This is a genomic window from Aeromonas popoffii, assembly GCF_037818705.1.
In the GTDB taxonomy this organism is placed as follows: Bacteria; Pseudomonadota; Gammaproteobacteria; order Enterobacterales; family Aeromonadaceae; genus Aeromonas; species Aeromonas popoffii.
Genome location: NZ_CP149129.1, coordinates 4,700,001 through 4,747,500 on the forward strand (window position 1 = coordinate 4,700,001; position 47,500 = coordinate 4,747,500).

Here is a 47,500-nt window from a genome sequence, read left to right on the forward strand (position 1 = left end):
AGGCTTTTCGAGGCACCGACTGGCTTAACTGCGTTACCGCTTGCCCTGTCGATGGAGGCGCATTATAGGGAACAGATTCTTTCTGGCAACCCCTCATCGGCAATAAAATTGCAAAAAACTGCACTTATTTAGTTATTCATAACCAACCACAGCTTTTATACAAACTTATCCACAGAAACTGGTTCTGGATTGCTAGAATGGCCGAAAACAAGGAGGCCAAGATGGACTTGCGACTGAGACCCTACAAGGGAAAACGCCCGCAACTGGGCAAACGGGTGTATGTAGATCCCTGCGCGACACTGGTAGGAGATATAAAGCTGGCCGACGATGCCAGTATCTGGCCCATGGTAGCGGCACGGGGGGATGTGAACCATATCCGCATCGGCGCCCGCAGCAATATTCAGGACGGCACCGTGCTGCACCTGACTCGCAAGAGTGCCGGCAATCCTGACGGTTATCCGCTGCTGATCGGTGAAGATGTCACGGTCGGTCACAAAGCGATGCTGCACGGCTGCACCATAGGCAACCGGGTGCTGGTCGGCATGGGGGCCATCATTCTGGATGGGGTAGTGGTTGAGGATGATGTGATGATCGGCGCGGGCTCGCTGGTGCCGCCGGGCAAGCGGCTCGAAGCCGGCTTCCTTTATATGGGCAACCCGGTCAAACAGGCCCGGGCGCTCAAGCCCGCCGAGATTGCGTTTCTCAAAACCTCGGCCGACAACTATGTCCTGCTCAAGGATGAGTATCTGCAAGAGACCTTATAGGATCGGCAGATAGAGGAAGCCCGGCATGATGCCGGGCTTAGCTTCTTATATAGCTATATAGCAGTTCAGAACGGCTGGCTGGAAATCAGTGGGCCTGATCCCAGTTATCGCCGGTGCCAGCTTCGACCAGCAGGGGCACATGCAGTTCGGCTGCGGCCGACATCTTCTCCTTGATGATGGCGGTGTACTCCTCCAGCTTCTCTTCGCGGATCTCGAACACCAGTTCATCGTGCACCTGCATCAACATGCGGATCGACTCATCCTCGATACCTCGGATCCAGCTGTCCACGTTGATCATGGCGCGCTTGATGATATCGGCAGCCGTCCCCTGCATGGGGGCGTTGATGGCGGCCCGCTCGGCAGCCTTGCGCAAACCGGCGTTGCGGGACTTGATATCCGGCAGATAGAGGCGACGGCCGAACAGGGTCTCGACATAGCCCTGCGCTTCCGCCTGCTGGCGGGTGCGCTCCATATACTCCAGCACGCCCGGGTAGCGTTCGAAGTAGAGGTCCATGTACTTCTGCGCTTCGGCGCGACCGATCCCCAACTGCTTGGCCAGACCAAAGGCACTCATGCCGTAGATAAGGCCGAAGTTGATCGCCTTGGCGCTGCGGCGCATGTCGGTGGTGACCGCATCGAGCGTCACGACGAATACCTCGGCAGCGGTTGCCTTGTGGATGTCCTTGCCCTCGGCGAACGCGGTCAGCAAACCCTTGTCACCGGAGAGGTGCGCCATGATGCGCAGCTCGATCTGGGAGTAGTCCGCCGCCACCAGCTTGTAACCGGCGCTCGGAATGAAGGCCTGACGGATCCGGCGCCCCTGCTCGTTGCGCACCGGGATGTTCTGCAGGTTGGGGTCAGACGATGACAAACGACCCGTGGCCGCCACCGCCTGATGATAGGAGGTGTGTACCCGCCCGGTCTGGGGCTTGATCATCAGCGGCAACTTGTCGGTGTAGGTGGACTTGAGCTTGGCCAGAGTGCGGTGCTCCATCAAGAGACGCGGCAGCTCATAGGTTTCCGCCAGTTCGGCCAGCACCTCTTCTGCGGTGGACGGCGCCCCCTTGGGGGTCTTCTTGATGATCGGCAGCCCCAGTTTGGTGAAGAGGATCTCCCCCAGTTGCTTGGGCGAGGAGAGGTTGAACTCCTGTCCGGCCAGCTCATGGGCCTGACGCTCCAGCTCGGCCAGACGCAGTTCGATCTCCTGACTCTGCTGGTGCAGCAGCTTGGGATCTATGGTGGTCCCGAGCAACTCCATGCGCGCCAATACCGGCAGCAGCGGCAGCTCGATTTCGCTGAATACTCTGGAAAGGCCTGGCACGGCTTCCAGCTGACCCCACAGGGTCTGGTGCAGACGCAGGGTGATATCGGCATCTTCTGCCGCATAAGGGGCAGCCTGCTCCAGCTCGATCTGATTGAAGGTGAGCTGCTTGACCCCTTTGCCTGCAATATCTTCAAACGAAGTGGTCTCGACCCCGAGGTAACGCTTGGCCAGCGAATCCATATCGTGGCGACTGGCGGTGGAGTTAAGCACATAGGATTCGAGCATGGTGTCGTAGGCGATACCCTGCAGGTCGATGTTGTGGTTGAGCAGCACGTTGCGATCGTATTTGAGATTCTGCCCCACCTTGAGACGGGTCGGGTCTTCCAGCAGCGGCTTGAGCTTGCCCAGTACCACAGCCTCGCTCAACTGCACCGGCGCCCCGAGATAGTCATGGCCAAACGGCACATAAGCGGCTTTGCCCGGCTCAACCGCGAAGGAGACACCGACGATCCGCGCCTCCATATAGTCAAGACTGGTGGTTTCGGTATCGAAGGCGAACAGCGGTGCGGCCTGCAGTTGGTCCAGCCAGCCGTCAAACTCGGCTTCGTCCAGAATGCAGTGGTAGTCGGTTTCGATGGCGGCAACCGGAGCGGCGCTGTCATCGCCAGCCTCTTCCTGTCCAGCACTCTCTTCACCACCGGACTCCAGCTCCTTGATCAGATTACGCAGCTCGTATTCGCGGTAGACCGCCAGCAGGGACTCCTTGTCGACCGGTTTGAGCAGCAGCTGTTCCAGACTCTGCTCCAGCTCGACATCGGTCTTGATGGTGGCCAGAACATAAGAGAGGCGCACCTGCTCCTCCTGCTCGCGGAACTTGTCGGCGAACGCCTTGGAACCGCGGAAACCGAGGGCCGCCACCTTGTCGAGGTTGGCGGCAATCTCATCTATGCTGCCGATCCCCTGCAACAGGGCCAGCGCCGTCTTCTCGCCGACGCCTGTCATACCGGGGATGTTGTCTACCTTGTCACCCATCAGGGCCAGATAGTCGATGATGAGCTCCGGCGGCACGCCAAACTTCTCGATCACCCCTTCCCGATTGGTCTTCACATCTTTCATGGTGTCGATCAGGGTGACATGGTCGGAGACCAGCTGCGCCATGTCCTTGTCACCGGTACTGATCAGCACCGGCAGCTGCTTCTCGGTCGCCTGGCGGGCCAGGGTGCCGATCACGTCGTCCGCCTCGACGCCTTCAACCATTAAAAAGGGGAAACCCATCGCCTTAATCATCTGATGGATGGGGGCGACCTGACTGCGCAGATCGTCCGGCATGCTGGCACGGGTCGCCTTGTACTCGGGATAGATGTCGTCGCGGAAGGTCTTGCCCTTGGCGTCGAACACTACGGCCACATGGCAGTCAGGGTATTGCTTGCGCAGGCTGCGCATCATGTTGGCCATGACACGGACGGCGCCGCTCGGCAAACCGGTCGATGTACGCAGATCGGCCTGCTGGGAGGCGAAGAAGGCACGGTAAAGATAAGAAGAGCCGTCGACCAGAATAAGGGGGGTGCTAGGGGCCATGAAATCGTCCTGCCAGAGATAAACAGCCGCTAGGATGCCACAGGCCCCCCCTCACACCAAGGGGAGCTGCAGCCCCATAAACGGGCAGCCAAAGGGACTCAAGCTGTGGATAAGTCTGTGTTCAAAAATGGGGGGCAGTATGATCGACCGTGATAAAACTGTGCACAAAAATATAAAAAGCCATATAAAACAGCAAACTAAGACATATAAAACCGATCATGAGACTGTTGAAATGATCTCGATCAATGTGGAAAAAGATTTAAGGGAGTAGGTACGGCAGGATCCAAAACTAAACAATCCTAGCACAGCAAGATGACTTGACCAGCGGATGGCGAGCGATAACCATACAAAAGTACAACAATCCATCTTGGCTCACATTTTCAACAACGAGGGGTTTGCCATGAAAAAAGTGGCCGTGATTTTGAGTGGCTGTGGCGTCTTTGATGGTGCCGAAATCCATGAGGCCGTCATCAGCCTGCTGGCACTGGCCCGCCAGGGTACCACCACCCAATGCTTCGCACCGAACGTGGCGCAGCTCCATGTTATCAATCACCTGACCGGTGAAATCAGCGAGGGGGAGAGCCGTAACGTGCTGGTCGAAGCCGCTCGCATCTGTCGCGGCCAGATCAGGGATGTGGCCGAGCTGGATGCGGCCGACTATGACGCCCTGCTGGTGCCAGGTGGCTTTGGCGCAGCCAAGAACCTGTGCGACTTCGCCACCAAGGGCGCCGGGTGCCAAATCCAGCCGGATGTGCTGAAAGCCTGTCAGAGCTTTGCCAATGCCCACAAGCCGGCGGCCTACATCTGCATCGCACCGGCCATGATCCCGCTCATCTATGGCGCCGGCACTCTGGCCACCATAGGCCATGACGAAGGGACAGCCAACGCCATCGAGGCCATGGGCGGCAGCCACCTCAACTGCCCGGTCAACGAGTTCGTGGTGGATCAGGAGCGCAAGGTGATCTCCACCCCCGCCTACATGCTGGCCAACAATATTGTCGAAGCGGCGGACGGCATCGAGAAGACGGTCAAACAGCTGCTGGCACTGTAATCCGCACCCCGCCAAAAACAGACGGGCCGCTCATGGAGCGGCCCGTTTTCAATTCTGCCTGAAGGCGATGAATTAGATGGTTTCGCCCATCTGATCCATCTTGCCCAGCAGGGCACGCAGACGTTCCTGCCAGGCAACATGTTCGTTGCGCAGCTGATGGTTTTCGTCTTGCAGCTTGCCGTTTTGCTCTTTCAGCTCGTCAAGCTCCATCTTCAGCAGAGAGATGTTGTCGACGGCGGATTGTACTTTGGATTCGAGTTGCTCAAGGACTTCTAGTGACATATGCATACCTGTATGTTCAATTGCGATGCCCCACAGAGGGCGATTCAAGCGCGTGAAGCCAGCATACCCCGAGGGCATCAGCACAAACAAGCCAGTGCGCTGTAAAATGCGCCTTCCATAGATGTATTGCCTAAATATGCGTCTGTTTTTCTCGCATCCTGCGCCCGAGTCGCGACAACACACTGAACTATGCGTAAACGGCCCCACCAACAGAGCATCATTGGCCCCATCCTGATGGAACCGCCCTTATCCATGCAAGGCGATATAGGCCCCCAGTAACAGACAGGCGACAGCGTACATCAGCAGGCCATAGAGCAGGTTCCAGCGCAGGATCAATCCGGCACTCAGGTTGTAACGGGAAGCCAATGCCAGATTGGATCCGGAGAGCGGGCTGGTGCCGGTCGCCAGCCCCCAGCCCAGCAAGAAGCACATGCCAAGCAGGCTGGGATCCGGCGCCAACGGCCACAACAGCGGCGCCAGCCCGGAGATGCTGATGAGCGGATGCACCCCGACGATGGCCACCAGCAGGATCAGCAGCAGGGTGAGCGAGGACTCCAGCCAGCCGAAGTGGTTGAAGAGCGGCAGCCCGTGCTCGCCACCGAGTTCGAGCACCGACAGCGCACTGTTGATACCGGCGGCCAGCAAACCGGCCCCCAGAAACAGCACCAGCTGACCGCCGATGGCCGGGAAGCGCTCCAGCACCTGTCGCTTGAGCGCCGCCTTGCGTCCGACCCTCGGCATAAAGAGCAGCGCCAGCACGGGGGCCACCAAGGCGATCACAGCCAAAATGCCGAGCGATGGCCAGATCTGCTTGATCAGCAGCACCAACAGCGCCAGGGCCACTGGCAGCCCAAGGGTCTGCAACCGCAGCGGGTAGCCAGCAAAGTCTTCAACCCCGAGTCGCTCCACCTGCCAGGCAGTCAGTCCCATCGCCAGCAGCGCGGCAACCACGCCAAACGGCAGTATGCTCGACAATTGCAGGCCAGGGGCATAGGTGAGCGCCACCGCCATGGCGACAAAGAAGGGGGACCAGAAGGCCGCGGCACAAAAGATCCGGCTCAGCACCATCACTTGGCGCCGCTCCAGAGTGCCTCCACGCTCCAGCCGATCGCCAATGATGAACAGCACAGAGAGGTTGATGACAGCCCCCAGCAGGTTAAGGCTGGCCATGGTGCTCCACAGCCCCTTGCGACCTGACCAGGAGGCAGTGCCGGTCAGCAAGCCTGACGTCGCCAGGTTGAGGGTGCTCACTGCGGCAAACATGGTGAGCATGTTGATGTTGGGCAGCAGCCAGGCGCCCGGGTTGAGGCTCGCGCCCCGCCACCAGGAGAAAATCAGCAGCAACAGAGCCGCTCCGTACAGGGCCATGGCCTGCCGTTTGGCCGCCCCCACCAGCCAGGGCCAGGTGAGCAGGGAGGCAGCCCAGGCAGCGATGGCCGCCGGCCAGGGGGATAATCCCAGATAGAGGTGCAGCAGGTTGAGCAGCCACATCCCCAGGATCAGATAACCTGACCAGCGTTTGGCCATCGAATCGTCTCGGTCAGGGGATCAGAGGCACTGATCCATATCCAGCGAAGGCTTGTCGCACTCCGGGCGGCCCACTATCTTGGCCGGTACGCCAGCCACTGTGGTGTGCGGTGGCACCGGGTTGATCACCACGCTGCCGGCACCTATCTTGGCGCCCCTCCCCACTTCAATATTGCCGAGCACCTTGGCGCCCGCCCCTATCATCACCCCCTCGCGGATCTTGGGGTGGCGATCACCGCCCTCCTTGCCGGTACCGCCCAGGGTCACGCTCTGCAGGATGGAGACATCGTCCTCGATCACCGCCGTCTCGCCGACCACTATGCCGGTGGCATGGTCAAACATGATGCCCTTACCGATCCGCGCCGCCGGGTGCACGTCGACCCCGAACACCACGGAGATCTGGTTTTGCAGGTAAAGCGCCAGCGAGCGACGGCCCTGACGCCACAGCCAGTTGGCAACCCGATACCCTTGCAGGGCATGAAAGCCCTTGAGGTAGAGCAGCGGGGTGGAGAAGAGATCGACCGCAGGGTCACGCTCCTGCACGGCGCAGATGTCGGCCGCCACTGCCGCCAACAGATCGGGCTCGCTGCGCAAGGCCAGCTCGATCACCTCGCGCAGGGCGATGGCTGGCATGGTGGCGCTGTCGAGCTTGTTGGCCAGCTGAAAGCTGAGGGCCGAGCACAGGTTCTTGTGATTGAGAATGGTGGAATGAAAGAAGCTGGCCAGCATGGGTTCTTCGGTCACCATGCATGCCGCTTCTCGCTCAATTTTTTGCCAGGTTTTGGCAACCAGATCATCCATGTTACAGCCTACTGTTGTTCTGATGGAGTGCCTTGCTGTTCCTGGTGCACCACAGAGATGGGGTCCATATGAATAATGACATCCATGCGCTCAAATTCCTGACGCACCGCCAGTTCGGCTTCATCGGCGATCTGATGGGCCTTAATCAGAGGGAGCTGATCATCCAGCTCCAGATGCAACTGCACGAAGCGGGTCGGACCGGATTGACGGGTACGCAGATCATGCACCCCGTGGACACCTTCGACTTCACAGCAGAGAGCCATTATTCTCGCTTGTTCTTCGGCTGGCAACTGACGATCGAGTAGCGCCTGCACCGACTCATAACCGATATGGATGGCGCCCCACAGCAGGAACAGGCCGATCAGGATGGCAAACAGGCCATCGGCCCAGAACCAGCCCCGCCCCGCCAGCACCAGCGCCAGCAAAACGCCGCCATTGAGCAGCAGGTCGGAACGGTAGTGCAACATGTCGGCCTTGATGGCCACACTGTTGGTCTTGCGGATGACAAAACCCTGGAAACTGACCAGCAGCAGGGTCAGCACGATGGAACCGCCGCTGACCCAGAGGCCCGCTTCGAGCCGCAGTATGGGTGCCTGGTTAAGCAAGGAGGATATGCCGTGCATCACCAGCAGCAGGGCCGAGCCCGAAATAAACGCAGACTGGATGAGCCCCGCCAGCGACTCCGCCTTGCCGTGGCCGAAGCGGTGCTCGTCATCGGCCGGGGCCAGCGCATAGCGAATGGCCAGCAGGTTGATGATGGAAGCGCTGACATCCATGAGGGAGTCGGTGAGCGATGCCAGCAGACTCGATGAATCCGTCATGAGCCAGGCGATCAGCTTGCCGGTGATCAGCACAGTAGCCGTGGTAACGGCGGCCATGCTGGCCAGCGTCACCCAGCGGGAATATTGTTGATGGCTCAAAACCGGCTTTCCTCTTGCGGTTAAAAATCTATTATACCCTGACCCCTGCGCCGGCTTGGCGTGAAAAATCAGCGGAATGACTATCAGATGCACAAAATACTCCTGGTCGACGACGATCTCGAGCTGACCCAGCTGCTCACCGAAATTCTGACTCTGGAAGGCTTCCAGGTCACCGTCGCCGAAGATGGCGAAGAGGGGTTGCAGCGACTGGCAGAGCAGGACTTCAACCTGGTGCTGCTGGACGTCATGATGCCCAGGCTCAACGGCTTCGCCATGCTGACCAGGCTGCGCACGACCCACGACACGCCGGTGCTGATGCTGACTGCCCGTGGCGACAGCCAGGACAGGGTCAACGGGCTGGAAGCCGGGGCCGACGACTATCTCGCCAAGCCATTTGACGACAGGGAGCTGCTGGCCCGGGTGCGCGCCATACTGCGCCGGACCCAAAATGCCCAGCCCCAGCGCGGCGGCATCTCCGAAGAGCTCCGCTTCATGGATCTGGTGCTGCAACCCGGCCTGCAACAGGCAAGCAGCGGTGATCAGCTGCTGGAGCTCACCGCCACCGAATTCGGGCTGCTGGAGTGCCTGCTGCGCAACCCCGGCCAGATCATCAGCAAGGGCCATCTCTCCGAGCAGGTGCTCGGCAAGAAGCTGGAGCCCTTCGATCGCGCCATCGATATGCACCTGAGCAACCTGCGCAAGAAACTGCCGGAGCGTACCGATGGCCAGCCCCGCTTCAAGACGGTGCGCGGACGCGGCTATCTGTGGCTGGAACAGGCATGAGCACGGCCCGTACCTTCAATGGCCTCTCCACCCAGATCTTCCTCTGGTTCTGGCTCATGCTGCTGGTGGTGCTGGCGGCCGTCGTGATACTGCCAACCCTGGATCCCCGCAACATCATCCCCTTGCCGGCGCATGAGATGACCCGGATGAACAACAATCTGAAGGCGTTGCAGAAGGGGGCGGATCCCGCGCAGGAGTTCGATCTGGTCCAGGCCATAGAAGCGGCGGGCCTGCTGCCGGTAGACAACATCTATCTGCGCGATGCAACAGGCCAGATGCAATCCACCACTCACCTGAGCAAGTTCGTGGTCCGCTTCATGCTCGATTCGGACAACCCGGCCAAGCCCATGCTGGGCAGCGAACACCAGCAGGCCATCGCTGGCCCCTTCCAGATGGAACATCGCGGCCAGATCTATCACGTCTACTTCGGCCTCAATGTCGAAAACTCCTATCTGTTCCTGTTCATCCAGATCCTGGATCACCCGGTTCAGATCCTGGGCATCGCCATGCTGGTCAGCACCCCGCTCTGCCTGCTGCTGGCCTGGCGGCTGACCCGCCCCATACTGCAGTTGCAGCGGTCTGTCTCCCAGCTGGCGGAGGGCAACCTGGAGATGCAGATCCCCAACCTGGGGCGGCGTGACGAGATCGGCCAGCTGGCGGATCACGTCAGCCACATGGTCGATACCCTCAAGAACATGATCCAGAAGCAAAAGCAGCTGTTGTCCGACATCTCCCACGAGCTGCGTAGCCCGCTTACCCGCATCCAGCTGGCGCAGGCGCTGATCCGTCGCAAGCAGGGGGACAGCAGCGAGCTGGCCCGGATAGAGTCAGAGATTGGCCGGCTCGACAAGCTGATCGGCGACCTGCTCGACCTGTCGCGGGTGCAGCAACACGTGGAGGTGCCTGTGGTGATGCCGCTGGCGGAGTTGCTGGAGCCCATGCTGGACGACGCCATGTTCGAGGCCAACCAGAGCGGCAAGCAATTACGTCTGCCGCCCCTGCCGACCGAGTCGATCCGGATGTGGCCCGAGCTGCTGGTGCGGGCGCTGGAGAATCCGCTGCGTAACGCACTCAAGTACGCACGCGAGTTCATCAAGGTGGACTGGTATCGGGAAGGACGGGAGTGGGTGATGACCATACGCGACGATGGCCCCGGCGTGCCGGTGGATCAGCAGGCCCAGCTGTTCCTGCCCTTCTTTCGGGTGGATGATGCCCGCAATGCCAAAACTGGCGGCACCGGGCTCGGGCTGGCTATCGCCTCGGAGGCGATCCAGCGTCACGGTGGCACCATACGCGCCAGCAGCAACCAGCCGGCCGGACTGACCATTACCATCCGCCTGCCCATCGGCTGAGTCACCTCTTTTCATCCACCCGGGCGCTGGGTATGCTGGCGCCCCTTTCGGCCCAATCTAGACCCCCATCAGGATCCCGCCATGCTCGACATAGTACTTTACCAACCGGAAATCCCGCCCAACACCGGCAACATCATCCGTCTCTGCGCCAACACTGGCTACCGGCTGCACCTGATAGAGCCGCTGGGTTTCGAGTGGGATGACAAGCGGGTGAAGCGGGCCGGGCTCGATTATCACGAGTTTGCCGAGGTGAAGCGCTGGCCTGACTATGACGCCTTTCTGGCAGCAGTGGCGCCCACGCGGGTATTCGCCTGCACCACCAAGGGCAGTACCGCCCATTCGGCCGTGCAGTTTGCCCCCGGCGACGCCATGCTGTTTGGCCCTGAGAGCCGTGGCCTGCCTGCGGATCTCATCGAAAGCCTACCGTTCGAGCAGCGGCTGCGCATCCCCATGCTGCCCCAGAGCCGCAGCATGAACCTCGCCAATGCGGTGGCGGTGTTCGTGTATGAGAGCTGGCGCCAGCTGGGCTATGAGGGTTCTTAGCAGCAACCGAGTGCTGCTGACCCTGTGATGAGGGGCCTCACCGGCCCGCCCTGACAACTGGATCATGCCCGCCGGGCTATGACGGCTCGCCTTCGGCCTGTTCCAGATCGTGGGGTGAGTGCAACAGGCGGCCATCACGCTCCAATTGCCAGCACAGCCACCCCAGCGTCAGACCCCGCCCCGCCATCAGCGCCCCCATGGCGGCCCACAAGGCGGCCACGCCCCAGCCCTGACAGAGCCACCAGATGGGGACGAAGCCGCACAATACCGCCACCAGCATGCTGTTGCGCATCTCTCGGGCCCGGGTCGCACCGATGAAGACCCCATCCAGCAGGAAGCACCAGACCGCCAGCAATGGCATGACGATCAGCCAGGGCAGCTGGCGATTTGCCTCGGCGATCACCGCCGGAATGTCGGTGATCTGGGCGATGAGCCGACTGCCACCCGTAGCAAACAGCAGACTGAAACCAATGGCGATGAGCAGCGCCCACCCCAGGTTCAGCACTATGGCCTCGCGCAGCCCCTGCCGATCCCGCCGACCTATGGCGCGGCCCACCATGGCCTCCACCGCATAGGCGAAGCCATCCAGCCCGTAGGAGATGAGCATCAGAAAGTTGAGCAGCACCGCATTGGCGGCCACCGCCACGTCTCCCAGTCGCGCCCCCTGCAGGGTCATGAAGGCGAAACAGAGTTGCAGACAGAGGGAGCGGATGAAGATATCCCGGTTCAGGCTGAGCAATCTCAGCAAGGCCGGCCACTGACGCCAGCGCTGCCAGGCCCCCTGCCACACTTCGGGTGACAGCCGCCGCAAATGACGGCTCACCAACCAGAATCCGACTCCCAGGGCGCTGTAATCTGCCAGCAGCGAGGCGGCAGCCACCCCTTTCACCTGCCAGCCCAGCCCCAGTACGAACCAGGTATCCAGCGCCATATTGACCAAGTTGGTCAAGATCAGCAGCAGCATGGGGCTGCGGGCATCCTGCATACCCAACAACCAGCCCATGATCACCAGATTGCAGAGCGCCGCCGGGGCGCTCCAAATCCGCACCGACACATATTCACCGGCATAGCCCTGCACCTCGGCAGAGCCGCCACCGAGTGCAATGAGCGAAGGCAGGAAGGGCTGCAACAGCAGTAGTAAGGCCAGTCCCAGTCCGACGGCAAGGCCGAGTGCCCGCGCCAGGGTGTCGAGCTGGCTGTGCGGGCTGCCGGCACCCTGGGCTTGGGCAGTCAACCCGGTGGTGGACATGCGCAGGAAACCCAGCAACCAGAAGATGAGATTGATGAGGGTCGCCCCGACCGAGACGCCACCGAGGAACCATGCCTGGCCAAGATGACCGATCACCCAGGTATCCACCAGCCCCAGCAAAGGAGTGGTGATATTGGAGAGCACCATGGGCAAGGCCAGGGCAAACACGGCGCTATGGCGCCGGCCGTCTTTCAACCAGGGCGGGATCAGCATGGCAGCCGCCGTTCGTCTGGCATCACTCGCCTTCCAGCCGCACGATTCTGGCGAAATCGGAGACCAGGGTCGCCATGACCACGTGCGGCACCTGCCCCTCGTTCATCTGGGGACGGAATACGGCCTTCAACTTGCCTTCCGGGTTGATCAGTACGATGGAGGCGGAATGGTCTATCAGGTAATCCCTCTCCCCCTGATCGGCGATGGAGTAGATGAGGCCCAGATTGCGTACAAACGGGAACAGCTTGTCATGGGAACCTGTCGCAGCCTTGAACTCGGGATGAAAAAAGGCGGTATAGGTCTTGAGGCGGGCCACGTCATCCCGCTGCGGATCCGCCGAGATGAACACCACCTGGCTCTCGGGTGCGATCTTCTTCAGCGCCGGGTAGACGGAGCGCAGATCCGCCAGCGTGGTCGGGCAGATATCCGGACAAAAGGTATAACCGACAAACAGGAAGGTCCACTGCCCCAGCAGACTGGCCGGGACAAAGGGCTGACCGTCCTCGTCGGTGAAGGCAAACGGATTGATATCCCGCCCCGCCGGGTAGTAGTCGGCCTGCTCGGGCCGGGAGGGCTGGCTCCAGTAGAATGCGGCCATCATGCCCCCGACCAGCAGCAGAAACAGCAAGGGGTAACGCGGTTTAACCATAACAACAGACCCTTTCACTTCGACATGCCCGCAGACCGGGCCCGCATGGATGACCCATTGTAACCCAGCCAATCCCGGACCGGACCATCCCATGTACCGGGTGCCGGTTTGGCATCCAGCGTCGGGCTGGTGATGACGCTATGGGCAGGTTGCCGGGCAAGCAAGGCCAGAAAACAGCAGCCCCACCGTCAGGGTGGGGCTGTCAGCAGCATGCGGGGGATATCAGGGTTGCAGCCTGCGCCGCTCATGGGGGCGGCGGGCCAGGGCACGGAGCTGTATGACGGGGGCCGTCCAGGGAGCCTCCGCCGGCCCCCTGTCGTGATGACTGTGAAACAGACGGACCAGGCGGACAATCTTGTCCTTGGGACAGCCCAGCCAGATGGTCCAGCAGGCGCCCTTGTGATGCACCCAGAGCGCATAGAAACGGGTCATCCGGTTACCCTTGATGAAACGTGTGATGGAAGAAACGGGCGATGCCAGACCCGGATCCCATGGCGAGCTTGAAGCCATACCTGTCCTCCTTGACCATGAGGTCACGCCGACCGGCATCGTCTGCTACCGCGAGGTGGCCAGATCTTGTGACTGCCGCGTGTCGACTGCGTGAGTGCGCCCTCATTCGCCGGACGGTCGTTGCCGTCAGCGCCATGCTGGCCACTCTCCCTTCTTATCCCGCGATATCGCCTCTCTCAGTGGTTGCCATTGCTGTCCAGCGCACATGAGGCTGTTGTCATACATCCCGGCAGCCCTTGGGTTCCTGCCCCACCGGCGAAGTGGGTAAAGAGCGTCCTGCCGAGCATCCGGGGGCAGTGCAAGACATTCACTGCCTAACCAAATGATATATCTGAAATGAGTCACCTGCGGCCGTTCGCCGCAGACAAAAATGGCGGGCATCAGGATCTGATTGAAATCATGGGGGAAGAGACACAGAAATGACACGGCCTCCCGCGGGAGGCCGTGTCATGGCAAGGGTGATTACATCCAGTCGGCGTTGCGGATCACGCCGACGGCCAGCCCCTCGATGGTGAGCTGCTGGCTGGAGAGATCCACTGCGATGGGCTCCAGATCCTCGTTTTCCGGCAGCAGCCACACCTGGCTGCCTTTGCGCTGGAAACGCTTGACGGTGACATCCTCATCGAGGCGCGCCACCACCACCTGACCGTTGCGCACCTCCTGGGTCTTGTGTACCGCCAGCAGGTCGCCATCCAGAATGCCGATGTTCTTCATGCTCATGCCCTGCACCCGCAGCAGAAAATCCGCCCGGGGGTGGAACAGGGCAGGATCCACCTGATAATGACTCTCGATATGCTCCTGCGCCAGGATAGGTTCACCGGCCGCGACCTTGCCGATCAGCGGCAGGCCACTCTCTGCCAGCACCTCTTCCTCTTCGATCAGCAGACGGATGCCGCGGGAAGTCCCCGGCATGATCTCGATGACCCCTTTCTTGGCCAGGGCCTTCAGATGTTCCTCGGCCGCATTGGCCGACTTGAAACCAAGCTTCTGGGCAATCTCGGCGCGAGTCGGCGGCATACCGGTCTCGCTCATGTTCACCTTGATCAGCTCCAGCACTTCGGCCTGGCGGGGGGTAAGGGGTTTCATAACATTGGCACCTGTCTTTTTATACAGCACACTGGCAGTATATACAGTGCTGTGGCCAAGGCAAGGCGCAGCTGACATTTGTCATGGCCTGGCACTCATTTAGCGGTGTTTTGATCCTGCGCAACCGACTCATCGTACCTCTCGGCGACAAGGCGCCGGTGATTTGCTATGCTCATGCCGCATTTTTTCAGAGAGCAGACGCACATGTCCCTTGGACAGAAGATTTCCAGAGCCATCTTGCAATGGCCGGTCAGTGGCTTGGTCAATCACAAGAGCCTGCCGGAAAATCCCATCACCGAGCTCAAGCTGGATCCGGCCAGACCCATAGTCTATGCCCTGAAAACCAGCTCGAGCACCGACCTGATGACTCTGCAACAGTGCTGCGAGGATCTCGGCCTGCCCGGCCCCTTTACGCCGCTGGAGCTGAACGGCCAGTTGTTACCGCGCTACGTCTGTCTGGATCGCCCGCCGCCCCTGTTCGGCAAACGCAACAAGCCACTGCCTTTCTTGCAGGAGTTCCACCAGCTGCTGGATCTGCACAAGCAGGATACGACGCTGGATATTCAGGTGGTGCCCGTCACCCTGTTCTGGGGCCGCGCCCCCGGCCGGGAAGGGGAAGATGCCTCCGGCTGGAACATCATCAGCAGCCTGGCACCGAACCGCCTCAAGAAGGCGCTGATCGTGATCCTCAAGGGCCGCGAGAACCTGGTGCGCTTCTCTCCTCCGCTCTCCCTGCGTCAAATGGCGGACAAGTACGGCACCGACGAGGCTATCGCCCACAAGCTGGCGCGGGTGGCCCGCACCCACTTCAGCCGCCAGCAACTGGCAGCCACCGGCCCCAAGCTGCCGAACCGCAATCTGTTGTTCAAGCAGTTGCTGGACTCCAGCGTGATCCAGCAGGCGATTGAAGAGGAGGCACTGCGCGAGGGGATCAGCCTGGAGAAAGCGCAAAAGCGCGCTCACGGTTACATGGACGAGATCGCCTCCGATTTCTCCTACCGGCTGATCCGCCTCAGTGAAAGCTTCCTCGGCTGGCTGTGGAACAAACTCTATCGCGGCCTCTCGGTCAACGGCGCCGAGAAGGTACGCCAGCTGGCGCAGGAAGGGCACGAGATCGTCTATGTGCCCTGCCATCGCAGCCACATGGACTACCTGCTGCTCTCCTACGTCATCTACCACCAGGGCATGGTGCCGCCCCACATCGCGGCGGGCATCAACCTCAACTTCTGGCCAGCAGGCCCGATCTTTCGTCATGGTGGCGCCTTCTTCATCCGCCGCACCTTCAAGGGCAATCCGCTCTACAGCACCGTATTTCGCGAATACCTGAACCTGCTGTTTGCCAAGGGCTATTCGGTGGAATTCTTTACCGAAGGTGGGCGCTCCCGCACCGGTCGTCTGCTGCCACCCAAAACAGGCATGCTGGCAATGACACTGCAGGCCATGATGCGCGGGCTGGACAGACCCGTGACCCTGGTGCCCGTCTATCTGGGCTACGAGCACGTGATGGAGGTGAACACCTACCACAACGAGCTCAAGGGCAGCCGCAAGGAGAAAGAGAGTTTCCTGCAAGTACTCGGCATCCTGCGCAAGCTGCGCAACTATGGCCGGGGCTTCGTCAACTTCGGCGAGCCACTGACCCTCAACAGCTACCTCAATGAACATGTACCGGCGTGGAAGGCCGATATCGGTCAGGAAGAGCGCCCCGAGTGGATGGCCCCCACCGTCACCCGGCTGGCCGAGCTGCTGATGACCCGCATCAACGGGGCCGCCGCCGTCAACGGCCTGACCCTGAGCGCGCTGGCGCTGCTGGCCGCCGAGCGACACGCCCTGACACGGGACGAACTGCTGGCCCAGCTCAACACCTACCTGGATATGCTCAAGCAGGTGCCCTACAGCCCGCAGAGCACAATCCCGGATGAGGATGCCAAGACACTGCTGGATCAGGCAATGGAGCTCAACAAGTTCGAGGTGAGCGAGGACAAGCTGGGCCAGATCATCAGCCTGGACCGCTATCAGGCGATCCTGCTGACCTACTATCGCAACAACATTCTCCATCTGTTCGCCCTGCCCTCCCTGGTGGCGGCACTGATCGAGCGTTGCGAGGGGATCTCCCGCGCTGAGATCGTTGCTCGTTGCGTCGACATCTACCCGCTGCTCAAGACGGAGCTGTTCCTGCGCTACGAAGAGGATGAGCTGCCGGCGCTGGTCGATGCCCTGCTGGCCGAGCTGCTACGCCAGCAGCTGGTCGAAGCGCGCGATGGCGGCTACTGGGTCAATCCGGGCAACCAGATGCGCCTGCTGCTGCTGGCCGAAAGCATTCAGGAGACGCTGCAACGCTACGCCATCGTACTGACCCGGGTGCTGGCCCAGCCTTATATCGAGGCGGAACAGCTGGAAGCAGATGGCCTGATGGTGGCGGAGCGCCTCGGCACCCTGCACGGCATCAATGCACCCGAGTTCTTCGACCAGAAGCTGTTCAGCACCCTGATCCACACGCTGCGCAGCGAAGGCTACCTCTCTCCCGAGAGCAAACCGGATCTGGGCCGCTTCCAGGCACTGGCCGACAACATAGTGCCGCTGCTGAGCACCAAGATCCGCCGTACCATACAGGCGGGCAACCGGCTCTGACAGAGACCGGAAACAAAGAAGGCCGCATGATGCGGCCTTCTTTTTATCCTGACATGCGTCACGGCAACAGGTAGTTGAGCACCAGACCGATGAATACCAGCGCCCCCACATAGTTATTGTTGAGGAAGGCCTGGAAGCAGGCCTCCCGCTGCCGCTCCCGGATCAGCCGCTGCTGGTAGACAAACAGGGCCGCAGCCCCCAACAGCCCCCAGTAATACCAAGCCCCAAGCCCGGTCAACTGGCCCACTGCCAGCAGGATCAACAAGGTGGCCAGCTGCAGCACGCCGATAATCCGCTTGTCGTGGCGGCCAAACAGAATCGCGCTCGATTTCAAGCCGAGCTTGAGGTCATCATCCCTGTCCACCATGGCGTACTGGGTGTCGTAGGCGATGGTCCACAGCAGGTTGGCGAGAAATACCAACCAGACCACCAGTGGCAAGGCGTTGGCCTGGGCCGCATAGGCCATGGGAATGGACCAGGAGAAGGCCATGCCGAGCACCAGCTGCGGGATCGGAATGTAGCGCTTCATGAAGGGGTAGCAGACCGCCAGCAGCAGGGCCGCGAACGACAGGCCTATGGTGAGCGGGTTCATGGTCAGCACCAGCGCGAACGAGATAAGCGCCAGCACGGCAAACAGCGCCAGCACCTCCCGCGGCTTGACCTTGCCCGTGGGCAAGGGCCGACCGGCGGTGCGCTTCACATGGCCATCGAAGTTGCGATCCGCGTAGTCGTTGATGACACAACCGGCAGAGCGCATCAGAAATACCCCCACCACGAACACCAGCAGGGTCCAGAGATCCGGCAGGCCATCGGCCGCCAGCCAGAGCGCCCACAGGGTCGGCCACAGCAGCAGCAGAGTGCCGATGGGCTTGTCGATGCGGGCCAACTGTATATAGGCCAGTCCCCGCTCCTTGGTTAACAAATTCACTCCAGCTCCTTATTCGATGACAGCGAGGGCAAGAAAAGTTCATGGACCAGCAATGGCCATTGCCCCAGAAACAGACGGGAACGACGTCCCCAGACGGTGGCGGCCGGACACCAGGGATTGCTCGCAATCTCGAAACAGGCCAGTTGCAGGTGATCACGCCGAGCGGGCTCGTCACCGAAGATACGCTCGCCCAGGGGCTGTTCACCCAGCTCGCGTAGCCCGCTCTCTTGCAGAGCCGCTTCGGCAAACAGGGTCCAGCCCAGCACAGCCGGCCCCCCATCGCCGTGCAGTATCACCTCGCGACACAGGCCCTGGGGGTGCTCGGCGGCCACCAGCAGCTGCTCATCGGCGCCAAGCGAAACGCTGCGGTTACCGAGCAGTTGCACCGAGAAGTGGCGATTGTGGCGACGCAGGCGCCGGGTCATGGAGTCGGCCTCCAGCAACCAGGGCCGCAGTGCCTCTGGCGGCTCGCACTCTGCGGGAGCCCGCCACGGGACGAGCTGGACGAGGGGAACAGTCAACTCGGACTTCACAGCTTCACCATCCGGAGATTTCCGTTATCAGGTTAAAATCCGGTTTATTATCCGTAAATCAATCGAGAATTGTAAGAACATCCGTGCTTGACGGCCCCGATGGCAACATCAAAAATGGGGTATCTGCCGCTGATGAGCCATCGATATGAAGATCTTCAAAATTCTGCTGGTGTTATTACTGAGCTGTGGCGCCCTGCAGGCGCAGGCCTCGTCAGAGAAGGCCCCCCCCGCCGAAGGGGCCGACGCCGCCAAGCCCGGTTTTTCCTACCATGCCCTCGATCCCGACATCATCACCAACTATCTGAGCAATGGCAAAACCCTCGGCTATATCCGGGTCACTGTGGAGCTGATGGCTGAGAACGAGGCCGATCTCAAGCTGCTGGAGCAGCACGACCCCCTGATCCGCGACGCCATCATACGCCTGATGGGCAGCAAGACCGCCGATCAGATCAAGTCCCTGGTGAACCGCGAGGAGCTGCGCAAGGAGTGCCTGACCCAGGTCAACGAGCTGCTGGTGAAAGAGACCGGCAAGAAGGCGGTACGCGAGCTCATCTTCACCAAGTTCCTCTACCAGTAATCGACATAGTCAAACAATACGGCCACCCCGGGGTGGCCGTATTGCTGTGTTCGAAATGAAAATTGATTACACTAGGCCCCACTGAGTTGTCGAGGTAGTCGGTATGGGCAACAAGACCCTGTGTGAATGGCGTCGCAGCGAGATCCCGAGCGATCTCAAAACCCTGCGCAAAATCGTGCGCAAACCCAAGTTTGTCTGTGGCAAGTGTGCTCGCAGCGCCAATGACAAAAGCTATCTGTGTCAGCCGCTGCGGTTGAAAGAAGAGTAAGACGGGTCATCCCCACCCCGTGACAGGCTATTGATCGATCCAGCCCTGACGCCCTTGTTCGAACAATCTGCGCGCCTGTCCGTCATTGGGGCAAACGCCACGATATTCGCTGCCGGAGCGGCCAGCCAGATAGAGATGCTCAGGCCGGCAATACCACGCCAGTCCTTTCTGATGCCCCTGTTTCCACAGTTCGACATCCACCTTCTTGCCACACTGCCCCTGATGAAACTCGACCCGTTCAGTGGTAAAGCCCAGCTTGCCATCAGCCTCCCCCACCTCGATCCACACCTTCTCGCAGGGATCATCGTTGGAGACACAGCCACCCAGCAGGGCAGCAAACAATATGATGGTGAGTCGCATAGTCATCCTTGAGTGTCGTTTGCGCAATTCATTCTACCCAGTGGCCCGACACTGACCAAGGGCAAACACCCAACCTTGTGAGTGCGGCAAAAAAATCAGGCGGGCCCAAAGCCCGCCTGTTCATTCAATGCTGTCGTTCACTGGTCATCGAAAGTGTCATCATCCTGCCAGCTTTCATCTTCCCATTGATCCAGCTCTTCTTCCCAGGATTCCGGATCCCACTCGTCATCAGAGGAGTCGTAATCCGGCTTGTGTCCACCCATCTTCACTCTCCTTGGATAGTTCACCCGCACTCCAATTTTATCCGGAAATGTCGGGCTCGCCAGTCAGCGAGAGATCAAAGTTTGACCAGTGTCCGTCCGGCAATCTGGCCCAGCGTAATAGCCTCGGCGGCCTCAACCACCTGCTCCAGCCCGATCTCGGTTACCGCCTGTGCGAAGAAGCTGTCGGGCAGATCCTGCGCCAGTCGCTGCCACGCCTGCTGACGACGCGCCAGCGGGCACATCACCGAATCAACCCCCAGCAATCGCACGTTGCGCAGTATGAAAGGCATGACGCTGGTCGGCAGATCAAAGCCGCCCGCCAGCCCGCAGGCTGCCACGGCGCCACCGTAGTTCATCTGGGCCAGCAACTTGGCCAGCACCTGACTGCCAACGGTGTCGACCGCCCCGGCCCACAGCTGTTTCTCCAGCGGCTTGGCGGGTACCAGCAGTTCACTGCGTGGCACGATGCGGCTGGCGCCCAGCGCAGTCAGCATGGCGCCCTGCTCCTCGGGACGGCCGGTCAGCGCTGCCACCTGATAGCCGAGCGCTGCCAGCAGGGCGACCGAGGTGGAACCCACCCCACCCGCCGCGCCGGTGACCAGCACCTCGCCGCTGGCGGGGGTAATGCCCGCCTCTTCCAACGCCAGCACGCAGAGCATGGCGGTGAGACCGGCGGTGCCGATACACATGGCCTGCCGCTCATCCAGCCCGGCGGGCAACGGCACCAGCCAGTCACCCTTGACGCGCGCCTGTTCGGCCATGCCACCCCAATGGCCTTCACCCACGCCCCAGCCGGTCAGCACTACCTTGTCGCCAGGCTGGTAACGGCTGTCGGCAGATTCGAGCACGGTACCGGCGAAGTCGATGCCGGGCACCAGCGGCCACTGGCGCACTATCTTGCCCTTGCCGGTGATGGCCAGTCCGTCCTTGTAGTTGATGGAGCTGTAAGCGACCGCCACCCGCACTTCACCTTCCGGCAGCTGGCTCTCTGCCAGCCGGGTCAGAGTCGGTACAGTCTTGCCGTCTTGATTTTCCAGTAACAGAGCCTTGAACATGGTTGCCTCTTTGATGACGTGTGAAACGGCGATCAGCTGCTTTGGCGCTTTTGCAATTCAAACTCGAGGGGCTGGGTGCACTCTTGCAGCGCCTCGCCAGCCAGCTTGCGCAGGATCAGCTCGGCAGCCATGCTGCCCATTTTGCGATAGGGAATATGTACCGATGTCAGAGCAGGATAACAGGCCTTGGCGACATCAGAGTCATCGAAACCGGCAATAGCCAGTTTGCCGGGCACGCTCAGGTGTCGCCGCTGACACTCGAAAAGCACGCCAGCCGCCAGCTCGTCGTTGACGCAGATCAGCGCGTCCAGCTCTGGCCAGCGCAACAGAAACTCACCCAGCATGGCCGCCCCCGTGCTGAAACTGGGAGCCTCCGAGGTATTGATCACCATATCTGGCGAGAGATAGCTCTCCAGCATCGCCTGTTGCCAGCCGCGCATCCGCTGCTGCAGCATCCACTGCTCCTGGCGGGCACAGAGAAAACCGATATTGCGGTAGCCTCGCTCGATCATATGACGAGTCAACCGATAGCCAGCCTCCTGATTGGAGCCGCCAACACAGATATCCATGGGATGTGGCACCAGTGCTCCCACCTCGACTACCGGCAAGCGGCTCTGCCGCAACAGCGCTTTGTCATCTGGTGACTCAAGGCAACCCAACACGATCACAGCAGCCGGGTTGTACTGCAGCAGATGCTCCAGCTGTTCGCTCTGCTGGCGCAGGTGTTGGGCATCTCCCAGCACCAGCTGATAACCGACCTTCATCAACCCAGGCTGCAATCCGGCCATCAGTTCGGCACTGGCGCGATCCAGCAGGCTTGGCACTATCACCAGAATGACATGGGAGGTACCCGAGGCCAGCGCCCCGGCCGCCCGATTGGGGATATAGCCGAGCTCTTCCACCGCGGCGTCGATGCGCTCGCGCATCTTGTCTGACACCAGCTCGGGAGTGCGCAGCGCTCGGGAGACCGTCATGGCACCCACTCCGGCCAGCTGAGCCACATCGTTGAGGGTCACCCGACCCGTGCTACGGCGCTTCTTTGCTTCTAACATCCATCCCATCCTCGACTTGCGGCAGCCCACTTTAAGACAAAAGTGCGACACAGACTATTTGCTCAGGGCCGATTCTACCCTCTTTCCCGGATCACGGGGGCAAGATGACTCCCGTTAATGGATGAAATGATAGCGCTATCACAGTTTCATGTTAGCGCTACCTGATAGCGCTAACTTTCGCGATCATCCTCACAGTTTCCACGCAGCAAGATCGCTAGATTGGCGCCATCTTATCCAGCCGGACATTGCCATGCTGACCCAATTGCTGACCGAAGAGGTCATTTCCATCGAAGCGGGTGCCCGCGACTGGCGTCATGCCATCGAGCTCGCTACCGGCCCCCTGCTGGCCAACGGCACCATAGAGCCCTCCTACGTGGCGGCGCTGTTTCGCTCCCACGAGGAGCTCGGCCCTTACTACGTACTGGGCCCGGGCCTGGCGATGCCGCACGCTCGCCCCGAGGATGGGGTCAACCGGTTGGGTCTGGGGCTGACAGTGCTGAAAACCGGGGTCAATTTCGGATCTGAGGGCAATGACCCGATCCAGCTGCTGATCACCCTGGCCGCCAGCGACAGCAACTCTCACGTGGAGACCATTGCCCAGCTGGCCGAGCTGTTCATGAATGAAGAGGACGTGGCGGCCATCATAGCGGCCGACACCAAAGATGACATTTTGCGCATCCTGGCGCGTTACTGAGCTGCGCCAAGGCGCCCTGACAAAGGAAGAGACGATGAAAATTCTGGTTGTATGCGGACACGGCCTGGGCACCAGCCTGATGATGGAGATGAGCATCAAGAGCATCCTCAAGGAGCTGGCCGTGACGGCCGAGGTGGATCACAGGGATCTCGCCTCTGCCGGCAGTGAAACCGCCGAGATGTTCGTGGCCACCCGCGACATCGCCGAGCAGCTCATCAGCATGGGGGTCAACGGCCGGCTGGTGTCCCTGGACAACATGGTCGACAAGGCCGCCATGAAAGAGAAGCTCTCCATCGCCCTGCGCGAACTGGGCGCACTCTAAGGATCCACCATGCGGCCTGCGGGCCGCCTCTTCCATCTGATTGGAGCTGACCATGGAATTTTTCAATTTTCTGATGTTTGACGTGCTGTCGGAGCCCGCCGTGCTGGTCGGCCTGATCGCGCTCATCGGCCTGATAGCCCAGAAAAAACCCGTGACCGAGTGCATCAAAGGCACGGTCAAAACCATCATGGGTTTCGTCATTCTGGGGGCTGGTGCCACCCTGGTGGTGAACTCGCTGGGTGACTTCGCTGTCATCTTCCAGCACGCCTTCGGTATCAAGGGGGTGGTTCCCAACAATGAAGCCATCGTCTCCATCGCCCAGCAGTCGTTCGGCAAGGAGATGGCGATGATCATGTTCTTCGCCATGCTGGTGAACATACTGATCGCCCGCCTCACCCCGTGGAAATTCATCTTCCTGACCGGTCACCACACCCTCTTCATGTCCATGATGGTGGCGGCTATCCTCTCCGCCGGTGGCATGAGCGGCATACCGCTGATCGCGGTCGGCAGCCTGGTGGTCGGCGTGACCATGGTGCTGTTCCCAGCCCTCGCCCACCCTTACATGAAGCAGATCACCGGCTCCGACGAGGTGGCCCTGGGCCACTTCTCCACCATCTCCTACGTACTGGCCGGCTGGATCGGTGCCAAATTCGGTAACAAGGCCCACAGCAGTGAAGAGGTGCAGGTGCCCAAAAGCCTGCTGTTCCTGCGCGATACCCCGGTGGCCATCTCCTTCACCATGGGCATCATCTTCCTCATCACCTCCGCCTTCGCCGGCCCCGAGTTCGTCACCAGCGTCGCCAAAGGCAAGCACTGGTTCATGTTCTCCCTGATGCAGTCCATCACCTTCGCAGCTGGCGTCTACGTCATCCTGCAAGGGGTGCGGATGGTGATCGCCGAGATAGTGCCGGCCTTCAAGGGGATCTCCGACAAACTGGTACCGAACGCCAAACCGGCGCTCGACTGCCCCATCGTCTTCCCCTACGCCCCCAATGCGGTGCTGATCGGCTTCCTGTCTAGCTTCACCGCCGGTCTGGCAGGCATGGTGCTGCTCTATCTGCTGGGACTGACTGTCATCATCCCGGGCGTAGTGCCACACTTCTTCGTCGGCGCGGCGGCCGGGGTGTTCGGCAACGCTACCGGTGGCCGTCGCGGTGCCCTGCTTGGCGCTTTCGCCAACGGCCTGCTGATCACCTTCTTGCCGGTGTTCCTGCTGCCGGTGTTGGGCGATCTCGGTTTTGCCAACACCACCTTCAGCGATGCCGACTTCGGCGTGGTAGGCATACTGCTTGGGCTGATCGTTCGCTAATCCCGGCCATCGTCAAAAAAAACGGAGCGCATCGCGCTCCGTTTTTTCGTGCCCATCCGCCCGGATTCAGTCGTTTTCCAGGCTGGCAAGGCAGTGAGAGAGTGTGCGGGCCAGCGCCCCCTGATTGCGCAGCACCACGGCGTGGGCCTGTTCGCCCATCTGACGACGCTCGCTTCCATCGGCCAGCAGCGCGCTCACCTTCTCCCCCAACGCGGCAGCATCGTCTACCAGGGCGGCACCACCCTGAGCCACCAGCTGGCGGGTGATGTCACTGAAGTTGAAGTAGGCGGGACCGATCAGACAAGGCTTGCCCAGCGCCGCCGGCTCCAGCAGGTTGTGGCCACCCACCTTCACCAGACTGCCGCCGACAAACGCCACATCGGCCGCCGCCAGCATCAGCGGCAACTCGCCCATGGTATCGCCGAGATAGACCTTGTCCGTCTCGCGGATCGGGGCATCGCCAGTACGGCGCACGCAGCCGTAAGGCGCGCACAATTCGGCCACCCGATCGAAACGCTCCGGATGGCGCGGCACCAGGATCAGCAAAGCCTGCGGATGGTGTTGCAGCACCCCGTCAAACGCCACCAGCACCTGCTCGTCCTCCCCCTGATGGGTGCTGGCGGCGATCCAGACCGGCCTCTCCTGTCCCAGGCGCTGGCGCAGGGCTCGGCCTCTGGCCTGCACCTCGTCCCCCAGCTGGAGGTCGAACTTGATGGAACCGGTCACCGCCAGTCGTGCGCGGTCGATGCCAAGACGGGCGAAACGGTCGGCGTCATCCTGATGCTGGCAAAGCAGATGGGTCAGCGGCCGGCTGAGGGCGTCGAACGCTCCCTGGAAGCGGGCATAACGCCGGCAAGAGCGCTCAGAGAGACGGGCATTGATGATAGTCACCGGCAGGTGGCGCGTCTCACAGGCCACCAGCCAGTTCGGCCAGAGCTCTGTCTCCATCACCCAAAGGGCGCGCGGCTTTATGCGCTTGAGGAAGGCGGCCACCGCCCAGGGGTAGTCGAGCGGCGCGTAGCGATGCACCACCAAATCGCCGAGTCTGGCCGCCTGTTCGGCGCCGGTGCGGGTGGTCGTGGTGAGCAGGATAGGCAAGTCCGGCCGCTCGGCCTTGAGGGCACGAATGAGCGGCGTGATGGCCAGCGTCTCCCCCACGCTCACCGCATGGATCCAGAGCGGCGCATCCTGTCCGGTGGCGGGCGTCCGTCCCAGATGCTCGGCCCAGCGCACACCGAAGCCGGGCTTGCCCTTCTTCGGCTTGTAGAGCGCCAGTAGCACCAGCGGTAACCCCAAGTGGATCAATAGGTTGTAGAGCAGCCGAGAGAGCATGCTATTGCGGCTCCGAGCGCTTGCCCGGGTCGGAAACGAAGTGCGGTGGCTCGCCCACTTGCAACACTATTGGTTGAGCCGGCGACTCACCGCACTCCAGCCGCCTGCCCGCCTTTATCACCTGTTCCGGCATCAGCTCGATCAGGCACTTGAGGTGGCCGAACTTGCAGGTGCGCTTGAAGCAGGGGCGACACGCTATGTCGGTGTGGACTATCTCGACCCTGTCGGCCAACGGCGGCGTGTAGAGCGGCGAAGTGGAGCCATAAACCCCGATCAGCGGCCGGTTGAGGGCGGCGGCGATGTGCATCAGGCCTGAGTCGTTGGCGATGACCCGGCTGGCCAGCGCCATCAGGTCGATCGCCTCATACAGGCTGGTCTTGCCCGCCAGCACGTGGCAGTTGGGGCGCGACAAGGGATTGATCCGGTCGCGAATGGTGTTGGCTACGGGCACATCCTTGCCGGAGCCGAAGATCCACACCTGCCAGCCCTCATCCAGGTGCTTCTGCGCTACCACGGCGTAGTGCCCTTCCGGCCAGCGCTTGGCCGGACCGAACTCGGCCCCGGGGCAGAGCACCAGCACGGGACGGGCGCGATCCAGACCGAGCCGGTCCAGCGCCTTGCCCTGATTGATGAGGTCAACATTGAGCGAGGGGCGGGGAATGGCGGGAATATCAGCCCGGCTCTTCATCTGCGCCTTGGGATAGGCCAGCGCCAGATAGGCTTCCACCATCAGTGGGAAGGCTGACTTGTTGCTGCGCAGGTCGTTGAGCAGGCCGAAGCGGTGCTCCCCTTTCCAGCCGGTGCGTACCGGGATCCTGGCGAACCAGGGGATCAGCGCCGACTTCATGGAGTTAGGCTGGATGATGGCCTGATCATACTTCTCGGCCGCCAGCTGCTTGCCGAGGCGACGGCGTGCCACCAGCTTGAAGTCACCGTGGCCAAGGGGCATGGTGATCGCCTTGTCCACCTCCGGCATCCGCTCCAGCAGGGTGACGCACCAGGCGGGCGCCATCACATGCAACTCGCTGTCAGGGTGATTGGCCTTGATCGCCTTGTAGAGGCTCTGGGACATCACCATGTCGCCGACCCAGGAGGGGCCGATCACCAATATCTTCATCTCACGCGTCTCTTGGGGCCAAGCCCTGCGGTTAATCATTACTGGCCGAGATTATGCCCGAAGAATGGCCCGAGAAATAACAGAAGATCCCCGTATCACACGCGCTCACGCCAAAAAAGAGTCTGTTTGAAGCCTACACACAGCGGGTGCCGGAACCATGCTCCGCCTGCCGTTTTAGGCTAGAATGGGCGCCAATTCGAGCATGGCCCGCCCACCGGGCGCCAACAAGAGTCCTTAATCCGTGAAAAAACCGACCCTGGCGGCCGTCCTGATCGTCAAGAATGAAGCCGAAAACCTGAGAGCCTGCCTCGCCTCCCTCGATGGCCTGGTGGACGAGATCGTCATCATGGACTCAGGCAGTCAGGACGAAACCCCTGCCATCGCCGCCGAATTTGGCGCCCGCTTCTTCGTCAACCCGGTATGGCCGGGCTTCGGTCGCCAGCGCCGGCTCGCCCAATCCCATGTCCAGTCAGAGTGGGTGCTGTGGCTGGATGCCGACGAGCGGCTCACCCCTGAGCTGAAAGCGGCCATCGCCACCGTCATGGCCAACCCGGCCAGCGATACCATCTACTCGATCCCCCGCCTCTCCTGGGTGTTTGGCCGTTTCATCCGCCACAGCGGCTGGTATCCGGATCGGGTGCTGCGCCTCTACCCCAAGACACTGACCAGCTACAACGAGGTGCTGGTGCACGAAAAGGTGGAGGTGCGTGCCAACATGAAGATCGTCAATCTCCATGGTGACCTGCTCCACTTCACCTATCGGGATCTGGAGCACTATCTGGTGAAGTCCGCCAGCTATGCCAGAGCCTGGGCCGATCAACGCACCGCCCGTGGCAAGAAGGGCTCCCTCAGCCAGGGACTGGTGCATGCGCTGGGCTGCTTCCTCAAGATGTACCTGCTCAAAGCAGGCTTCCTCGATGGCAAGCAGGGACTCTTGCTGGCCATACTGTCGGCCCACTCCACCTTCGTGAAGTACGCCGACCTCTGGATCCGCCAGCAGCCGCAGGCGCCGGATCAGCCCCCCCGATAATCCCGACTGTCGAGCCAACCCCCATGAGCAGACAGGGCCCCTCGGGGCCCTGTCTGCATCTGTCAGCGCTCTGTCCGCCAGAAGGGCGGTGCCCAGCGAGCGATCGCCGTCGCCATTGTCTTGGGATCGAGTTGGCTCATGTCTTGCGGATGATCGCTGTCTTCCGGCGGGCTGAACGCCAGGTGGCGCCCCTCACTGTTGAGCGGGCGCCAGCGCAGCGGGGTGGCCGAGCGGTGCGCCGGGAAGAACCCTACAGTGGGCACATCCAGCGCCGCCGCTATGTGCAGCGGCCCCGTGCTGCCCGCCACGAACAGGGCGGCATTGGCCATCACCTGGCAGAACGTGGGCAGCCCCTCGTCAGAGCGGTAGATCCAGCCGTTGCCGCCGTGGGCCAGCAGCTCGGCGGCCAGCTGTTCGGCGACCCTCTCCTCCCCCGGCCCCGCAGTCAGTATGCACTGCAACTCGGGGCAGGACTGATTGAGCTTGATGATGAGGCGGGCGTACTGCTCGATGGAGAGGTTGTTGGCCGAGCCGCCGCTGCCGGCATGCACCATCAGCCAGGGGCGGCTGGCATCCAGCTTTAATCGGGTGGCGACCTGCTCGCGCACCTGCTGCAGGCGCTGGGGATCGACACTGAGGTAAGGGCCCTGCGGCTCTACCACGCTCACCTGCTGGTCGGCGAGGAAGCGGCGCACCAGATCCAGGTTGTATTCGTACTCCGGTTTCTGGGAGCGGGAGCGACGCTGGATCAGCCGCTGGTTGTAGAGCACCTGGGCCAGCTTGGTGGCAGGAGCCAACCTGTAAGGGATGTGCGCCTTCCACACCAGCATGGCATTACGGGAGTTGGAGAAGAGGCAGATGGAGGCATCAAAGGCGGCCGCCTTGATGCGCGCCTGCAAGGCACGTTGCTGTTCCTTGTCGGCCCGTGAGCCCGGATCCAGAATGATCTCGTCGATCCAGGGACAGAGGCGGGCCAACGGCGCCGTGTAGGCGGGAACCAGGGCAGTCACATGACAATCCATGGAACGCTTGAGCATGGCAAAACTCGGCCAGGCCAGCATGAAGTCACCAATCTTGTCGTTGCGTACTACCAGAATACGTTTCATAAAAAATCCCTTTGCTCCCTGTCACCAATGCAAGGAGGCTTGATGCGCGGTGCGGGTATTCTTGCCTGATGCAGGGCTATTCTCAAGCGAAGACGCCTGGCGACACCGATTTGAACGACCAAACTTAGCGCCTCGCCCCGGCATTTACCCCATCCGGTCGCGACAAAACGCCAACAGACCCTATAATGCGACCAAATTTCCAGGTTGCAGGAATCAACAGCATGACCAACAAGGTAATTTATCCCGGCACCTTCGACCCCATCACCAATGGCCACACCGACCTCATTGGCCGGGCCGCCAAACTGTTTGATGACGTGGTGGTCGGCGTTGCCAACAGCCCGAGCAAGCGCCCGCTGTTCGATCTGGCAGAACGTGTCCTGCTTGCCCAGCAAGTGACCGCCCACCTGCCCAACGTCAAGGTGGTTGGCTTCTCCGGCCTGCTGGTGGACTTCGCCAGGGAGCAGCAGGCCAACGTGCTGATCCGTGGCCTACGCGCCGTCTCCGACTTCGAGTACGAATTCCAGCTGGCCAACATGAACCGCCGCCTGATGCCGGAGCTGGAGAGCGTCTTCCTCACCCCGGCGGAGGAGAACTCCTTCATCTCCTCGACCCTGGTGAAGGAGGTCGCCCTGCATGGTGGCGATATCCGCCAGTTCGTCGACCCGATCGTCGCCAAGGCGATTGCCGCCAAGCAAGGCAAGTGATCAAAAAAATCAGGCTGCCCGAAGGTAGCCTGTTTCATGAGGAGCGCATGCATCCCGCCAGCCTTTGCAGGCATTGACCATCAGCTTGCCTGGCGAGCCAGCATCTGCTGGCAGGAGAGCGCCAGCGTGTCGAGCCACTCGTAGCGACGCCGGTACATGGCCCGCTTCTTGGAAGCGACCTCCTCCAGCGGTTTGCGCTGGGCAGGCTGTAACCGCACGAAGTTGTCATCCAGATCCACGGCGCCAAACTCCTGCCAAAGCTCGTCATAATCGGCCTGCAGACAGGCTTTCTTCTTCTTGCTGTAGCGCCTGGCCTGGTAGATGTGCGCCTTCATCCGCACCGCCGAGATATGCTCGGCCCCCATCGCCTCGGCCAGCAGCATTACCAGCATCACCACCAGCGACTTGGGCCTCAGGCCCTGGCCCTCCTTGGTCAGCGCCCGCACCTTGTCCTGCGCCTGCTCGACGCAGGGCTCGGGCCCCTGCACAGAACCGATCATCAGGGCCAGCTTGTTGGGGGTACCCGCCAGCGAGAAGGCGCAGGTGTAGAGGCGCTTGCCCTGTCGATCGACGATGGAGAGCGCCAGCTCGGCCTCGCGCCGGAAGGTGCCATCGTGGCGCAGCACGATGCGGCACTCGCTCTCGGGATAGTGACCAAGCGCTATGCCTTCCCCCAGATAGAGCGGATCGATCAGCGCCGGATAATGGGCCAGCAGCAGCCGGTAGTGGTTTTCCAGCATCTCGGCCCGTTCGGTCGCAGTAGAGTTGGCAAAACGGTAGGGCCGCATCGGCTTGTCGAGCAGCTCGGGATAGTGGGCAGGCAGAGCCTTGAGGGGTTCGGCCTGAAACAGCTCGAATACCCGGCTCAGCTGCTGCCGATAGAGCAGGCTGCGCAGCACGAACTTGGCGCGATTGAAGGTCTTGCGGGCACTGTCATCGGGATAGAGGAAGCGGGCCATTTTTTGGGCACAATAGTGCCCATGCCGGGATAAATGATCCCAGTCTATTGATTTAGCTGTCATTTTATTTTCTCAAACTGCCTGAACGGTCGAGATACTAGTGACGGGTGCGCATATCTTCAACAGACTGGAAATACTCTCTTACAACTTGGCCGTTTCAGGCCAAAATAACGGTCATTCAGCGCTGGCAGTGGGAGCAAAACACCGTGGTTCTCTGCCCTAGCCGGATTTCACTGAGCAGAGTGTGACAATGAAAACAGGGCTGACCACCCCGCCCATAGACCTGCAACTGCTGCACGAAATAGCCCGGCTTGCCATCAGCGCTGGTGAAATCCTTGAGGGTGGTGCCGCCCTGCTTGATGGCCTCGGCCAGCACCCGCTTGATCTCGCCCACCAGAGTCGCCAGCCGCTCGGCACTGATGTTGCCCGCCGCCCGCTTGGGATGAATACCAGCGGCATAGAGCGCCTCGTTGGCGTAGATGTTGCCAACCCCGACCACCACATGATTATCCATCAGGAAAGTCTTGATGGCGGTGCTGCGACCCTTGGCGCGCCCCTGCAGATAGTCGGCGCTGAAGGCCTGGGTCAGCGGTTCCGGCCCCAGCTTGGCCAGCAGGGCGTGTGCCTCAGCCGGTTCACGGGTCCACAGCAGGGCCCCGAAGCGGCGCGGATCATTGAGCCGCAGCAGCTTGCCGTTAGCGAGCTCTATGTCCACGTGATCGTGTTTCTCGGCCGGGGTGCCGATATCCAGCACCCGCAGACTGCCCGACATACCCAGGTGCAGGATGGCGGTGCCAAAGTCGGTCTCCAGCAGCAGGTACTTGGCACGGCGGCCGACCCTGTGGATGGTGAGATCCACCAGCTCCTGGATTTCGCCCGGCACCGGCCAGCGCAACCGACCATCCCGCACCACGACACGAGTGACCTTGATGCCGGTGAGCCAGGGAGAGATGCCCTGGCGGCTGACTTCGACTTCCGGTAATTCAGGCATAGGGTCCTCTCGCTCGAAAATGGATTAGGGGGTGGGACGCAGCAAGCTGCGGTACTGCTCCTGACTCAGGCTGAGCCAGGTCGATGGAGGCAGCAGAGCGGCAAACTGGCCACTGTCCTGATAGAGCCCCACTTCTATCGGATCGCTCTGACCGGCGATCCATATCTTGAGGGTGACCGGCGCACCCCGCACTGCACTACCCGGTGGCAATAGCCACCCCTGCCACTCTTCGATGTGAGCGGCCAGCTGGGCACTGCTAAGCCCCAGATCCGGCCCGCTGCGCCAGCCCTGACCGATGCGCTCGATCTGCCAGCTAGGTCCCTGCCAGGTGAGCACAACGGCGCTATCCGGCAACAGGGGACGGGCACGCTGGGCGCTGTTCTCCTGCTGGGCTGTCTCCAGCTGGTGCAGCAGAGTGATCACCGCCAGTACGGCCACTATGATCACGTTATTCCAGCCTTTGCGGCTCAATCTGAACATGGCAAGCCTCCCTTCGAACCGGCAGTGTACTGAATTCCAGCCATAAAAAAACCCGGCACAAGGCCGGGTTTTTGAGACAAAACCAAGAGATTACTTGATTTTGCCTTCTTTGTAGATCACATGCTGACGAACAACGGGATCAAACTTTTTGATCTCCATTTTTTCGGGCATGGTGCGCTTGTTCTTGGTAGTGGTATAGAAGTGACCAGTACCGGCGCTGGAGTTCAGACGAATTTTCTCGCGAATACCTTTAGCCATGATCTAATTCCTTATACCTTAACACCGCTGGCGCGCAGTTCAGCCAGAACCACTTCAACGCCACGCTTGTCGATGATACGCATGCCTTTTGCGGATACGCGCAGACTTACGAAGCGTTTTTCACCCTCAACCCAAAAACGGTGAGTGTGCAGGTTCGGCAGGAAACGACGCTTGGTAGCGTTGTTAGCGTGCGAACGGTTGTTACCAACTGCCGGGCGCTTGCCGGTTACTTGGCATACTCTAGACATGTCAGTCTCTCCAAATCTTACTTCATTGCTCGAGCAAATATCTGCCCCGCTGGCCTTCGATTGCGGGGCAAACAGAAGGCGGCATTTTATACAGCATCCGTGATCAAAGATCAACTAATACAGTGCCAGAGCCAGTTACAACCAACCACGCTCTGCAAAAGAAACCGTGATGCCATCACCGATCACCAAGTGATCCAGCACTCTGATATCGATCAGGGCCAAGGCGGCCAAGATCCGATCCGTGATCTGGCGGTCGGCCCGACTGGGCTCGGCCACGCCGGACGGGTGATTATGCGCCAGAATCACGGCGGCTGCATTATGTTTGAGCGCGATCTGCACGATTTCTCTGGGCCAGACGCTCGCCGAGTCGAGGGTTCCGTAAAAAAGTTCAACGAATTGAATCACTCTGTGCTGGTTGTCCAGAAGCAACAAGGCAAACACCTCTCGCGGCCGATCCCGCAGCTGGGCCTGCAGATAGTCCCGGGTCAGCTGGGGTGAGGTGAGCGCATCGCCCCGTTGCAGCTGTTCGGCCAGATGACGCTTGCCCATCTCCAGCACCGCCTGCAGCTGGGCATATTTGGCAGGGCCCAGGCCATGCGCCTCGCAAAATGCCCGCTGATCCGCACCCAGCAAGCTGCGCAAAGAGCCGAATTGATTCAAAAGCTTGCGCGAGAGATCCACCGCGCTCAGTCCATTGACGCCGGTGCGCAGAAAGATGGCCAGCAACTCGGCATCGGACAAGGTGCCGGGCCCCTGACGCAACAGCTTCTCTCGGGGTCGTTCATCTTCCGGCCACTCCTTGATGCTCATTTGTCTCTCCCTCATCCCTGTTGAGAAAAAACATAGCAAAAAATTGCACGCCCCCGACCACAAGTCCCTCATGTCAGCCTCTGTCGTCATCCCTTGCCTGTGGTATCTTAGCCGACCAGTCAGAGTGAGCCGGAAGAGAAGCAGCAGATGAGATTGGCCGATAAACGCATCCTGTTGGGTGTCAGTGGCGGGATCGCCGCCTACAAGAGTGCCGAACTGGTACGCCGCCTGAAAGATCAGGGAGCCGAGGTAAGGGTGGTGATGACCCGCTCCGCCAAAGAGTTCATCACGCCGCTGACCCTGCAAGCCGTCTCCGGCCATCCGGTGGCAGACAGCCTGCTGGATCCTGCCGCCGAAGCGGGCATGGGCCATATCGAGCTTGCCAAGTGGGCGGATTTGGTACTGATCGCCCCGGCCAGCGCCAACCTGATGGCCCGCATGGCCGCTGGCATGGCTGACGAGCTGCTGACCACCCTCTGTTTGGCGACACCGGCACCGGTGGCACTGGCCCCGGCCATGAATCAGCAGATGTATCTCAACGCAGCCACTCAGGCCAACCTTCAGACCCTGGCCAGTCGCGGCATCCTGCTGTGGGGGCCGGATTCCGGCAGCCAGGCCTGTGGCGACGTGGGCCCGGGCCGGATGCTGGATCCCCTCGAACTGGTTGAGCGCTGCTGCCAGCAACTGGCCGCCGAGCCCCTGCTGGCGGGCGTCAGGCTGCTGCTCACCGCAGGACCAACCCGCGAGGCACTGGATCCGGTGCGCTACATCAGCAACCACAGTTCCGGCAAGATGGGCTACGCCATCGCCCGCGCTGCCCGTGAGGCGGGTGCCGAGGTGACGCTGGTGAGCGGCCCGGTCGCCCTGCCGACACCGAGCGGAGTAGCGCGAGTCGATGTGGAAAGCGCCGAGCAGATGCATCAGGCGGTGATGAACCGCGTGGCCAGCTGTGATCTCTTCATTGGGTGCGCCGCCGTGGCCGACTATCGCCCCGAGCAGGTCGCCGACCAGAAGATCAAGAAGACCGGCGACAACGACCAGATGGTGCTGACCCTGGTCAAGAATCCAGACATCATCGCCGCCGTAGGAGCACTGTCAGAAAAGCCCTTCACCGTCGGATTTGCCGCCGAAACCGTGGATGTGGAACAATACGCCCTCGATAAACTGCAGCGTAAGCGGCTGGACATGATCGCCGCCAACGACGTGTCCCGCGCGGGTCAGGGCTTCAATGCCGATGACAATGCCCTAACCGTCTTCTGGCAAGGGGGGCAAGCCCCTTTGCCGCTGGCCGATAAGCTGACGCTGGCCCGTCACCTCATCGCCCTGATTGCACGCCACTACCGAGGCTAACATCCGGCAGGCGAACGATTCACGACGACACAGACCGCACTGAACATGCAGGGTCTCCACACAAGAACTCATTGAAAAACGAACTATCCATGACAACACAAATTGAATTGAAGATTCTGGATGCCCGCATCGGCACCGAGTACCCGCTGCCTGCCTATGCCACACCGGGCTCTGCCGGTATGGACCTGCGCGCCCTGCTGGATGCGCCCATCACCCTGGCACCGGGCGATACCACACTGGTACCGACCGGTCTGGCCATCCACATTCAGGATCCGGCTCTGTGTGCCACCATTTTGCCCCGCTCCGGCCTCGGCCATAAGCACGGCATAGTGCTGGGCAACCTGGTGGGCCTCATCGATTCCGATTACCAGGGCCAGCTGATGGTCTCGGTCTGGAACCGTGGCAACGATAGCTTCACCATGCAACCCGGCGAGCGCATCGCCCAGCTGGTGATCATGCCGGTGGTTCAGGCCAGCTTCCAACTGGTCGATGAGTTCAATCAGAGTGAACGGGGTGAAGGCGGTTTTGGTTCTTCTGGTCGCCAATAACAGACCACACCGGCCCTTTGGCCTGTGCCTGATAATAGAATCAAGCCATTGTTTTTTTAGGGGAATCCATGGCAAGCAGTAATCAGAAACAGAGTCGGCGCGATCAGATCCTGCAAGCACTCGCCCATATGCTGGAAACCAGCCCTGGCCAGCGTATCACCACGGCACGTCTGGCGGCCGAGGTGGGTGTCTCTGAGGCAGCCCTCTATCGACATTTTCCCAGCAAGGCGCGGATGTTCGAGGGGCTGATCGACTTTATCGAGGATTCCCTGCTGTCACGGGTCAACCTGATCATGGCCGAAGAGAAGGACACTATGGCCCGCTGCCATCATATCCTTCAACTGCTGCTGGTGTTCGCCGAGCGCAATCCCGGCATCACCCGAATCCTCAACGGCGACGCCCTGCTGGGTGAGCACGATAGACTGCGGGATCGCATCAGCATCCTGTTCGACAAGCTGGAAACCCAGATCAAGCAGGTATTGCGGGAAAAGCGGCTGCGGGAAGGTCAGGGCTTCCAGCTCGACGAGACCATGCTGGCCAATCTGCTGCTGGCCTATACCGAGGGACGCATCAGCCAGTTTGTCCGCTCCGAGTTCAAACTCAAGCCGACTGCCGGCTTCGAGGATCAGTGGTTGTTCATCCGCAGCCAGCTATTGCAAAGCTGAACCAGAGGGGGCGGATCGGCCAATGCGTCCGCTCCGAGTTCAAACTCAAGCCCACTGCAGGCTTCGAGGATCAGTGGTTGTTCATCCGCAGCCAGCTGCTACAAAGCTGAACCAGAGGGGCGGATCGGCCAATGCGTCCGCTCCGAGTTCAAACTCAAGCCCACTGCAGGCTTCGAGGATCAGTGGTTGTTCATCCGCAGCCAGCTGCTACAAAGCTGAACCAGAGGGGGCGGATCGGCCAATGCGTCCGCTCCGAGTTCAAACTCAAGCCCACTGCCGGCTTCGAGGATCAGTGGTTGTTCATCCGCAGCCAGCTATTGCAAAGCTGATCCATACAGGTTGGTGCAAACAGGGAGGCCTTGGCCTCCCTTGTTTTTTGTGGCAAAAAAGAGAGGTGAGCACCAGATGCGACCCGGATTGTCGCATTCCAGTGTTAGATTCATGCGTTATAAACCTTTACTGCCTGACAGGACATCCTATGGAACCCGAAATCATTACCGAAGCGCATACCTGGCTGGTCAATAACCAGGACCGGCTGATCGATTATGCCGTCAATATGGCGGCCGCCCTGATCACCCTGCTGGTCGGTTACATCGCCGCCAACATCCTCAGCAGCGCAGTGGTCAAGATGATGCAGGCCCGCAAGCTGGACACCACCATCACCCATTTCGTCGGCAGCATACTCAAGTACACCATACTGGTGTTCGTGGTGATCGCTGCTTTGGGTCGGGTCGGGGTACAGACCGCCTCCTTCATTGCCATCATAGGTGCCGCCGGTCTGGCCATCGGTCTGGCGCTGCAAGGCTCGCTCTCCAACTTCGCCGCCGGTTTCCTGCTGATCATCTTCCGCCCCATCAAGGCGGGCGAGTTCATCGAAGTGGCGGGCACTGCGGGCGTAGTGCAGTCGGTACAGCTGTTCACCACCACCCTTACCTCGGGTGACAACAAGATGGTAGTGGTACCCAACGCCGCCATCCTGAACGGCACCATAGTCAACTACTCCCGCATGGACACCCGTCGCATCGACATGACCTTCGGCATCGGCTACGGCTCGGATCTGCGCAAGGCCAAGCAGATCCTCGAGCGCCTGGTGAATGAAGAGCCGCGCATCCTGAAAGATCCTGCCGCCACCATAGCCGTCGCAGCCCTGGCCGACTCCTCGGTCAATATCGTGGTGCGTCCCTGGGTGAAAACCGCCGATTACTGGGGTGTCTGGTTCGACTTTCACGAGAAGGTGAAGCTGACTTTCGACGCCGAGGGTGTCGAGATCCCCTTCCCGCAGATGGTCATGCACATGCAAAAACCCCAGGCCTGAAGCAGGCCCTGAGTACAACCATGCCAGCCTTAGCGCTGGCATGGTTGTTTATGGGCCTCATGTGCACGGCGCAGGCATAAAAAATCCGGCCACCCGGGGCCGGATCTTGCGCCGTTGTCACCATGGCCAGCACGCCCATCCATAGGGCAGGCAGTTCCCTCAGACCAGTCGACGAGCGACCCGGTTAAGCAACGGCTGCACCAGCACATAACCCCCCAGTACGGCACCCATCACGGCCAGCACCCTTATCTCCAGGGTTGGCGCAGCACTGGTCAGCACCATGGTCAACAGGCCGATGAAGCCAGTGGCAAGCAGGCTCAGGGCAAACAGGCATAACAGGTGTTTCATATCGATCTCCTTATTCCAGACTGTGGCCATCCCTGGGAGATCTCATCCATTCGGCTCCTATGCTAGCCAAGGCCCACCCCCGACAATTTGCGCTTGCTCATAAAATGAGCCAAAAGGCGGCGATCAAATACCCCTTTAGCTGTAACACTCACTTGCCAGGGAGCAAGCTGCGGCCAACCATTGATGAAAGCCCTTTCAACCCGTACAAGCCGGGTGAAGTATGAGCAAACTCAAGATCCCCTGGTCATGAGTGACTCATAATCGCAGCGTTTTGGTTGTAAACTCCTTCGATGGCAGACAATTGGTAAAGCTCTGTTACACGGGCCGCACGCCGTGCTCGGTATAATGTTCGGATAATAAGGTTTGGCGGGACCTTGCCTGCAAGGTTCAAACACAACTTGGCATTTCAGGAATCCTATGAAAAATATCAATCCAACCCAAACCCAGGCCTGGCAGGCACTGGAAGCCCACTTTGCTGCAAACAAAGAGACACAACTCAAGGATCTGTTCGCGCAGGACCCGAAGCGCTTCGACAAGTTTTCCCTCACCTTCGGCGGCGATATCCTGGTTGACTACTCAAAAAACCTGATCACCGAGGAAACCCTCAAGTTGCTGGTTGATCTGGCCAAAGAGACCGATCTTCGCAGCGCGATCGATGCCATGTTCAATGGCGACAAGATCAACATGACCGAAGGCCGCTCCGTACTGCACGTGGCCCTGCGCAACCGATCCGACCGCCCCGTCGAGTGCGACGGCAAGGATGTGATGCCGGAAGTGAACGCCGTACTGGCCAAGATGAAGGGCTTCTGCGAGAAGGTAATCGGAGGCGAGTGGAAAGGCTACACCGGCAAGGCGATCCAGCACGTGGTCAACATCGGTATCGGTGGCTCTGACTTGGGCCCGGTGATGATCACCGAGGCACTGCGCCCCTACAAAAACCACCTGCAGATGCACTTCGTCTCCAACGTCGATGGCACCCATATCGCCGAGACGCTCAAAGAGATTGATCCGGAAACCACCCTGTTCCTGGTGGCCTCCAAGACTTTCACCACTCAGGAGACCATGACCAACGCCCTGACCGCCCGCGACTGGTTCATCAAGATCGCCGGTGACAAGGCCCACGTTGCCAAGCACTTCGCTGCCCTCTCCACCAACGGCAAGGCCGTAGCCGAGTTCGGTATCGACACCAACAACATGTTCGAGTTCTGGGACTGGGTTGGCGGCCGTTACTCCTCCTGGTCTGCCATCGGTATGCCCATCGCCCTCTCCGTCGGTTTCGAGCACTTCGAAGCCCTGCTGCAAGGCGCCTTCGAGATGGACATGCACTTCGCCACGGCCTCCTATGAACAGAACGTGCCGGTGCTGCTGGCGCTGATTGGCCTGTGGTACAACAACTTCCATGGTGCCGAGTCCGAAGCCATTCTGCCGTACGATCAGTACATGCACCGCTTCCCTGCCTACTTCCAGCAGGGCAACATGGAATCCAACGGCAAGTACGTGGATCGCAACGGCAAGCCGGTTGACTACCAGACTGGCCCCATCATCTGGGGTGAGCCGGGCACCAACGGCCAGCACGCCTTCTACCAGCTGATCCACCAGGGCACCAAACTGATCCCCTGTGACTTCCTGGCGCCAGCCATCAGCCACAACCCGATCGGTGACCACCACCCGAAACTGCTGGCCAACTTCTTCGCCCAGACCGAGGCACTGGCCTTCGGCAAGAGCAAAGAGCAGGTCGAAGCCGAGTTCCTGGCGGCTGGCAAAACCCTGGAGCAGGTCCAGGATCTGGTGCCGTTCAAGGTGTTCGAAGGCAACCGCCCGACCAACTCCATCCTGTTCAAGAGCCTGACCCCGAAAACCCTGGGTGCCCTGATCGCCATGTACGAGCACAAGATCTTCGTACAGGGCGCAATCTGGAACATCTTCAGCTTCGACCAGTGGGGCGTGGAGCTGGGCAAACAGCTGGCCAACAAGATCCTGCCGGAGCTCAACACCGCCGAGGCTGTCACCAGCCACGACGGCTCCACCAACGGTCTGATCAACACCTGGAAAGCGTGGAAAGCCTGATTTATCCAGCCTTTCTGAATGCAAAAGCCCCGCTCGATGAGCGGGGCTTTTTTATGTCGGGTCGGGCTGATTTTTCTGGCTGGCAGGTCGGGTGTCCAGTCCGACCGGCGACGGGGATCGTCATCCCCGCCCCTTCATCACCCTGCCCAATGCAGGCTTAACCGCCGACGGCGATACGCTTCATGTCCTTCATGTAACCACGCAGTACCTGACCGATTTTTTCGATAGGGTGGTTGCGGGTCGCCTCATTGGCCGCCAGCAGCGCCAGGTTATCAACGCTCTGCCCTTCCGCCTTGCTGGCACCCAGATCGCCCGCTTTCAGGGTCGGCATGAAGTGCTCACGCAGCAACGGTACAGCGGCGTTGGCGAACAGGTAGTTACCGTACTCGGCGGTATCGGAGATGACCACGTTCATCTCATACAGACGCTTGCGAGCAACTGTGTTGGCGATCAGCGGCAGCTCGTGCAGGGATTCGTAGTAGGCAGACTCCTCGTAGATACCGGAAGCCACCATGGTTTCGAACGCCAGCTCGACACCCGCCTTGACCATGGCCACCATCACCACGCCATTGTCGAAATACTCCTGCTCGGCAATCTTGCCAGCGAACACCGGGGCATTTTCGAAGGCAGACTTGCCGGTCTCTTCGCGCCAGGTGAACAGTTTGACGTCATCTTCAGCCCAGTCGGCCATCATGCCGCGAGAGAACTCACCGGCGATGATGTCGTCCATGTGCTTCTCGAACAGCGGACTCATCAGGGTACGCAGTTGCTCGGAAAGCTCGAAGGCACGCAGCTTGGCGGGGTTGGAGAGGCGGTCCATCATCAGGCTGATGCCACCCTGCTTCAGGGCTTCGGTGATGGTCTCCCAGCCGAACTGGATCAGCTTGCCGGCATAAGCCTTGTCGGTCCCTTCGGCAACCAGTTTGTCGTAGCAGAGCAGGGAACCGGCCTGCAGCATGCCGCAGAGGATGGTCTGCTCGCCCATCAGGTCAGATTTCACTTCCGCCACGAAGGAGGATTCCAGCACCCCGGCACGGTCGCCGCCAGTGGCAGAGGCCCACGCCTTGGCGATGGCCATGCCTTCACCCTTGGGATCGTTCTCCGGGTGAACGGCGATCAGGGTCGGCACGCCGAAACCGCGCTTGTACTCTTCACGCACTTCGGTACCCGGGCACTTGGGCGCCACCATCACGACTGTGATGTCGGCGCGGATCTGCTGACCCTCTTCCACCACATTGAAGCCGTGGGAGTAGCCCAGCGCGGCGCCCTGCTTCATCAGCGGCATCACGGTTTTCACTACATCGGAGTGCTGCTTGTCCGGGGTCAGGTTCAATACCAGATCGGCGGTCGGGATCAGCTCTTCATAAGTGCCGACCGCGAAGCCGTTGTCGGTGGCTTTCTGCCAGGATGCGCGCTTCTCGGTGATGGCGGCCTTGCGCAGGGCGTAGGAGATATCCAGCCCGGAGTCACGCATGTTCAGACCCTGGTTCAGACCCTGGGCACCACAGCCCACAATCACCACCTTCTTGCCCTTCAGCACGTCGCAACCGTCGGCGAATTCCGCCCGCTGCATGAAACGACACTTGCCCAGTTGGGCCAACTGCTGACGCAGGTTCAAGGTGTTGAAATAGTTAGCCATGGTGATTGCTCCGTTCGATTGATTCCATGCCGGGTAGCGGCGTTGTCTGAACCACTATAGCGCGGGACACTTATTGCCTGAACTGATATATTCGAAACAGTATGTTGCAAGAATTGAAAGATGATTTTTGGTAATATCACGCAGTGTCATCCCAAGTCAGCAAGCGCGCCGCAGCAGGAATTGAAAAATGGACCTTCGCAATCTCGAGCTGTTTCTCCACCTCGCCGACTCCCTTCACTTCGGCAAAAGCGCCGATGCCATGGCGGTCAGTCCCTCCACCCTGAGCCGTGCCATCCAGCGACTGGAGCAGGAGACTGGCTGCGTGCTGTTCGAACGGGACAACCGTTCGGTACGACTCACCTCGGCGGGCGAGAAGCTGCGTGAGTTTGGCGGTGGCCTGTTGCAGGAGTGGCGTCAGCTCAAGCAGGAGCTCAAACGCAGCGACGAACCGCTGCAAGGGCGGCTGCGGGTGTTCTGCTCGGTCACCGCAAGCTACTTTCTGCTGCCCGAGGTACTGGAGCGCTTTCGTCGCCGCTATCCCCAACTGGAGATCAAGCTGGAGACTGGCGACCCGGCGCTGGCAGTGGACAGGATCCTGGCCGACGAAGCCGATCTCGCCATCGCCGCGCGGCCCGATGCGCTCTCCGCCAAGCTGGAATTTGCTAGCCTGCAACAGGTACCGCTGGTGTTCATCGCTCCACGCAACCCGCCTCAACCCAACCAGTGGTTCTTGCAGGGAGAGCCCGACTGGGAGCGGCTGCCGCTGATCCTCTCCGAGCAGGGTCTGGCGCGAAAGCGATGTGACCAGTGGTTTCGCAACAAGGGCATCGCCCCCAACATCTATGCCGAGGTGGCGGGCAACGAGGGGATAGTCGCCATGGTGGCGCTCGGTTTTGGCGTCGGGCTGGTGCCTGCTGCCGTGATCGATCACAGCCCCATGGGGGAGAAAGTGCGCATAGTCGAGCCCAGACCGGCGCTCAAGCCGTTCGATGTCGGCATCGCCGTACTCAAGAAGCGGCTGGAAGAGCCGCTGATCCGCGCCTTCTGGGATACCGCGCGCGGCCAGGGGTCACTGCGCTGACAAGCTAACCACGTCGGCCATCATGGCACGGCAGCTGGCGGGAAGATCCGGGTTATCCAGCTTCAGCCGACGAATAGTACTGCCAACCCCCTCCCCAACAAAATGCTCGAGGACACCCGATTGGCGCACCCGCTGCAACCCGAGCTCAATGCGTTGTGCCAGCTCGGGATATTTGGGCAAGATAAAAAACAGCAGCGCCAGCGGATAACGAAACACCAGATGAGACTCGATGTTCAAATCCGGATGCGGCTTGTGCTCCGATGAAGTCGCGCACGCGGCTTGCGCAGCATGTTGAACAAAGCCTCCTACAAACTGCCGACTACAATCCTGGGATCGTTCGTCTTGAGCAGGCAGGTAGCGGCGCTGACCTATGGTGAGCCCGGGGTAATGCCAGTCAGTCAAGGGGTGAACCCTGGCAAAACGCCCCTCATCCCCTTGCCGGATGAGGATGACCCCGCAGCAGGTTCCGGGCCCGACAGCCAGAGCACTCCCCCGCAGATGTATGAGCTGCTTCGTGTCAAATCTGACAATGGTCATAACGAGACGCTGGTCACAGGCTAGAATCTACGTTCAACCTGAATGGAAGGAGCCTCGCCATGATGCGTCATCTGATCGAAATCAACAGCTCACAGCTGTTTGAAGAGTACCTGCAGAGCATGGGTGTACCGCAGACCTCGCTGGATCAAGAGCAGGACATCTATCTGCAGGAACGCCATATGGCGGCGGTGCGTCAGATCCAGGGCAAGATGAAGTTTTATCTGCGAGCCAGTGCCCTCACCAAACAGTGATCCGCAACCGGTCACAGAACAGGCAGTCAAAGCGTATTACACTGGCACCATCCGCCACCCACGGGAGTGCCCATGAAACCAAGCGGCCTGGATCGGCTCTTCAAACCCCAGTCAATCGCCGTCATCGGTGCCTCAACCGACCCGCAGAAGGCGGGTCATGTGGTCATCAGACACCTGCTCGCGGGCCAGTTTAAGGGCCCCATACTGCCGGTCAGCCCGCACAGCAAGGCCATCGCCGGCGTACTGGCCTATCCCGATATCAGCAGCCTGCCGCTCTCCCCCGATCTCGCCATCATATGTACCAAACGCGAACGGGTACTGCCACTCATCGAAGAGTTGGGCAAGAAAGGCGCCGGAGCGGCCATCATACTGGCTGCCGACTTCTCCATGCAGGAGAGAACACAGCTTCAACAGCTAAGCCGCCAATACGACATTCGCTTGCTCGGCCCCAACAGCATGGGCATGCTGTTGCCGGGTCAGGGCATCAACGCAAGCTTTTCCCCCATCGCAGCCAAACCTGGCCAGGTTGCGTTTCTCTCCCAGTCAGCCGCCGTCAGCACCACCATTCTGGACTGGGCCAAGCAACATGAGCTGGGTTTCTCCGCCTTTATCTCCCTCGGCGATCACTGTGACATCGACTTCGGCCAACTGCTGGATCAGCTCTCCCGCGATGGAACCACTCGCGCCGTCCTGCTCTACATGGACAAGCTGCACGACGCCCGCCACTTCCTCTCGGCAGCGCGGGCGGCCTCACGCAACAAACCCATTCTGGTACTCAAGAGCGGTCGCCACGATCCGGCCAATGGCCTCGACAACGTCTACGATGCAGCCATTCGGCGTGCAGGCATGCTGCGGGTGCGAGATACCCACGAGCTGTTTGCCGCAGTCGAAACCTTGAGCCACTCCCTGACCCTCAAGGGGGAAAGACTGGCCATCATTTCCAATGGCCGCGGGCTGGCCAACATGGCGGTCGACGTGCTGCTGGAGCGGGGCGGCAAACTGGCCATGCCGCCACGGGACATCGGCAGTGATGCCGATATTGCCGCCTATCAGCAGGCGCTGGAGACCCTGCTGCAAGGGGATAACGCCGACGCCATCCTGCTCATTCACGCCCCCTCCCTCACAGCGCGCGGGGCCGCGCTGGCCCGCAGCCTGATCGACTACGTCAAACAACATCCCAGGGCCAGGCGCTTCAATATACTGACCAACTGGGCAGGAGAATACTCGGCGCAAGAGGGGCGTCGTCTGTTCAGCGAGGCTGGATTTCCGACCTATCGTACCCCGGAAAGCGCAGTCGCCGCCTTCATGCACATGGTGGAATACCGCCGCAACCAGAAGCAGCTGATGGAAACGCCCGCCTCCCTGCAGGGCGACAAGCTCAACGTCGAGCTATGTCAGCAGTTGATCCGCCAAGCGCTGGAGCGCAAGCAGCTCACGCTTGATACCCACCTTGTTCACCCCATACTGCAAGCCGCCGGGCTCTCTACTCTGCCGACCTGGATCGTCTCCGATGCCATCGAGGCCACCCTGACCGCAGAGCAGATCGGCTATCCCGTCGCGGTCAAACTGCGCTCACCGGATATTACCCACAAGTCTGCAGTGCACGGCGTCATGCTGAACCTGCGCACCTCGGCCGAAGTCGCCCAGGCAGCGGATGCCATTCTCGACAGGGTGAGGCAACACGACCCGGGGGCACGTATCGAAGGGTTGCTGGTACAACGGATGGCGCGCCGCAGCGGCGGTCTGGAGCTGAGGATCCGCCTGCAACAGGATCCTGTCTTCGGCCCCGTCATCCTGCTCGGCGAATCGGGGGCCGAGCCGCAAGAGATGGTGGCCGCACTCCCGCCATTGAACCAAGCGCTGGCACGCTACCAGATCATAGGTGCCCTCAAGAGTCGCAAGATCCGCGAGCAAGCTACACCCGAAAAACTCGATATCGATGCACTGGGTCAAGTGCTGTGCCAGCTGTCAGAGCTGCTGCTGGCCTTCCCCGAGATCCAGGAGCTGGACCTGCATCCGTTGCAGGCATGTGGGGCCGAGATGGTCATTCTGGATGCCAGCCTGACGCTGATGCCTGTGGTGCAGGGACGTAATACGCTAGCCATACGCCCCTATCCCACCGAACTGGAAGAAGGAGCCTGGCTCAAGGATCAGAGTCATGTGCTGCTGCGCCCGATCCGGCCGGAGGATGAACCCGCACATAAGCAGTTTGTGCTCAAGGTGTCTGATGAAGACAGGTACAAGCGCTTCTTTGCCGATGTGGGTGAACTGGGTCACGAAGAGCTGGCCCGCATGACCCAGATCGATTACGACCGGGAAATGGCCTTCGTGGCCATCGGACAGGACGGGGCCTTCAGTCAGCAGATCCTCGGGGTGGTAAGGGCTATCTCCAACCCGGATCAATCCGATGCAGAGTTTGCCATTCTGGTACGTTCCGACCTGAAAGGACTTGGGCTCGGCAAGCTGATGATGGAGAAGATAGTACGCTACGCCAAAGAGCGGGGCATTGGTCAGCTATCCGGCATGACCATGCCCAGCAATCGCGGCATGATCAATCTGGCCAAGCGTCTTGGCTTCAAGATCGATATCCAGCTGGAAGATGGGGTGGCCAATATGGAGCTACCCTGTGCCAGTCAGGGTCAATGAAGAAGGGAATAAGCTATTTTATAGCTTATAAATGACTGATTTTAGGCAATAAAAAAGCCCGCTCATCTGAGCGGGCTTTCAATGTTGGGTGCCTGGCAGTGTCCTACTCTCGCATGGCGAATGCCACACTACCATCGGCGCTACCGCGTTTCACTTCTGAGTTCGGCATGGGATCAGGTGGTTCCACGGCGCTATGGCCGCCAGGCAAATTCTTAATCCAGAAAGCTGACGTGAGTAATGATGTTGCGCTTGGCTTATCACTATCACTGAATTAGGTAAGTAGTTCGTTCATTCGCTACAAGGCCAGAAACACTTCTTGGGTGTTGTATGGTTAAGCCTCACGGGTAATTAGTATGGGTTAGCTCAACACATCACTGCGCTTACACACCCCACCTATCAACGTTGTGGTCTCCAACGGCCCTTTAGGACCCTCAAGGGGTCAGGGATGACTCATCTCAGGGCTCGCTTCCCGCTTAGATGCTTTCAGCGGTTATCGATTCCGAACTTAGCTACCGGGCAGTGCCACTGGCGTGACAACCCGAACACCAGAGGTTCGTTCACTCCGGTCCTCTCGTACTAGGAGCAACTCCCTTCAATCATCCAACGCCCACGGCAGATAGGGACCGAACTGTCTCACGACGTTCTGAACCCAGCTCGCGTACCACTTTAAATGGCGAACAGCCATACCCTTGGGACCGACTTCAGCCCCAGGATGTGATGAGCCGACATCGAGGTGCCAAACACCGCCGTCGATATGAACTCTTGGGCGGTATCAGCCTGTTATCCCCGGAGTACCTTTTATCCGTTGAGCGATGGCCCTTCCATTCAGAACCACCGGATCACTATGACCTACTTTCGTACCTGCTCGACCTGTCCGTCTCGCAGTTAAGCTGGCTTATGCCATTGCACTAACCTCCTGATGTCCGACCAGGATTAGCCAACCTTCGTGCTCCTCCGTTACTCTTTGGGAGGAGACCGCCCCAGTCAAACTACCCACCAGGCACTGTCCGCGAGCCCGATTCAGGGCCCTGCGTTAGAACATCAAACATACAAGGGTGGTATTTCAAGGACGGCTCCAGCGCAACTGGCGTCACGCCTTCAAAGCCTCCCACCTATCCTACACATGTAGGTTCAATGTTCAGTGCCAAGCTGTAGTAAAGGTTCACGGGGTCTTTCCGTCTAGCCGCGGGTACACCGCATCTTCACGGCGAATTCGATTTCACTGAGTCTCGGGTGGAGACAGCATGGCCATGGTTACACCATTCGTGCAGGTCGGAACTTACCCGACAAGGAATTTCGCTACCTTAGGACCGTTATAGTTACGGCCGCCGTTTACCGGGGCTTCGATCAAGAGCTTCGCTTGCGCTAACCCCATCAATTAACCTTCCGGCACCGGGCAGGTGTCACACCCTATACGTCCACTTTCGTGTTTGCAGAGTGCTGTGTTTTTGATAAAC

At 60.3% G+C, this 47,500-nt stretch carries 48 protein-coding genes, 2 rRNA genes and 3 pseudogenes (1 of these 53 running past the window's edge); 24 read left to right on the plus strand and 29 right to left on the minus strand.

Annotated elements, in window-relative coordinates:
* The first annotated feature begins 197 nt into the window (after positions 1-197).
* Positions 198-764 (plus strand): gamma carbonic anhydrase family protein, encoded by a 567-nt coding sequence (locus WJM78_RS21865; protein ID WP_339012079.1) that lies wholly within the window; start codon positions 198-200, stop codon positions 762-764.
* A gap of 85 nt (positions 765-849) precedes the next feature.
* Here the strand turns inward: WJM78_RS21865 and polA are convergent, their stop codons facing one another.
* Positions 850-3,606, minus strand: coding sequence for a DNA polymerase I (polA, locus tag WJM78_RS21870; RefSeq protein ID WP_339012082.1), 2,757 nt, complete (start codon positions 3,604-3,606; stop codon positions 850-852).
* 400 nt (positions 3,607-4,006) lie between these two features.
* Here polA and elbB point away from each other — a divergent pair, with 400 nt between their 5' ends.
* Positions 4,007-4,657, plus strand: coding sequence for an isoprenoid biosynthesis glyoxalase ElbB (gene elbB, locus WJM78_RS21875; protein ID WP_339012085.1), 651 nt, complete (start codon positions 4,007-4,009; stop codon positions 4,655-4,657).
* A 72-nt stretch (positions 4,658-4,729) separates the two neighbouring features.
* On the opposite strand, the gene WJM78_RS21880 is transcribed toward elbB, so the two are convergent.
* The 4 genes from WJM78_RS21880 to WJM78_RS21895 form a co-directional block, all read right to left on the minus strand.
* Complete coding sequence (locus WJM78_RS21880) at positions 4,730-4,939, minus strand: cell division protein ZapB (RefSeq protein WP_042037447.1); 210 nt, start codon at positions 4,937-4,939, stop codon at positions 4,730-4,732.
* 246 nt (positions 4,940-5,185) lie between these two features.
* A complete protein-coding gene (locus WJM78_RS21885) occupies positions 5,186-6,466 on the minus strand; it encodes a hypothetical protein (protein ID WP_275930400.1) in 1,281 nt (426 codons plus the stop codon).
* A gap of 21 nt (positions 6,467-6,487) precedes the next feature.
* A complete protein-coding gene (gene cysE, locus WJM78_RS21890; protein ID WP_042037445.1) occupies positions 6,488-7,267 on the minus strand; it encodes a serine O-acetyltransferase in 780 nt (259 codons plus the stop codon).
* A gap of 8 nt (positions 7,268-7,275) precedes the next feature.
* Positions 7,276-8,187 (minus strand): cation diffusion facilitator family transporter, encoded by a 912-nt coding sequence (locus WJM78_RS21895; RefSeq protein WP_042037444.1) that lies wholly within the window; start codon positions 8,185-8,187, stop codon positions 7,276-7,278.
* A gap of 87 nt (positions 8,188-8,274) precedes the next feature.
* Here WJM78_RS21895 and WJM78_RS21900 point away from each other — a divergent pair, with 87 nt between their 5' ends.
* From WJM78_RS21900 to trmL, 3 genes are all read left to right on the plus strand, one after another.
* Entirely contained in the window at positions 8,275-8,970 is a 696-nt protein-coding gene (locus WJM78_RS21900) for a response regulator (protein ID WP_275930401.1), read from the plus strand.
* Positions 8,967-10,322, plus strand: a complete 1,356-nt coding sequence (locus WJM78_RS21905) for an ATP-binding protein (protein WP_275930402.1) — start codon at positions 8,967-8,969, stop codon at positions 10,320-10,322. The genes WJM78_RS21900 and WJM78_RS21905 overlap by 4 nt, the downstream gene beginning before the upstream one ends.
* An 81-nt stretch (positions 10,323-10,403) precedes the next feature.
* Complete coding sequence (gene trmL / locus WJM78_RS21910; RefSeq protein ID WP_339012098.1) at positions 10,404-10,865, plus strand: tRNA (uridine(34)/cytosine(34)/5-carboxymethylaminomethyluridine(34)-2'-O)-methyltransferase TrmL; 462 nt, start codon at positions 10,404-10,406, stop codon at positions 10,863-10,865.
* A 76-nt stretch (positions 10,866-10,941) separates the two neighbouring features.
* On the opposite strand, the gene WJM78_RS21915 is transcribed toward trmL, so the two are convergent.
* The 4 genes from WJM78_RS21915 to lexA all read right to left on the minus strand — a co-directional run bounded on the left by WJM78_RS21915 (position 10,942) and on the right by lexA (position 14,572).
* Positions 10,942-12,327, minus strand: coding sequence for an MATE family efflux transporter (locus WJM78_RS21915; protein ID WP_339012101.1), 1,386 nt, complete (start codon positions 12,325-12,327; stop codon positions 10,942-10,944).
* A gap of 22 nt (positions 12,328-12,349) precedes the next feature.
* Positions 12,350-12,976: an SCO family protein gene (locus WJM78_RS21920; RefSeq protein WP_339012104.1), complete on the minus strand. Its 627-nt coding sequence runs from the start codon at positions 12,974-12,976 to the stop codon at positions 12,350-12,352.
* A gap of 222 nt (positions 12,977-13,198) precedes the next feature.
* The gene (locus WJM78_RS21925; RefSeq protein WP_339012107.1) at positions 13,199-13,486 is read right to left on the minus strand and encodes a hypothetical protein; all 288 of its coding nucleotides are present in this window, start codon (positions 13,484-13,486) and stop codon (positions 13,199-13,201) included.
* A 462-nt stretch (positions 13,487-13,948) separates the two neighbouring features.
* Positions 13,949-14,572, minus strand: a complete 624-nt coding sequence (lexA, locus tag WJM78_RS21930; protein ID WP_275930406.1) for a transcriptional repressor LexA — start codon at positions 14,570-14,572, stop codon at positions 13,949-13,951.
* 204 nt (positions 14,573-14,776) lie between these two features.
* Here lexA and plsB point away from each other — a divergent pair, with 204 nt between their 5' ends.
* Positions 14,777-17,200, plus strand: a complete 2,424-nt coding sequence (gene plsB, locus WJM78_RS21935) for a glycerol-3-phosphate 1-O-acyltransferase PlsB (RefSeq protein ID WP_339012112.1) — start codon at positions 14,777-14,779, stop codon at positions 17,198-17,200.
* Positions 17,201-17,258: 58 nt separating this feature from the next.
* On the opposite strand, the gene ubiA is transcribed toward plsB, so the two are convergent.
* Positions 17,259-18,128 carry a 4-hydroxybenzoate octaprenyltransferase gene (gene ubiA, locus WJM78_RS21940; RefSeq protein ID WP_042034817.1) on the minus strand — a complete coding sequence of 290 codons (870 nt, stop codon included), beginning with the start codon at positions 18,126-18,128 and terminating at the stop codon, positions 17,259-17,261.
* On the minus strand, positions 18,125-18,661 hold the full coding sequence (locus WJM78_RS21945; RefSeq protein ID WP_042034816.1) for a chorismate--pyruvate lyase family protein: 537 nt from the start codon (positions 18,659-18,661) through the stop codon (positions 18,125-18,127). Before WJM78_RS21945 ends, ubiA begins: the two co-directional genes overlap by 4 nt.
* 145 nt (positions 18,662-18,806) lie before the next feature.
* Here WJM78_RS21945 and WJM78_RS21950 point away from each other — a divergent pair, with 145 nt between their 5' ends.
* On the plus strand, positions 18,807-19,238 hold the full coding sequence (locus WJM78_RS21950) for a flagellar basal body-associated protein FliL (protein ID WP_042034815.1): 432 nt from the start codon (positions 18,807-18,809) through the stop codon (positions 19,236-19,238).
* A gap of 103 nt (positions 19,239-19,341) precedes the next feature.
* Entirely contained in the window at positions 19,342-19,506 is a 165-nt protein-coding gene (locus WJM78_RS21955; RefSeq protein ID WP_108537106.1) for a hypothetical protein, read from the plus strand.
* Between the two features lie 27 nt (positions 19,507-19,533).
* Here the strand turns inward: WJM78_RS21955 and WJM78_RS21960 are convergent, their stop codons facing one another.
* The 4 genes from WJM78_RS21960 to WJM78_RS21975 form a co-directional block, all read right to left on the minus strand.
* Positions 19,534-19,866, minus strand: a complete 333-nt coding sequence (locus WJM78_RS21960; protein ID WP_042034813.1) for a DUF2799 domain-containing protein — start codon at positions 19,864-19,866, stop codon at positions 19,534-19,536.
* A 137-nt stretch (positions 19,867-20,003) separates the two neighbouring features.
* A complete protein-coding gene (locus WJM78_RS21965; RefSeq protein WP_256029019.1) occupies positions 20,004-20,129 on the minus strand; it encodes a hypothetical protein in 126 nt (41 codons plus the stop codon).
* Positions 20,130-20,203: 74 nt separating this feature from the next.
* Entirely contained in the window at positions 20,204-21,184 is a 981-nt protein-coding gene (locus WJM78_RS21970) for an MDR family oxidoreductase (protein ID WP_339012124.1), read from the minus strand.
* 32 nt (positions 21,185-21,216) lie between these two features.
* A complete protein-coding gene (locus tag WJM78_RS21975) occupies positions 21,217-22,236 on the minus strand; it encodes a LacI family DNA-binding transcriptional regulator (protein WP_042034809.1) in 1,020 nt (339 codons plus the stop codon).
* A gap of 250 nt (positions 22,237-22,486) precedes the next feature.
* On the opposite strand from WJM78_RS21975, the gene WJM78_RS21980 reads away from it, so the two are divergent.
* Genes WJM78_RS21980 through WJM78_RS21990 form a run of 3 tightly spaced genes read left to right on the plus strand, consistent with a single transcriptional unit; the run spans position 22,487 to position 24,561 of the window.
* Positions 22,487-22,930, plus strand: a complete 444-nt coding sequence (locus tag WJM78_RS21980; protein WP_042034808.1) for a PTS sugar transporter subunit IIA — start codon at positions 22,487-22,489, stop codon at positions 22,928-22,930.
* Positions 22,931-22,964: 34 nt separating this feature from the next.
* Positions 22,965-23,252 carry a PTS sugar transporter subunit IIB gene (locus WJM78_RS21985; RefSeq protein ID WP_005321257.1) on the plus strand — a complete coding sequence of 96 codons (288 nt, stop codon included), beginning with the start codon at positions 22,965-22,967 and terminating at the stop codon, positions 23,250-23,252.
* A 52-nt stretch (positions 23,253-23,304) separates the two neighbouring features.
* On the plus strand, positions 23,305-24,561 hold the full coding sequence (locus tag WJM78_RS21990; RefSeq protein WP_042034807.1) for a PTS ascorbate transporter subunit IIC: 1,257 nt from the start codon (positions 23,305-23,307) through the stop codon (positions 24,559-24,561).
* Between the two features lie 66 nt (positions 24,562-24,627).
* Here the strand turns inward: WJM78_RS21990 and waaA are convergent, their stop codons facing one another.
* Positions 24,628-25,893 carry a lipid IV(A) 3-deoxy-D-manno-octulosonic acid transferase gene (waaA, locus tag WJM78_RS21995; protein WP_339012129.1) on the minus strand — a complete coding sequence of 422 codons (1,266 nt, stop codon included), beginning with the start codon at positions 25,891-25,893 and terminating at the stop codon, positions 24,628-24,630.
* 1 nt (position 25,894) lies between these two features.
* Positions 25,895-27,010, minus strand: coding sequence for a lipopolysaccharide heptosyltransferase II (gene waaF / locus WJM78_RS22000; RefSeq protein ID WP_339012131.1), 1,116 nt, complete (start codon positions 27,008-27,010; stop codon positions 25,895-25,897).
* A gap of 241 nt (positions 27,011-27,251) precedes the next feature.
* Here waaF and WJM78_RS22005 point away from each other — a divergent pair, with 241 nt between their 5' ends.
* Entirely contained in the window at positions 27,252-28,040 is a 789-nt protein-coding gene (locus tag WJM78_RS22005; RefSeq protein WP_042034804.1) for a glycosyltransferase family 2 protein, read from the plus strand.
* Positions 28,041-28,102: 62 nt separating this feature from the next.
* Here the strand turns inward: WJM78_RS22005 and WJM78_RS22010 are convergent, their stop codons facing one another.
* The gene (locus tag WJM78_RS22010; RefSeq protein ID WP_339012135.1) at positions 28,103-29,146 is read right to left on the minus strand and encodes a glycosyltransferase family 9 protein; all 1,044 of its coding nucleotides are present in this window, start codon (positions 29,144-29,146) and stop codon (positions 28,103-28,105) included.
* 221 nt (positions 29,147-29,367) lie between these two features.
* Between WJM78_RS22010 and coaD the strand changes: the two genes are divergently transcribed.
* Positions 29,368-29,850: a pantetheine-phosphate adenylyltransferase gene (gene coaD / locus WJM78_RS22015; RefSeq protein WP_108537624.1), complete on the plus strand. Its 483-nt coding sequence runs from the start codon at positions 29,368-29,370 to the stop codon at positions 29,848-29,850.
* 80 nt (positions 29,851-29,930) lie between these two features.
* Here coaD and WJM78_RS22020 read toward each other — a convergent pair whose 3' ends face one another.
* The 6 genes from WJM78_RS22020 to radC form a co-directional block, all read right to left on the minus strand.
* On the minus strand, positions 29,931-30,809 hold the full coding sequence (locus WJM78_RS22020) for a VirK/YbjX family protein (RefSeq protein ID WP_339012140.1): 879 nt from the start codon (positions 30,807-30,809) through the stop codon (positions 29,931-29,933).
* A 178-nt stretch (positions 30,810-30,987) separates the two neighbouring features.
* Positions 30,988-31,800 (minus strand): bifunctional DNA-formamidopyrimidine glycosylase/DNA-(apurinic or apyrimidinic site) lyase, encoded by an 813-nt coding sequence (gene mutM, locus WJM78_RS22025; protein ID WP_042034799.1) that lies wholly within the window; start codon positions 31,798-31,800, stop codon positions 30,988-30,990.
* A gap of 24 nt (positions 31,801-31,824) precedes the next feature.
* Positions 31,825-32,280, minus strand: a complete 456-nt coding sequence (locus tag WJM78_RS22030; protein ID WP_339012145.1) for a hypothetical protein — start codon at positions 32,278-32,280, stop codon at positions 31,825-31,827.
* A 90-nt stretch (positions 32,281-32,370) separates the two neighbouring features.
* A complete protein-coding gene (gene rpmG / locus WJM78_RS22035) occupies positions 32,371-32,538 on the minus strand; it encodes a 50S ribosomal protein L33 (RefSeq protein WP_005307500.1) in 168 nt (55 codons plus the stop codon).
* 11 nt (positions 32,539-32,549) lie between these two features.
* Positions 32,550-32,786, minus strand: coding sequence for a 50S ribosomal protein L28 (rpmB, locus tag WJM78_RS22040; RefSeq protein WP_005321271.1), 237 nt, complete (start codon positions 32,784-32,786; stop codon positions 32,550-32,552).
* A 135-nt stretch (positions 32,787-32,921) separates the two neighbouring features.
* Positions 32,922-33,596 (minus strand): RadC family protein, encoded by a 675-nt coding sequence (radC, locus tag WJM78_RS22045; RefSeq protein ID WP_042034797.1) that lies wholly within the window; start codon positions 33,594-33,596, stop codon positions 32,922-32,924.
* Between the two features lie 147 nt (positions 33,597-33,743).
* Here radC and coaBC point away from each other — a divergent pair, with 147 nt between their 5' ends.
* The 7 genes and pseudogenes from coaBC to WJM78_RS22075 all read left to right on the plus strand — a co-directional run bounded on the left by coaBC (position 33,744) and on the right by WJM78_RS22075 (position 37,474).
* A complete protein-coding gene (gene coaBC / locus WJM78_RS22050) occupies positions 33,744-34,946 on the plus strand; it encodes a bifunctional phosphopantothenoylcysteine decarboxylase/phosphopantothenate--cysteine ligase CoaBC (RefSeq protein WP_339012148.1) in 1,203 nt (400 codons plus the stop codon).
* Positions 34,947-35,035: 89 nt separating this feature from the next.
* On the plus strand, positions 35,036-35,494 hold the full coding sequence (dut, locus tag WJM78_RS22055; RefSeq protein ID WP_042034795.1) for a dUTP diphosphatase: 459 nt from the start codon (positions 35,036-35,038) through the stop codon (positions 35,492-35,494).
* Positions 35,495-35,562: 68 nt separating this feature from the next.
* Positions 35,563-36,159, plus strand: coding sequence for a nucleoid occlusion factor SlmA (gene slmA, locus WJM78_RS22060; protein WP_005321293.1), 597 nt, complete (start codon positions 35,563-35,565; stop codon positions 36,157-36,159).
* A 26-nt stretch (positions 36,160-36,185) separates the two neighbouring features.
* Positions 36,186-36,269: pseudogene (locus tag WJM78_RS22860) on the plus strand (nucleoid occlusion factor SlmA); the annotation flags it as partial.
* A pseudogene (locus tag WJM78_RS22065) lies at positions 36,265-36,378 on the plus strand (nucleoid occlusion factor SlmA); the annotation flags it as partial. The pseudogenes WJM78_RS22860 and WJM78_RS22065, both read left to right, overlap by 5 nt.
* Positions 36,342-36,488, plus strand: a complete 147-nt coding sequence (locus tag WJM78_RS22070; RefSeq protein WP_422388426.1) for a hypothetical protein — start codon at positions 36,342-36,344, stop codon at positions 36,486-36,488. The pseudogene WJM78_RS22065 and the gene WJM78_RS22070, both read left to right, overlap by 37 nt.
* Positions 36,489-36,637: 149 nt before the next feature.
* On the plus strand, positions 36,638-37,474 hold the full coding sequence (locus tag WJM78_RS22075; RefSeq protein WP_339012152.1) for a mechanosensitive ion channel domain-containing protein: 837 nt from the start codon (positions 36,638-36,640) through the stop codon (positions 37,472-37,474).
* A 159-nt stretch (positions 37,475-37,633) separates the two neighbouring features.
* On the opposite strand, the gene WJM78_RS22080 is transcribed toward WJM78_RS22075, so the two are convergent.
* Positions 37,634-37,822, minus strand: coding sequence for a hypothetical protein (locus tag WJM78_RS22080; protein WP_042034792.1), 189 nt, complete (start codon positions 37,820-37,822; stop codon positions 37,634-37,636).
* 417 nt (positions 37,823-38,239) lie between these two features.
* Between WJM78_RS22080 and pgi the strand changes: the two genes are divergently transcribed.
* Complete coding sequence (gene pgi / locus WJM78_RS22085) at positions 38,240-39,889, plus strand: glucose-6-phosphate isomerase (RefSeq protein ID WP_339012155.1); 1,650 nt, start codon at positions 38,240-38,242, stop codon at positions 39,887-39,889.
* Positions 39,890-40,046: 157 nt separating this feature from the next.
* On the opposite strand, the gene ilvC is transcribed toward pgi, so the two are convergent.
* Complete coding sequence (gene ilvC / locus WJM78_RS22090; protein WP_339012158.1) at positions 40,047-41,528, minus strand: ketol-acid reductoisomerase; 1,482 nt, start codon at positions 41,526-41,528, stop codon at positions 40,047-40,049.
* 187 nt (positions 41,529-41,715) lie between these two features.
* Between ilvC and ilvY the strand changes: the two genes are divergently transcribed.
* Positions 41,716-42,609: an HTH-type transcriptional activator IlvY gene (gene ilvY / locus WJM78_RS22095; RefSeq protein WP_042034789.1), complete on the plus strand. Its 894-nt coding sequence runs from the start codon at positions 41,716-41,718 to the stop codon at positions 42,607-42,609.
* Here ilvY and WJM78_RS22100 read toward each other — a convergent pair.
* Positions 42,598-43,062 (minus strand): annotated as a pseudogene (locus WJM78_RS22100) (hypothetical protein); the annotation flags it as partial. The gene ilvY and the pseudogene WJM78_RS22100 sit on opposite strands and share 12 nt — an antisense overlap.
* A gap of 143 nt (positions 43,063-43,205) precedes the next feature.
* Here WJM78_RS22100 and WJM78_RS22105 point away from each other — a divergent pair.
* Positions 43,206-43,397, plus strand: coding sequence for a hypothetical protein (locus WJM78_RS22105; protein WP_042034788.1), 192 nt, complete (start codon positions 43,206-43,208; stop codon positions 43,395-43,397).
* 72 nt (positions 43,398-43,469) lie between these two features.
* Entirely contained in the window at positions 43,470-46,043 is a 2,574-nt protein-coding gene (locus tag WJM78_RS22110) for a bifunctional acetate--CoA ligase family protein/GNAT family N-acetyltransferase (RefSeq protein ID WP_275930418.1), read from the plus strand.
* Between the two features lie 90 nt (positions 46,044-46,133).
* On the opposite strand, the gene rrf is transcribed toward WJM78_RS22110, so the two are convergent.
* Together rrf and WJM78_RS22120 are read right to left on the minus strand one after the other, a co-directional pair.
* A 5S ribosomal RNA gene (gene rrf, locus WJM78_RS22115) occupies positions 46,134-46,248 on the minus strand.
* 122 nt (positions 46,249-46,370) lie between these two features.
* Positions 46,371-47,500: ribosomal RNA gene (locus tag WJM78_RS22120) — 23S ribosomal RNA — on the minus strand; it runs 1,760 nt beyond the window's last position.

Coding starts and splice junctions, on each gene's coding strand:
- rpmG (WP_005307500.1), bottom strand. CDS start 32,538: ATGGCTAAAGGTATTCGCGAGAAAATTCGTCTGAACTCCAGCGCCGGT.
- WJM78_RS21975 (WP_042034809.1), bottom strand. CDS start 22,236: ATGTTAGAAGCAAAGAAGCGCCGTAGCACGGGTCGGGTGACCCTCAAC.
- plsB (WP_339012112.1), top strand. CDS start 14,777: ATGTCCCTTGGACAGAAGATTTCCAGAGCCATCTTGCAATGGCCGGTC.
- waaF (WP_339012131.1), bottom strand. CDS start 27,010: ATGAAGATATTGGTGATCGGCCCCTCCTGGGTCGGCGACATGGTGATG.
- elbB (WP_339012085.1), top strand. CDS start 4,007: ATGAAAAAAGTGGCCGTGATTTTGAGTGGCTGTGGCGTCTTTGATGGT.
- polA (WP_339012082.1), bottom strand. CDS start 3,606: ATGGCCCCTAGCACCCCCCTTATTCTGGTCGACGGCTCTTCTTATCTT.
- coaD (WP_108537624.1), top strand. CDS start 29,368: ATGACCAACAAGGTAATTTATCCCGGCACCTTCGACCCCATCACCAAT.
- lexA (WP_275930406.1), bottom strand. CDS start 14,572: ATGAAACCCCTTACCCCCCGCCAGGCCGAAGTGCTGGAGCTGATCAAG.
- WJM78_RS21915 (WP_339012101.1), bottom strand. CDS start 12,327: ATGCTGATCCCGCCCTGGTTGAAAGACGGCCGGCGCCATAGCGCCGTG.
- WJM78_RS21880 (WP_042037447.1), bottom strand. CDS start 4,939: ATGTCACTAGAAGTCCTTGAGCAACTCGAATCCAAAGTACAATCCGCC.
- WJM78_RS21970 (WP_339012124.1), bottom strand. CDS start 21,184: ATGTTCAAGGCTCTGTTACTGGAAAATCAAGACGGCAAGACTGTACCG.
- WJM78_RS22110 (WP_275930418.1), top strand. CDS start 43,470: ATGAAACCAAGCGGCCTGGATCGGCTCTTCAAACCCCAGTCAATCGCC.
- trmL (WP_339012098.1), top strand. CDS start 10,404: ATGCTCGACATAGTACTTTACCAACCGGAAATCCCGCCCAACACCGGC.
- cysE (WP_042037445.1), bottom strand. CDS start 7,267: ATGGATGATCTGGTTGCCAAAACCTGGCAAAAAATTGAGCGAGAAGCG.
- WJM78_RS22080 (WP_042034792.1), bottom strand. CDS start 37,822: ATGAAACACCTGTTATGCCTGTTTGCCCTGAGCCTGCTTGCCACTGGC.
- WJM78_RS21990 (WP_042034807.1), top strand. CDS start 23,305: ATGGAATTTTTCAATTTTCTGATGTTTGACGTGCTGTCGGAGCCCGCC.
- mutM (WP_042034799.1), bottom strand. CDS start 31,800: ATGCCTGAATTACCGGAAGTCGAAGTCAGCCGCCAGGGCATCTCTCCC.
- WJM78_RS21885 (WP_275930400.1), bottom strand. CDS start 6,466: ATGGCCAAACGCTGGTCAGGTTATCTGATCCTGGGGATGTGGCTGCTC.
- WJM78_RS22105 (WP_042034788.1), top strand. CDS start 43,206: ATGATGCGTCATCTGATCGAAATCAACAGCTCACAGCTGTTTGAAGAG.
- WJM78_RS21865 (WP_339012079.1), top strand. CDS start 198: ATGGCCGAAAACAAGGAGGCCAAGATGGACTTGCGACTGAGACCCTAC.
- radC (WP_042034797.1), bottom strand. CDS start 33,596: ATGAGCATCAAGGAGTGGCCGGAAGATGAACGACCCCGAGAGAAGCTG.
- WJM78_RS21950 (WP_042034815.1), top strand. CDS start 18,807: ATGAAGATCTTCAAAATTCTGCTGGTGTTATTACTGAGCTGTGGCGCC.
- rpmB (WP_005321271.1), bottom strand. CDS start 32,786: ATGTCTAGAGTATGCCAAGTAACCGGCAAGCGCCCGGCAGTTGGTAAC.
- WJM78_RS21955 (WP_108537106.1), top strand. CDS start 19,342: ATGGGCAACAAGACCCTGTGTGAATGGCGTCGCAGCGAGATCCCGAGC.
- WJM78_RS21960 (WP_042034813.1), bottom strand. CDS start 19,866: ATGCGACTCACCATCATATTGTTTGCTGCCCTGCTGGGTGGCTGTGTC.
- WJM78_RS21925 (WP_339012107.1), bottom strand. CDS start 13,486: ATGGCTTCAAGCTCGCCATGGGATCCGGGTCTGGCATCGCCCGTTTCT.
- WJM78_RS21985 (WP_005321257.1), top strand. CDS start 22,965: ATGAAAATTCTGGTTGTATGCGGACACGGCCTGGGCACCAGCCTGATG.
- pgi (WP_339012155.1), top strand. CDS start 38,240: ATGAAAAATATCAATCCAACCCAAACCCAGGCCTGGCAGGCACTGGAA.
- WJM78_RS22030 (WP_339012145.1), bottom strand. CDS start 32,280: ATGTTCAGATTGAGCCGCAAAGGCTGGAATAACGTGATCATAGTGGCC.
- slmA (WP_005321293.1), top strand. CDS start 35,563: ATGGCAAGCAGTAATCAGAAACAGAGTCGGCGCGATCAGATCCTGCAA.
- ilvC (WP_339012158.1), bottom strand. CDS start 41,528: ATGGCTAACTATTTCAACACCTTGAACCTGCGTCAGCAGTTGGCCCAA.
- WJM78_RS21900 (WP_275930401.1), top strand. CDS start 8,275: ATGCACAAAATACTCCTGGTCGACGACGATCTCGAGCTGACCCAGCTG.
- dut (WP_042034795.1), top strand. CDS start 35,036: ATGACAACACAAATTGAATTGAAGATTCTGGATGCCCGCATCGGCACC.
- WJM78_RS22010 (WP_339012135.1), bottom strand. CDS start 29,146: ATGAAACGTATTCTGGTAGTACGCAACGACAAGATTGGTGACTTCATG.
- WJM78_RS21905 (WP_275930402.1), top strand. CDS start 8,967: ATGAGCACGGCCCGTACCTTCAATGGCCTCTCCACCCAGATCTTCCTC.
- WJM78_RS21980 (WP_042034808.1), top strand. CDS start 22,487: ATGCTGACCCAATTGCTGACCGAAGAGGTCATTTCCATCGAAGCGGGT.
- WJM78_RS21920 (WP_339012104.1), bottom strand. CDS start 12,976: ATGGTTAAACCGCGTTACCCCTTGCTGTTTCTGCTGCTGGTCGGGGGC.
- WJM78_RS21965 (WP_256029019.1), bottom strand. CDS start 20,129: ATGGGTGGACACAAGCCGGATTACGACTCCTCTGATGACGAGTGGGAT.
- ilvY (WP_042034789.1), top strand. CDS start 41,716: ATGGACCTTCGCAATCTCGAGCTGTTTCTCCACCTCGCCGACTCCCTT.
- WJM78_RS22020 (WP_339012140.1), bottom strand. CDS start 30,809: ATGGCCCGCTTCCTCTATCCCGATGACAGTGCCCGCAAGACCTTCAAT.
- WJM78_RS22075 (WP_339012152.1), top strand. CDS start 36,638: ATGGAACCCGAAATCATTACCGAAGCGCATACCTGGCTGGTCAATAAC.
- waaA (WP_339012129.1), bottom strand. CDS start 25,893: ATGCTCTCTCGGCTGCTCTACAACCTATTGATCCACTTGGGGTTACCG.
- coaBC (WP_339012148.1), top strand. CDS start 33,744: ATGAGATTGGCCGATAAACGCATCCTGTTGGGTGTCAGTGGCGGGATC.